The sequence below is a fragment of the Erwinia sp. V90_4 genome (assembly GCF_029967685.1).
Taxonomy (GTDB): domain Bacteria; phylum Pseudomonadota; class Gammaproteobacteria; order Enterobacterales; family Enterobacteriaceae; genus Erwinia; species Erwinia aphidicola.
In genome coordinates this window covers 115343-172829 of the sequence record NZ_JASCAQ010000041.1, presented here as the reverse complement: position 1 = coordinate 172829, position 57487 = coordinate 115343, and the positions used below count along the sequence as shown (strand labels likewise).

Below are 57487 nucleotides of genomic sequence, written 5' to 3'. Positions count from 1 at the left end.
CATGCGGTGGTCGGTATGCTGCACGACAAAGATATTGCCGGTACGCTGGCCTGCCTCCGTCCCCAGGTTGATGCCTGGTACTGTGCGCCGCTTGACGGCCCGCGCGGTGCCAGCGCAGAGCAGCTGATGGCGTATCTGGAGGGCGCGCAGGCCTTCAGTTCGGTGACGGCGGCGTATCAGCAGGCGCTGCAGCAGGCAGCAGAACAGGATATTGTGCTGGTGTGTGGTTCATTCCACACCGTAGCGCAGGTCATGGAAACGATGGAAACGGAGAACGGCAGTGGCCAGTAAGTTTCAGAACCGTTTAGTCGGAACCATCATCATTGTCGCGCTGGGTGTGATCGTGCTGCCCGGCGTGCTCGATGGTAAGAAAAAACATTACAAAGAAGAGTTTGCCGCAATCCCGCTGGTGCCGAAACCGGAAGATCAGCAGGAAACGGATCTCGTACCGCCTGTCACGCAGTCGTTGCCCGCTCAGCCGCCGCAAGGCGCAGCGGCCACGGCACCGGGCAGCAGTGAAAATACCTCACAGGCGGACAGTGGTTCCACCGTGCCGCAGTCGCGCAATCAGCCGACTGTCGTTACGCCGCCGCCGGTGCAGCAGCAGCCGCCGAAAGTGGTGGAGAAACCGCTGGCGAAACCGAAGCCGGTAGAGAAACCGGTAGAAAAACCGGTTGAGAAAGCGAAGCCGGTTGAGAAGCCGAAAGCGGTAGAAAAACCGGTCGAGAAGCCAGTTGAGAAAACGCAGCCGAAAGAAGAAGCACCGGCAGCGGAAGCCGCACCAGGCGGTCAGGCCTATGTTGTTCAGCTCGGCGCGCTGAAAAATGCCGCTAAGGTGAATGAGATTGTCGCCCAGCTACGTCTGTCGGGCTATCGCGCCTTTACCGTGCCTTCAACGCCGGTGCAGGGGCAGATCACCCGGATTTACGTCGGCCCGGATGCCTCCAAGGCGAAAATGCAGGCGTCAGTTAGCCAGCTGCAAAGCATCTCCGGCCTCGGCGGGGTGGTGAAGCCTTACAGCGCCAGATAGTGTTGTTGACCCCCGTGCGCAGCAATGGCACGGGCTATGATTGCGATAGCTTTTATCGTCTCACGCCCGGAACGGCAGCACTGTCGTTCCGGGCGTACTACGTGATGATACTGGCAAATCAAGGTATTGCGTTGCGGCGTGCTGACGGCCGAAATCGTGGCCCGTCTGTAGATTTTTTCCACGTCGGCGATTATTTAAATCGACGTGGGAAAACCCTACGCAAACGTTTTCTTTTTCTGTTAGAATTCGCCCCGAACGAGCTGGATGGCTGGATTCAGGGGCATTGTCACTGGAAGAGTTCATGGTCTGGATAGATTACGTCATTATTGCGGTTGTTGGTTTTTCGGCTCTTGTCAGCCTGATCCGTGGGTTTGTTCGGGAAGCTCTTTCTCTCGTCACCTGGGGTTGCGCATTTTTTGTCGCCAGTCATTACTACTCCTTCCTTGCCGTCTGGTTTACAGGATTTGAAGACGAACTGGTTCGAAATGGAATCGCCATTGCGGTGTTGTTTATTGCCACGCTGATTGTCGGGGCAATCGTCAACTATGTGATCGGGTCGCTGGTTGAAAAAACCGGCCTGTCGGGTACCGACAGAGTACTTGGAGTCTGTTTCGGGGCATTACGTGGTGTGCTGATTGTTTCAGCGATGCTGTTCTTCCTTGATACTTTCACCGGTTTTTCCAAAAGCCCGGACTGGCAGCAGTCTCAGCTTATTCCCCAGTTCAGTTACATCATCAGGTGGTTTTTTGATTACCTGAAAAGCACGTCGAGTTTTTTGCCCCAGTAATCGCACTGGGGTTGCGGCTTATGAGGAAATGTCACTATGTGCGGTATTGTCGGGATCGCCGGATTCATGCCGGTCAACCAGTCGATTTATGATGCGTTAACGGTGCTTCAGCACCGTGGGCAGGATGCCGCCGGCATCGTTACCATTGATGCATTGAATTGCTTCCGTCTGCGTAAAGCAAACGGCCTGGTCAGCGATGTATTTGAAGCCCGCCACATGCAGCGTATGCAGGGCAATATGGGTATTGGCCACGTGCGCTACCCAACGGCAGGAAGCTCCAGTGCTTCTGAAGCCCAGCCTTTCTATGTGAACTCCCCTTACGGTATTACCCTTGCCCACAACGGCAACCTGACCAACGCCCACGAGCTGCGCAAGGCGCTGTTCGAAAGTGGCCGCCGTCATGTGAATACCACGTCGGATTCCGAAATCCTGCTGAACATCTTTGCGCAGGAAGTGGACCGCTTTCAGCACTACCCGCTGGAAGCCGAAAACATCTTCTCCGCCATTGCTGCCGTTCACCAGAAGGTGCGCGGGGCTTATGCCTGTGTGGCGATGATCATTGGTCATGGCCTGGTGGCATTCCGTGACCCGAACGGCATCCGCCCGCTGGTTATCGGGAAACGCGGCATGGCCGACGGCCGCACCGAGTATATGGTCGCTTCCGAAAGCGTGGCGCTGGATACTTTAGGCTTTGAGTTCCTGCGCGATGTGGCACCTGGCGAAGCGGTGTACGTCACCGAAAAAGGTCAGCTGTTCACCCGCCAGTGCGCGGAGAACCCGAAATACAATCCGTGCCTGTTCGAGTATGTCTACTTTGCGCGCCCGGACTCTTTCCTTGATAAGATCTCCGTGTACAGCGCCCGCGTGCGCATGGGTACCAAGCTGGGGGCGAAAATCGCCCGCGAGTGGGAAGATCTCGACATCGATGTGGTTATCCCCATTCCGGAAACCTCCTGCGATATCGCGCTGGAGATGGCGCGTATTCTCGATAAGCCCTACCGTCAGGGTTTTGTGAAAAACCGCTACGTAGGCCGCACCTTTATCATGCCGGGCCAGCACCTGCGCCGCAGTGCGGTTCGCCGCAAGCTGAACGCTAACCGTGCTGAGTTCCGCGGTAAAAACGTGCTGCTGGTGGATGACTCCATCGTGCGCGGCACCACCTGTGAGCAGATCATCGAGATGGCGCGTGAAGCCGGGGCGAAAAAAGTTTACCTCGCCTCTGCGGCCCCGGAAATTCGCTTCCCGAACGTTTACGGTATCGATATGCCGAGTGCCACTGAGCTGATTGCTCACGGACGTGAAGTGGAAGAGATCCGCCAGCTGATTGGTGCTGATGCGCTGATCTTCCAGGATCTGAGCGACCTGATCGAAGCGGTGCGTGAAGAGAACCCCGATATTGCCCAGTTTGAATGCTCGGTATTTGACGGTATCTACGTTACCAAAGACGTCGATCAGCAATACCTGGAGTATCTGCAGTCGCTGCGTAATGACGATGCGAAGGCGATGCAGCGTCAGAACGAAGTTGAGAACCTGGAAATGCATAACGAAGGCTAAGCCCGGGTAAATACGCTAAGATGGGCCGGAAGTGATTCCGGCCCATTTTTTTTTAAGGATTTTTATGAAGCGACTCATTATTGGTATCTCTGGCGCCAGCGGGGTGATTTATGGCATCCGCACGCTGCAAATTTTGCAGCAGGTGAGCGGGGTAGAGACCCATCTGATAATGAGCCAGGCCGCGCGTCAGACGCTGGCGCTGGAGAGTGATTACACCGTGCGCGAGGTTCAGGCGCTGGCCGATGTGGTGCATGACGTGCGTGATATCGCCGCCAGTATCTCTTCCGGCTCATACAAAACCGACGGCATGGCTATTCTGCCGTGCTCAATGAAAACCCTTTCCGGGATCGTTCACAGCTATAGCGACGGCCTGCTAACGCGCGCGGCGGATGTGGTGCTGAAAGAGCGTCGCCGTCTGGTGCTGTGCGTGCGCGAGACCCCGCTGCATCTCGGCCATTTGCGCATGATGACCACGGCCGCTGAACTGGGGGCGATTATTATGCCGCCGGTGCCGGCTTTTTATCATCGTCCGCAGAGCGTGATGGACATCGTTGACCAGACGGTAAACCGCGTAATCGACCAGTTTGATATTGAGTTGGACAACGATCTGTTTACGCGCTGGCAAGGTGCATAGCGCCAACGGGCTGCACTGATTAAGTGCAAATGTTGGTGCTGAATCGCTTTTCGTGCAAGTTGTGCACCAATATGAAACATAGTTGCTTCCTGCCGCTCACAAACCTGCTATACATTTTCCTGCAAACTGAGTAATCGCGGTGCTTTTACCTTGCGTAATATAAACAGGGCCTTGCCACAAAATGTGGCACGGAATCTGCTATCAGTAAGGGGTGAAGCTGTTTTCAACGTACCGCGCAGACACATCACGAACCACATAATAATACTGAAACTCGAGGGTAATTTATGAAAAAGCAGGTCCTGGTTCTCTCCCTGTTGATGGCAACACTGGCTGCGGGCAGCGCATTTGCAGCTGGCCCAAAAACGCTGCGTATCGGCACCGACCCGACCTATGCACCGTTCGAAATGAAGAATGCGCAGGGGCAGCTGGTAGGCTTTGATATCGATCTGGCCAACGAAATCTGTAAGCGCATGGAAACCAAATGTACTTTCGTGGAAAGTGATTTTGATGCGCTGATCCCTTCGCTGAAAGCGAAAAAAATTGACGCGATCATCTCTTCTCTGTCGATTACCGAAAAGCGTCAGCAGGAGATCGCCTTCTCAGAAAAACTTTACGCGGCAAACTCACGTCTGATCGCGCCTAAAGGGTCGAAAATTCAGCCAACGCTGGAGTCGCTGAAAGGTAAAACCATCGGGCTGCTGCAGGGCACCACGCAGGAAACCTACGCCAACGACAACTGGCGTCCTAAAGGCATTACTGTGACCCCGTACGCGAACCAGGACCTGGTGTATCAGGATCTGACGGCGGGCCGCATCGATGCCGCTTTCCAGGATGAAGTTGCCGCCAGCGAAGGCTTCCTCAAGCAGCCAGCCGGTAAGGAATATGCGTTTGCCGGCCCGGCGGTAAAAGATGAGAAGATCTTCGGCGTTGGTACCGGTATGGGCATGCGTAAAGATGACCCAGCGCTGAAAGCCGCTATCGATAAAGCATTCGACGAAATGCGTAAAGATGGCACCTACGACAAATTAGCGAAAAAATATTTCGATTTTGATGTGTACGGCGGTTAAGTAAAAACCTGTCTGCAGGCCCCACCGTCTGGCACGGTGGGGCTACTGCCCGCAAAATGATGATATATACCTGAATAGCTCGAGCAGCAGACAACGCATCTGCGGCTTGAACTATGACGGTAGAACGACAGGATATTGCTTATGCTGTATGGCTACTCTGAAGTCATTTTTAAAGGTGCTATGGTCACCCTCGAGCTGGCAGTCAGCTCTCTGGTGGTTGCCGTCGTACTGGGTTTAATTGGCGCCGGGGCCAAACTTTCCAGCAGTCGCCCACTGGTGGCTGTATTTGAAGGCTACACTACGCTGATCCGTGGCGTGCCTGATTTGGTTCTGATGCTGCTGATCTTTTACGGTCTGCAAATTATCCTTAACCAGATTACCGATTTCCTGGGTCTGTCGCAGTTCGACATTGACCCGATGGTTGCCGGGATCATCACCCTCGGCTTTATCTACGGAGCTTACTTCACTGAGACCTTCCGCGGGGCCTATATGGCCGTACCGAAAGGGCAGATTGAAGCGGCGACCGCCTTTGGTTTTACCTCATCCCAGACCTTCCGCCGCATCCTTTTCCCAGGCATGATGCGCTACGCGCTGCCGGGCATTGGCAACAACTGGCAGGTTATCCTGAAGGCCACCGCGCTGGTGTCGCTGCTGGGGTTGGAAGATGTCGTGAAGGCCACGCAGCTGGCCGGGAAATCGACCTGGCAGCCGTTCTACTTCGCCGTGGTCGCGGGCGTGATCTATCTGATTTTTACCACGCTCTCCAACGGCGTGCTGTGGTGGCTGGAACGCCGTTATACGGTAGGCGTGAAAAGGGCTGACTTATGATCGAAATTATTCAGGAATACTGGAAAGCCCTGCTGTGGACCGACGGTTATCGCTTTTCCGGCGTGGCGATCACGCTGTGGCTGCTGGTGATCTCCGTGGTGCTGGGTGGCTGTCTGGCCGTGCTGTTGTCCATTGCCCGCGTTTCGCCAATTAAAGCGATCCGTTTCCCGGTGTGGCTGTTTACCTATGTGTTTCGCGGTACCCCGCTGTATGTGCAGCTGCTGGTGTTTTATTCCGGCATGTACACGCTGGAGATTGTGAAAGGCACCGAGCTACTGAATGCCTTCTTCCGCAGCGGACTGAACTGTACGCTGCTGGCGCTGACGCTGAATACCTGTGCCTATACCACCGAGATTTTTGCCGGGGCGATCCGCTCGGTGCCGCACGGTGAGATTGAGGCCGCACGCGCTTACGGTTTCTCCACCTTCAAGCTGTACCGCTGCATTATCATGCCTGCGGCGCTGCGCACCGCGCTACCGGCTTACAGCAACGAAGTGATTCTGATGCTGCACTCGACGGCGCTGGCGTTTACCGCCACGGTGCCGGACCTGCTCAAGGTGGCGCGCGACATTAATTCCGCAACCTACCAGCCGTTTGTCGCGTTCGGTATTGCTGCGGTGCTGTATCTGATTATTTCCTATGTGTTGATTAGTCTGTTCCGTAAAGCGGAAAAACGCTGGCTGGCGCACGTTAAACCTTCATCTTCACATTGAGTGACACTATGGCTGAGAATAAATTAAACGTCACCGAACTGCACAAGCGTTACGGTGAGCATGAAGTGCTGAAGGGCGTCTCTCTGCAGGCGAACGCGGGCGATGTGATCAGCATTATCGGCTCGTCCGGTTCCGGGAAAAGTACCTTCCTGCGCTGCATCAACTTCCTTGAAAAGCCGAGTGAAGGCACAATTTCTGTCAACAATGAGAGTATTAACCTGGTGCGCGATACCGACGGCCAGCTGAAAGTTTCCAACAAAGAGCAGCTGCGCATGCTGCGAACCCGCCTGACGATGGTATTCCAGCACTTTAATCTCTGGAGCCATATGACAGTGCTGGAGAACGTGATGGAAGCCCCGATCCAGGTGCTGGGCCTGAGCAAGAGTGAAGCGCGTGAGCGCGCCATTCGCTATCTGGATAAGGTGGGGATTGATGAGCGGGCGCGGGCAAAATATCCGGTGCATCTCTCCGGCGGTCAGCAGCAGCGCGTTTCCATCGCGCGTGCGCTGGCAATGGAGCCAGAAGTGCTGCTGTTTGATGAACCGACCTCCGCGCTGGATCCTGAACTGGTGGGCGAAGTGTTGCGCATCATGCAGAAACTGGCGGAAGAGGGCAAAACCATGGTGGTGGTGACTCACGAGATGGAGTTCGCCCGCCACGTTTCCAGCCATGTGATTTTCCTGCATCAGGGGAAAATCGAGGAGGAGGGCGCGCCTGAAGAGTTGTTTAACAACCCGAAGAGCGGCCGCCTGCAGCAGTTTTTGTCTGGCGCGTTAAAGTAATATTCGGTAGGGCCAGGCATGCCTGGCCCCTACGCAGTTGTTTACACCACATCCGCTAACGCTTTATCTAACTCATACCATTTAAAACTGAATCCCGAGGCCTCCAGCCGCTGCGGGATAACATGCTGCCCGCCTAATACCAGCACCGCCGATTCGCCCATCATCAGCTTGATGGCGGCGGCAGGCGTGCGCATAAACGCCGGACGATGCAGGGCATGGCCGAGCGCGGCGGCGAACTGCTCGTTGCGAACCGCATAAGGTGCCACCAGGTTAAACGGCCCGCTGAGCTGCGGATGTTCCAGCAGCCAGATGATGCCGTTCAGGGCGTCTTCCAGATGGATCCACGGCATATACTGCTTACCGTTACCGAGCGGCCCGCCAATGCCCAGCTTAAACGGCAGCTTCATTTTTGCCAGCGCACCGCCCTGTTTTGCCAGCACCACGCCGGTGCGCAGCAGGCAGACGCGGGTGCGTTCGCTTTCCGCGCGCAGTGCTCGCTGCTCCCAGCCTGCACAAAGCCGGTGGGTGAACTCGTTATGGCCCGGATCGTCCTCGGTCAGCACCACTTCGCCGGCATCACCATAGAAGCCAGTGGCGGAACCGGAAATGAGCAGGGCAGGCGGCTCGCTGCTGGCTTGAATCAGCGCGACCAGACGTTCGGTCAGCAGCCAGCGGCTGTCGCACAGCTGGCGCTTTTGTGCCTCATTCCAGCGCTTATCAGCAATCGGCTCCCCGGCCAGGTTAATCACCGCATCAATACCGTTCAGATCGCGCTGCTGGTCCAGCCCCGACCACAGATTAACCTGTTCGCCCAGCAGGTGGCGGGCGGCGGCGACATCGCGCGTCACCACGCTAACCTGGTGACCGGCCTGCAGCAGGCGTGCCGTCAGCGGTCGGCCAATCAGCCCGGTGCCGCCAGTGATCAATATATGCATGTTGTTTTCCTTCAAAGTGATGGGTATCCACATCCTGTGTTTAGCATAGGTGAAGTTAGCGAGTTTGCGTGTGAGCGATGCCGCGTCAGGCCGCGATGGTAAGCGTTTCTGAAAACCAGCAGGAAGCTGTTCAGGTGATTGCCTTTAGGCTAAAAAACAGCTAAACAGGAGGTTCAAGTTGATGAACGTCAGAGGACGTCCGGATGAGTAATCCCACTCTCGTTTTATGGTCAGATGCCAATTTCTTCAGCCCCTATGTCATGTCGGTTTACGTTGCCCTCAGTGAAAAAGGCATTCCTTTTACGCTGAAGCGTGTCGACCTTGCCAGCCAGGAGCATCAGCAGCCAGCCTATGGCGAAGTGTCGCTCACCCGCCGCGTTCCCACCCTTGCGGTAGACGGTTTCCAGCTCTCTGAGTCTTCAGCGATTACTGAGTATCTGGAAGACCGTTTTCCGGCACCGGAATATGAGCGCCTTTATCCGCGTGACATTGAAAAGCGCGCCAAAGCGCGTGAAATCCAGGCGTGGCTGCGCAGCGACTTTATGCCCATTCGCCAGCAGCGTCCGACCGAGGTGCTGTTTGCCGGTAAGCGTTTTGCCGCGCTGGATGAAGCGGCGCAGCAGTCAGCCGCCAGGCTTATCGCTGCTGCCGATCGCATGCTGCCGGAAGGCCAGCAGAATCTGTTTGGCGAGTGGTCGATTGCCGACACCGATCTGGCCGTGATGCTGAACCGCCTGGCTCTGCATGATGACCCGCTGCCGCAGCGGCTGGCTGACTACGCCCATTTCCAGTGGCAGCGTGCTTCGGTGCAGCTGTGGCTTGCCGAGTCGTCAAAAACAGCAGAGTGCGGGATGAGCACAAATTGATGATTGCGTCATACGGCGTTAAACATTAATTTAAGCGCAGCGCGAAGGCGCGTAAAAACGTTTGATTCAACTGAGCGCCAGGCGCCAGAACAATAAAAGGGTTACGGATGGTGGAGCAAGATCAGGGCACGGAGTGGGTGGATATCGTTAACGAAGATAACGAGGTTATTGCACAATCCAGCCGTGCGCAGATGCGAGCGCAGTGTTTGCGCCATCGCGCAACCTACATCGTGGTTCACGATGGCAGGGGTAAAATTCTGGTACAGCGCCGCACAGAAATTAAAGACTTTATGCCGGGCATGTTAGATGCCACGGCCGGTGGCGTGGTGCAGAGCGGTGAGGAGATGCTGGCCTCCGCGCGCCGTGAAGCGGAAGAGGAGCTGGGCATCGCGGCGGTGCCGTTTGCCGAGCACGGCCATTTCTACTACGAGGATGAGCACTGCCGCGTATGGGGCGGGCTGTTCAGCTGCGTTTCTCATGGCCCGTTCGCCATGCAGGAAGAGGAAGTGGATGAGATTTTCTGGATGACGCCGGAAGAGATTACCGCCCGCTGTGACGAATTCACCAACGACTCGCTGAAAGCGCTGTCGCTGTGGCTGACGCGTAACAACGAGTCAGGCACTTTCTAATAAAAAGGGATGCACATCACTGTGCATCCCTGTTCATTAACTGGCAGCAATTGCGATTAATTCAGCACTTTAGTTTCCGGCTGAGTATTACGGCCAATTTTACCCACCACGCCCGCGATAACCGCTTGCACCAGCAGGATCAGTAACAGATACCAGCTGGCTTTTGCCGTCGCCGCGGCCGCCTTCTCGGCTGCCTCACGCGCTTTCTGCTCGGCTTCTGCTTTCAGCTGCTGATACTTTTGATAAGCCTGCTCATAGCTTTTCTGTACCTGAGCGACCATTTGGTCCACTTCCTGATCGCTTTTCCCGGTACGCGCTTTAATAATATTTTTCAGCGCATCAACGTCGGCGGCCTGCAGGGTAGCCTGATTACGTTCAACCACACCTTTAAACCAGTTGCTTAAATCACTGTCCGCGGTTTGCGGATGATTTGCGGTATCCTGCGCCTGATTTTGCGCATTATTCGCTTCGCCCTGGGCATCGTTTTTAAGATTCTCAGGCTGCAACTCCGGCTTGCCGGTTTGACGCAGCGTTTTTTCCAGCTCGTTCTGAACATTACCCAGATCGATATTGCTCTCTTTCAGTTTATCTTTGGCTGCCTGGGTGACCGACGGGGCGACGGCAGAAATACCTTGTCCCATCAAATTAAAACCGGAACCGATCACGCTTGCGGTGCCGCTCACTGCTGAACTCAGTACAGAGACCACAAGCCAGACGCAGATCAGCGTGTTAACTGCCCACATCAAAATACCGTGCAGCGCGCCTTCACGCTGTGCCAGTCTGCCGCTGACGAAGGCGCCAACCGCTATGGAAATCAGCATACTCAGCCCGCTCCAAATCAGCGCGCCTTTACCCAATCCATCCAGTGGATTTTGCTCCTTCAGCGGGTCGATAGTGGTTGTACCAATAGCGGTGCCTAATATCGAAAGCAGCAGATAGATGACAATCGACAAAATAACGCCGGCAAAAACAGCGCTCCATGAAATACGTTTTAATGGTACGCCAGTGTAATTTTCACGATAAACCGGTTGAGTAAAGTTTTCGCTCATAACATTATTCCTTTGATTAATCTCTGGTTGCTAATTGAACCTTGCTTTGACAGTTATTCAAGTGAACGCAAGTCCTGATGCGTTCGAAGTAAGGTTAGTCACGAGAAGTGATTTCCACCAGAAAATAAATTTATTGGAATTATTGCAAAAGCAGACTAGCGAATACGGAACATTTTTAATGTTTAGCGTTTAATCAATAAGCATTAAAGGGTAATTCAAATACCTGTTTGCGAGAGCGTATTTGAATTACCCCGGTACTGTTTAATACAACCTATTGTTCAGGCCTGCGCGGGCTGACGCATTTTTTCCCCACGGCGGCGTAAAATTTCCATCACGATTAACAGGATCAGCGATGCGCCAATCATCAGGCTGGCCGCGGCAGCGATGGTGGGATCAAGGTTTTCCCGGATCCCGGCAAACATCTGGATCGGCAGCGTGCGCTGGGCGGGGCTGGCAAGGAACAGCGTGACCACCACTTCATCGAACGAGGCAGCAAAGGCAAATAGCGCACCGGAAAACACTCCGGGGGCAATCAGCGGCAGCGTTACCTTGCGGAATGTCAGGAACGGCGATGCGCCCAGGCTGGCCGCCGCGCGTGACAGGTTAGTATCGTAGCTCTTCAGCACCGCCACCACGGTGATCACCACAAAGGGCACCCCCAGCAGCGCATGGGCCAGAACCAGACCGAGATAACTGTTGAGCAGCGACAGCCTGGCGAAGAAGAAGAACATTCCCACTGCGATGATCACCACCGGCGCAACCATCGGCGAAATGATAATCGCCATCACCAGTCCTTTGCCGCGAAACTCACCGCGCACCAGCCCCATCGACGCCAGCACGCCCAGCACCGTCGCCAGCAGGGTGGCCAGAGGGGCAATAATCAGGCTGTTGCCCAACGCGCTCAGCCACTCCTGCGAATGAAAGAAGGTCTGATACCAGCGCAGCGAAAAGCCGCTCAGCGGGTAGCTGAGAAATGAACTGGCATTAAAGGAGAGCGGCACTATCACCAGCACCGGCACAATTAAAAACAGCAGTACGGCAGCGCTGTAGAAATTGAACAGACCTTTCCACAAGCGCAGGATCAGGGTTCCCTGTTGTCTCATCATCATCTCCTTAGTGAGCTGCCGCTTCGGCAGAGGTGCGGGTGACGCGGATATATACGATGTACAGGAGCATGACAATGATCAGCAGCTGGCTGCCGAGTGCGGCGGCCATGCCCCAGTTCATGGTGCTGTTAGTAAAGAAGGCGACGAAATAGCTGACCATCTGGTCATCCGGGCCGCCCAGCAGGGCAGGGGTCACGTAGTAGCCAATCGCCATCATAAACACCAGCAGCGCTCCGGCAGCAATCCCGGCCCAGGTCTGCGGCACATAGACGCGCCAGAAGGCAAGAAACGGATGAGCCCCAAGCGATACCGCAGCACGCACGTAGCTTGGTGAAATCCCCTTCATCACCGCGTACAGCGGCAGCACAATAAATGGCAGCAGGATGTGGGTCATGGAGATGAACACCCCGACGCGGTTAAATACCAGCGTGAGCGGATGATCGATGATGCCGACCGCCATCAGCGCCCGGTTGATCAATCCGCCGGACTGTAGCAGCACGATCCAGCTGGCGGTGCGGACAATCAGCGAGGTCCAGAACGGTAGCAGTACCAGAATCATCAGCAGGTTGGCGCGGTTTGATGGCTGTTTTGCCAGCCAGTAAGCCAGCGGATAGCCAATGCCCACGCACAGCAGCGTTACCACGGTTGCCATCCACAGCGTGCGCAGCAGCACATTGACATACAGCGCCTGGTCGGCGGGCAGGGCCTTAACGTCACCGCTTTGCACATCAATTTTACGGTCAAACACCGACAGCAGGTAATAGCTGGTCACCGGGCTGGAGACGCGCTTGAGCGTTTGCCAGGTGGAGAGCTCGCCCCACAAAGGCTGTTTGGCAATCAGCGCGTCTTTAACCCCCATGCCCGATTCCGGCACCTGCCGTGGCGCGGTGACGATCAGGCGGCGGAAAGCCGCGTTTTCATAGCTCAGGCGTTTAGCCACGGCAGCAATTTGCCCGCTTTCACGTGCGGCGATCAGCTCCTTGCCCAGCGTGGCGTACAGCGCTTCATCCGGCAGGTTTTTCCCCGACCACTGCTCAAGCGCACGGGAAGTCTGCGGGAGAGCGTCGTGGAATTCCGGATTCTCAACGCTTTTGCTCAGGATGGAGGCAATTGGAAACAGGAAACAGAGCACCACGAAAATCAGCAGCGGCGCAATCAGCAGCAGGGAGCGGCGGGTTTTAGTACCGTCGACCTGACGCAGGCGCTGGGTTAGCGACACCCCGGCTGGGGCCGAAGGGGTGGGGGTTTCCATTACGGTATGACTCATTGCTGTCTCCTGAAAGATATCTGGCAACGGGGTGTCGCCCCTACAGTAGGGGCGGACTTTTTGTTGCGGTCCGCCCGCAGGGTATTATTTTGCCGCCCAGGCGTTAAAACGCTGCTCCAGGTCTTCACCGTGCTCGAGCCAGAATTCGCTGTTGATCTGCATGGAAACGGCAAGGTTTTCCGGTGCCGTCGGCAGTTTGCTCAGCCGCGCCGGATCCAGCAGTTTGCTGGTATTCAGGTTGGTAGGGCCGTAAGGAATGTTCTCGGCAAACACCTTCTGGTTTTCAGGCTGGTTGGCAAAGGCAATAAACTGCTCCGCCAGCGCCTTGTGCTTCGACCCTTTAACGATCGCCCAGTTGTCGAGGTCATACAGCGCGTTGTCCCAGACGATCCTGAAGTTGTGGCCTTCATCCTGCGCGGCGCCGATGCGGCCGTTATAGGCGGAGCTCATCACCACGTCGCCGGATACCAGCCACTGCAGCGGCTGCGCGCCGGATTCCCACCACTGAATATTTGGCTTCAGCTGGTCCAGTTTCTTGAAGGCGCGCTCAACGCCAGCCGGAGTGGCCAGCACTTTATACACTTCTTCCCGCTTCACGCCGTCGGCCATCAGCGCAATTTCCAGGGTATATTTCGCGCTCTTACGCAGGGCACGTTTGCCCGGGAACGCCTTCACGTTCCAGAAATCTGCCCAGCTGGCTGGCCCTTTTTTCAGCTTGTCGGCGTCATAGGTCAGCACGGTTGACCAGACGAAAATGCCCGCGCCGCACTCGGTCACCGCAGCAGGAATAAAGTCCGACTTCTTGCCCAGCTTATTCCAGTCCAGCGTCTCAAACAGACCCTCTTCACAGCCGCGCTGCAGTTCCGGGGTTTCCAGCTCCACCACATCCCAGCCGATCTGACCTGTTTCGACCATCGCACGAATGCGCGCCATTTCGCCGTTATATTCACCCGCTTCGAGGGTGCCTTTGCCTGCGGCGGTAAACGGTTTGTAGAAGGCTTTGTCCTGTGCATCTTTATTGGTGCCGCCGAACGAAATCACCGTCAGGCTTTCCGCCTGCGCCTGGAGTGTGAACGTCGCGAGAATCAGTGCAGCTAATGTCTTTACCATGCCAAACTCCTGATTATTAATGTTTTATATGCAGTTTCTATGCCACTTCCCTGTGGCCGGGCGAAATCAATCAGCCACGTAATAAAGTAGAGAGCAGTGCGAGCGCGCTTTTGAACTGTGCGTCTGGGATCGTCAGCGGGTAGAGGAAGCGGATGACGTTGCCGTGCACGCCGCAGGTCAGCAGGATCAGGCCCTGCTCGAGCGCACGCTGCTGGATGCTGCGCGCAATCTCTGCGGACGGTTTACCGGTGGCAGGGTCGTTAAATTCGGCGGCCACCATGGAACCGCGCGCGCGGACTTCGACCAGCGCCGGGTTGTTGCTGCTATTCAGCGTTTCGACCAGCTCAGCGCCGAGGCGCAGCGCGCGGGCGCACAGCTGCTCTTCTTCGATCACCTCTAACACCGCCAGCGAGGCCGCCACCGCTAGCGGGTTACCGGCGTAAGTGCCGCCCAGACCACCGGGTTCTGGCGCATCCATCACCGCAGCGCGGCCGGAGACGGCAGAGATAGGCAGACCGCCGCCAAGGCTTTTCGCCATGGTCATCAGATCGGGTTTTACTTCATAGTATTCACTGGCAAACAGCTTGCCGGTGCGGGCAAAACCGCTCTGGATCTCATCGGCAATCAGCAGGATGCCGTGCTGGTCACACAGCTTACGCAGGGCGCTGACAAACTCGGCGGGGGCGATGTTAAAACCGCCTTCGCCCTGAATTGGCTCATAAATGATTGCCGCGACCTGCTGCGGGCTGATATCACATTTGAACAGCGTTTCCAGGCTCTCCAGTGCATCATCTACGCTGTAGCCGTGCAGCGCGTTCGGATAGCGGGCGTGGAATACGGAGCCGGGGAAGGGACCGAAGCCGGTTTTGTACGGCGTGACTTTACCGGTCAGGCCCATGGTCATCAGCGTGCGGCCATGGAATGCGCCGGTGAAAGCAATAACGCCAGGGCGACCGGTGGCAGCGCGGGCAATTTTCACCGCATTTTCTACCGCTTCGGCACCGCTGGAGAAGAAGGTGGTTTTGCACGGACCGCTGACAGGAACCCGGGCATTAAGCTGTTCGGCCAGAGCGATGTAGTTCTCGTAGGGGATCACCTGGTACGCGGTATGGGTGAAGCACTCAAGCTGTTGGCTGACGGCGGCCATCACTTTTGGGTGCCGGTGGCCGGTGTTGAGCACGGCGATCCCGGCGGTGAAGTCGATATATTCGCGGCCCTGATGGTCCCACAGCGTAGCATTTTCAGCCTTAGCGGCGAAGAAATCACACATCACACCGACACCGCGCGGTGTGGCATTCAGACGGCGCTGTTGTACTTCACTGTGACTCATGGTGTTACCTCGTCAAATTTTAGGTATAAACTTCACACATTCTCAGCTCTCCCTGTTTTGTAGCTTTTTCGGGGGTTTATAAACCAGATCCAGTTTTTTTTATTTCAAGGAACCAATTTTGCGAACGTTACTCGGAGACCTGCTTGCACACCGCTTAGCCCGGAACCCTAATGGGGCGCTGGGCAAACGTTTGTACGACGTGCTGCAGTGTGCGATTCAGGATGGATCCATTGCCACCGGCAGCCGCCTGCCCGCCACGCGCGACCTTGCGCGCGAGCTGTCGGTCTCACGTAATACCGTGCTGGCAGCCTACGAGCAGCTGCAGTCCGAGGGCTATCTGCAGACGCGCACCGGAAGTGGTACCTTCGTCAGCGACTCACTGCCGGAAGCGGTGCCGGAAACCGATGAATTACCGGTCAGCGCCGGCAAGCCGTTCAACTTTGTGCGCTTCTCCAGCCGTGGTTCACGGCTGCTGACGCGTAGCGGGGCCGGGCCGCATCAGTGGGGGGCGTTTATGCCCGGAGTGCCGGATGTCAGCCATATGCCGCACGACATCTGGCGCAAGATCCACCTGCGGCTTAGCCGCCGTATGCCGGTGGAGGCGCTGAGCTACTCCAGCCACGGCGGCTGCCTGGAGTTGCAGCAGGCGTTAGCCGACTATCTGCGGGTGATCCGCTCGGTCAACTGCACGCCGGAGCAGATTCTGATCACTGCCGGAACGCACCAGGCGCTGGACCTGCTGGCGAAAATGCTCTGCGACCCGGGCGACCGCGCGTGGATTGAGGAGCCGGGCTATTGGGGGATCCGCAACGTGCTGGCGGTCAACGGTATCGACCTGCTGCCGACGGCGGTGGATGAGCAGGGCATGACGCTGCCGGACCTTAGCGCGGAGCTGCGCCCGCCGCGCCTGATCTGCGTCACGCCTTCGCACCAGTATCCGCTCGGTTCAGTGATGAGCCTGCAGCGGCGGCACCAGCTGCTGGCGCTGGCGCAAAGCGCGGGCAGCTGGGTGGTGGAGGATGATTACGACGGTGAGTTTCGCTTTGCCGAGTCGCCGATCCCGGCCTTGCAGGGGCTGGCACCGGATGCACCGGTAATTTATCTCGGTACTTTCAGCAAAACGCTCTACCCCGGGCTGCGCCTGAGCTACATGGTGGTGCCGAAAGCGCTGGCGGCGCGCATGAAGATGGCTCACTCCGAACTGTATCGCGGCGGCAATGGGCTGGTGCAGTTGACGCTGGCGGAGTTCATTCGCGAGGGGCATTACGCGGCGCACGTGCGCAAGATGCGCCAGCTCTACAGCCGCCGCCGCGCGGAGCTGGTGCGGGTCATTAAGGAGAGCCTGGGGGAGAGTTTTATCGCTCAGCAGAGCAATGCCGGGCTGCACCTGATCCTCTCCCTGCCCGATAATATTGACGATGTGGCGCTCAGCGCCGAGCTGGAGCAAAACGGCGTGCTGACCCGCCCGCTCTCGGCCTATTACCTGCTGGGTACCACGCGGCGCGGGCTTTTGTTGGGTTATGCCTGCGTCGAGGAGCAGCAGATGGCGGAGAAATTTGCCCCCGTGCTCGCCTGTCTCAACCGTCGCCTGCAGTCGGCGCAATTGCACCAGCACAGTGCGGACTGAGCGAATAGCCTGATTCTGCAGGTTATTTGTATGACCTGAACTGGTGCAAAGATAAAAAACAATAGAAAACAACAGCCTGGGAGATCTGCTCTCAGGCTTTTTTTTTGTGATTTTGTCAAATTCTGCTTGTCGAAGCGAAATTCGTTGTGGTAGAGCTAAAAAAGAGCCACCCGACAGATGCGCCCGGTGCAGGTAATGCACAAAGCGTGCCTGAGAGGTTTTTCCCCCGCTTGACGAGAGAATACTATGAGATCCCTGGTGAGTTTTAAGAACATCAAAAAGAGCTACGACGGCGAAAAGCTGGTGGTTCGCAACCTGAATCTTGAGGTGCAGGAGGGTGAGTTTTTAACGCTTTTAGGGCCATCCGGATCTGGAAAAACCACCAGCCTGATGATGCTCGCTGGCTTTGAAACCCCGACCGATGGCGAGATTTTTCTACGCGAGAAACCGCTGCATACCCTGCCGCCGCACCAGCGTGATATCGGCATGGTATTCCAGAATTATGCGCTGTTTCCCCATATGACCGTGGCGGAAAACCTGGCATTCCCGCTGTCGATCCGCCGCATGAACAAGGCGGATATTAAAGATCGGGTGTCGCGCATTCTCGATATGATTAAGCTGACGTCGCTGGCAGATCGTTATCCGGCGCAGATGTCGGGTGGGCAACAGCAGCGCGTGGCCCTGGCGCGTGCGCTGGTGTTTGAACCTAAGCTGGTACTGATGGATGAGCCGCTGGGTGCGCTGGATAAGCAGCTGCGCGAGCATATGCAGCTGGAGATTAAACAGCTGCACGAAATGCTGGGTCTGACCATCGTCTACGTTACGCACGACCAGAGCGAAGCGATGACCATGTCGAACCGGGTGGCGGTATTCAACGACGGCATGATCCAGCAGATGGACAGCCCCGGCACGCTTTATGAGCAGCCGGCGAATGCTTTCGTCGCGCAGTTTATCGGCGAAAATAACAGCCTGCTGGCGACTCAGGTCTCGGTGCAGGGCGACTACTACCGCGTGAAGCTGGACGATGGCTGCGAGCTGGATGCGCTCAAGGTGCGCCCAAGCTCGCCGGGTAAGAAAATCCAGCTCAGTATCCGCCCGGAGCGCATTAACGTCAATGCGCCGGAACAGGGCGATCAGCAGGTGAAGGCGCGGATTCAGCAGTTTATCTATCTGGGGGATCACGTGCGGATGCTGACGGAAGTCGCAGGGCAGGGGAACTTTATGGTCAAGCTGTCACCCGCCAAAATGGACAGCCGCTGGCAGCCTGGTAGTGAAGTGCTGCTGTCGTGGCAGCCGCAGCATCTGCGGGCGCTGGATGTGGTGCTCCAGTAAATTCAGTCAATAAAAAAGGGCGAGGCATGCCTCGCCCCTGCGGGGTAACGACGATGTGTACAAGGGCCGGGTAGGGGACAGGCTGCCTGACCCGGCTGCGCGATTACCCTTCCGCCTGCTTCGACTGGATCGCCGTCAGCGCGATGGTGTAGACGATATCGTCGACCAGTGCGCCACGCGACAGGTCGTTGACCGGCTTGCGCATCCCCTGCAGCATTGGCCCGATTGAGATCAGGTCCGCAGAACGCTGTACCGCTTTGTAAGTGGTGTTACCGGTGTTCAAATCCGGGAAGATGAACACGGTCGCACGGCCGGCAACCGGGGAGTTTGGCGCTTTAGATTTCGCCACGTCGGCCATAATCGCTGCGTCATACTGCAGTGGACCATCGATCACCAGGTCAGGGCGTTTTTCCTGCGCGATACGCGTCGCTTCACGCACTTTCTCAACGTCGCTACCGGCACCTGAGTTACCGGTGGAGTAGGAGATCATCGCCACGCGCGGCTCGATGCCAAACGCCAGCGCGGAGTCGGCGGACTGAATCGCAATCTCTGCCAGCTGTTCCGGATTCGGGTCCGGGTTGATGGCGCAGTCGCCATACACCAGCACCTGCTCAGGCAGCAGCATAAAGAACACCGACGAGACCAGCGAGCTGTTCGGCGCGGTTTTGATCAGCTGCAGCGGCGGGCGGATAGTGTTGGCAGTGGTGTGAACCGCACCGGAAACCAGGCCGTCCACTTCGCCACGCTCCAGCATCATGGTGCCGAGCATCACGTTATCTTCCAGCTGCTCCTGCGCGACCACTTCGGTCATGCCTTTGCTCTTACGCAGCTCCACCAGGCGCGCCACGTAGTTTTCACGTGCGGCTTCCGGGTCAACAATCTCAATGCCTTTACCCAGCTCAACGCCCTGAGCTGCGGCCACGCGCTGGATCTCTTCCGGGTTGCCCAGCAGGACACAGGTGGCGATGCCGCGTTCGGCACAGATAGCCGCCGCTTTCACGGTGCGAGGTTCGTCGCCTTCCGGCAGCACGATGCGTTTGCCCGCTTTACGCGCCAGCTCGGTCAGCTGGTAGCGGAAGGCCGGAGGAGAGAGGCGACGGCTGCGTTCGGAAGCGGCGGTCAGCGACTCGATCCAGTCCGCGTCAATGTGGCTGGCCACGTACTCCTGCACGCGCTCAATACGCTGGGTATCGTCGCTGGGTACTTCCAGGTTGAAGCTCTGCAGGCTAAGGGAGGTCTGCCAGGTGTTAGTGTCGACCATAAATACCGGCAGGCCAGTCTGGAAGGCGCGTTCACACAGCTTCTGAATGGGGGCGTCAATCGCGTAACCACCGGTCAGCAGGATGGCACCAATCTCAACGCCGTTCATCGCCGCAAGGCAGGCTGCAACCAGCACGTCAGGGCGGTCGGCGGAGGTCACCAGCAGGGAACCCGGACGGAAGTGCTCCAGCATGTGGGGAATGCTGCGTGCACAGAAGGTCACGGATTTCACGCGGCGGGTGGCGATCTCACCTTCGTTAATGATGCGGGCGTCAAGGTGACGGCACATATCAATGGCGCGGGTGGCGATCAGCTCGAAGCTCCACGGCACGCAGCCCAGCACCGGCAGCGGGCTGTTAGCGAACAGCTGCTTGGGATCGATATTCGCGACGCTGGCTTTGGTGGAGTCGTCGAAGATCTCGGAAAGATCCGGGCGCGTACGGCCCTGATCGTCAACCGGTGCGTTCAGCTTGTTAATGATCACGCCGGTGATGTTTTTATTTTTGCTGCCGCCGAAGCTGCTCTGGGTCAGTTCGATACGCTCTTTCAGCTGCGCCGGCGAGTCATTGCCCAGCGACATCACGAAGACGATTTCCGCATTCAGGGTTTTGGCAATTTCATAGTTTAGCGCCGAGGCAAACTGATGTTTGCGCGTCGGCACCAGGCCCTCGACCAACACGACCTCTGCGTCTTTGGTGTTTTCATGGTAGTTGGCGATGATCTCTTCCATCAGCACGTCCTGCTGATTGGAACCCAGCAGGGATTCCACGCGGCTCATGGCCAGCGGCACGGCGGCGGGAATGCTGGAGTTTTTACGGATGATAGTGGTGGTCTGGTCCGGGCTGTCGCCACCCGCGCGCGGCTGGGCGATAGGCTTGAAGACGCTAAGACGCACGCCTTTACGTTCCATAGCACGAATAACGCCGAGGCTGACGCTGGTCAGGCCGACGCTGGTGCCGGTAGGGATGAGCATGATTGTACGGGACACAGTAACTCCTCATGACTTTAGCCTGCACACGTAGAGCAGCTGCTCCAGTAGCAAGGGCTATACAAATTTCTTGGTGTCTAAAACAACTCCGCCAGCCTGAGCTGACGGAGAGAATCGTTTATTATGCGGTGAGACGGTCTGCGTCCTGCGCGATGACCAACTCTTCGTTGGTTGGGATAACCAGCGCCGGGCGGGTGCCCTCTTTGTTGATGAAGCCGGATTTGCCGAAGCGCGCGGCCAGGTTGCGTTCGTGGTCCACTTCGAAGCCCAGCAGGCCGAGCTTCGCCAGCGACAGCTCGCGCACCATCGCGGCATTCTCACCAATCCCGCCGGTGAAGATCACCGCGTCCAGACGGCCATCCATCAGCGCGGCATAAGAGCCGATATATTTCGCCAGGCGGTGGCAGTAAACGTCCATCGCACGTTTGGCATCGGCTTTGGTATCGTAGTTATCTTCCACATAGCGGCAGTCGCTGGTGACTTCGGTCAGGCCCAGCAGGCCAGACTCTTTGGTCAGCATCTTGTTGATCGCATCCACGTTCATGCCGAGCGTATCGTGCAGGAAGAAGATAATCGCCGGGTCGATATCACCGCTGCGGGTCCCCATCACCAGGCCTTCCAGCGGGGTCAGACCCATGGAGGTGTCAACGCACTCGCCGTTACGGATAGCGGAAACCGAACCACCGTTACCCAGGTGACAGGTGATGATGTTCAGCTCGGACACCGGCTTGTTCAGCACTTTGGCCGCTTCCTGCGTCACGTAGAAGTGGCTGGTACCGTGCGCGCCATAGCGGCGTACGCCGTGTTCTTTGTACAGTTTGTACGGCAGGGCGTAGAGATAAGACTCTTCCGGCATAGTCTGATGGAATGCGGTGTCGAAAACAGCCACATTTTTATCTGACAGGTGCGGGAAGTTTTTCAGCGCTTCGTCGATGCCGATCAGGTGCGCCGGGTTGTGCAGCGGTGCAAATGAAGAGGCGTCTTTGATACCCTGGATGACGGATTCGTCAATCACTACGGACTGCGTTAACTTTTCGCCACCGTGAACGATGCGATGACCGATAGCAACGATTTGTGCCGACAGTTCTGGTTTTTGTGCCAGAATAGTTTTAACCATGAAGTTCAGTGCTTCGCTGTGCGCTGCGCCTGCACCCAGAGCCGCTTCTTGTTTAGCGCCTTCCAGTTTCCACTTAATGCGGGCTTCCGGCAGGTGGAAACATTCAGCTAAACCTGACAGGTATTCGTCGCCGTTTGCCGGATCGATAATGGCAAACTTCAGGGAAGAACTACCGCAGTTCAGAACCAGTACTAACTTACTCGACATGGAAGGTCCTATTTATTAAAAGTGGCGAAATAAAAGTCAAACAGACTATCAGCGTAGCGCATGAAAGCTGGTACATTAATGATGAACATCATGCTGCCGGAAAGTTTTGTCCGAAAGCAAAAAATTTTGGAAACTTTACGATTTTTTTTTAAATCTGATGCGCTTTTTCATGGCTTGGCCGAATGTTGACCAGGATTGCTCGCTGTCCAGGGCCTAAAACGCGCACAGGATAACCAGTGTCACCCTTAAAGACAAAATATTTTGAATGATGTTAGGTAAAGTTGGTGAGTTGTAATTTTTTTTTAATATTTATCTCTGAAGTTGAGGTTAGCCATGGCTAATGAATCCGGCAGTGTCGGTTGGTTTAAGCTGTTCCAGCATGGTCAGCACTACATGAAGACATGGCCTGTCGATAAACGCCTTGCGCCTATGTTTCCAGAAAATCGCGTCACGCGTGCGACACGGTTTGCAATCCGCATTATGCCGCCCGTGGCTGTTTTCAGCCTCACCTGGCAGATCGCCCTTGGCGGGCAGCTGGGCCCGGCCGTCGCCACCGCGCTGTTCGCCTGCAGCCTGCCGATGCAGGGTCTGTGGTGGCTGGGCAAGCGCTCGGTAACGCCATTACCGCCTTCTTTATTGGGCTGGTTCCATGACGTGCGTGAAAAGTTGCAGGCCGCAGGCCAGGCCATTGCCCCGGTGGAAGGCAAGCCAACCTATCAGTCACTGGCTGATGTGCTGAAGCGCGCCTTCAAGCAGCTGGATAAAACCTTCCTCGACGACCTTTAATCGCGTTTGCGGGTTTTCTGTGACGATCTCACCGGAAACCCGCGCTGCGTCAAAGATGCCTCTCCCCGCGCCGTGAGATCCTGCCGCCACTGACTATTTTCCCCGTGGCGGAGGAGCCCCAAATGGACATGACCCATGCCCAGCGTTTAATTCTTTCCAATCAGTACCAGATGATGGCGATGCTCGACCCGGATAACGCCGCGCGTTACCAGCGCCATCAGACCATTATCGAACGCGGCTTTGGCCTGCAGATGCGCGAGCTGGATAACGATTTTAGCCAGCTGCCGGAGGCGGAGTGCCGCACGCTGATCGCGATGATGGAGATGTATCACGCCCTGCATATCTCCTGGACTAATCTGAAAGAACCGCAGGGCATCGAGCTGCGTCGTCTGGTATTCCCTGGCTTTGATGCCGCTTCTGAAGGGCGATATCTTGGCTATGTGCGCTTTCTGGTGGAGGTTGAAGGGCGCTACACCCACTTTGATGTGGGCAGCCACGAGTTTGATACTCAGGTGCCGATGTGGGAAAAATACCAACGCATGCTCGCGCTGTGGCACAATTGTCCCCGGCAGTATCATCTGAGTGCGAACGAGATCGCGCAAGTTATCAACGCCTGAGAAGGAAGATGCGGTGAAGTGTAAAGGTTTTCTGTTTGATCTGGATGGCACGTTAGTTGACTCCCTTGCGGTAGTTGAACGTGCCTGGAAAAACTGGGGTAAGCGCCACGGGATCGCGCCTGAAGAGGTGCTGGGCTTCATCCACGGTAAGCAGGCAATTACCTCACTGCGCCACTTTATGAGCGGAGCTTCAGCGGAGGAGATTCAGCAGGAATTTATCGCGCTGGAAAAGCTGGAAGCTGAAGATATTGACGGCATTGTTGCCCTGCCCGGTGCGGTTGAGCTGTTAAGCCAGCTGGACGAGCTGGAGATCCCCTGGGCGATCGTCACTTCAGGTTCCGTACCCGTTGCCAGCGCGCGCCATGCGGCGGCAGGTTTACCGGCCCCGGCGGCTTTTGTCACCGCCGAGCGCGTTGAGCGCGGCAAGCCGGAGCCGGATGCCTATCTGCTTGGCGCCCAGCTGCTCGACCTGGAACCGGAGGAGTGCGTGGTGGTGGAAGATGCCGCTGCCGGGATCCTCTCCGGTCTGGCTTCCGGCAGTCATGTGATCGCGGTTAACGCGCCGGCAGATTCGCCACGGCTGGAAGATGTCGATATGGTGCTCAGCTCGCTGGAAGAGTTGATCATCAACAAGAATCCGGACGGCAGCGTCAACGTCCACCGTAAACACTAAAGTGCTTAAAGGGCGTGGTTCGCCACGCCCTGCTGGTTACAGCGAATCCTGACTGATCTCATCCAGCGACAGGCTAAAGCTCGGAACAAATACCTCTACAAAGTAGTCCATCTCCGGGCTGTGGCGCTGTGCCAGCGTCTTTTCCAGGCGCGCTTTGGCCAGCAGAAACTCATTATTGCCCGCCGACAGCTCTTCGAGACACTTCAGATAGGCACAGAGCGCGTCGGCCTGCTTCACCACCGCCGTTTCCGCTTCGCTGTGCTGATGCTCGTCAATCAGCGGAGCATAGGCGGAGCGCAGCTCCTCCGGCAGCATCTCAATCAGCTTCCGCTGGGCTATCTTTTCGATTTTCTTATATTCGTGGGCGATCTGCGCATTGTAATACTTCACCGGGGTGGGGAGATCGCCGGTCAGTACTTCGCTGGCATCGTGATACATCGCCATCATGGCGATGCGTTCAGCATTGAGATTGCCATTAAACTTTTTGTTCTTAATGACCGCCAGCGCATGGGCAACCATCGCTACCTGCAGGCTGTGTTCGGAAACGTTCTCCGTGCGCACGTTGCGCATCAGCGGCCAGCGGTTGATTAACTTCAGGCGGGAGAGGTGGGCGAAGAAGTGGCTTTGGGTCATGATTATTTTCCCTGGTACAAAATGCAAAGAGCGGCCTGAGCCGCTCTTTGGGGAGAACATTACAGCTGGCGGTAGCCACTGAGGAAACGACCAAACTTGTTAATCGCCATATCCAGTTCATCAACGCGCGGCAGCGTGACAATGCGCACGTGATCCGGCCACGGCCAGTTAAAGGCGGTGCCCTGAACCAGCAGCACTTTTTCCTGCAGCAGGAAGTCGAGCACCATCTTCTGGTCATCGTGAATATTGAACTTCTTGCTGTCAATTTTCGGGAACATATACAGCGCGCCGTCTGGCTTCACGCAGCTCACGCCCGGAATGTCATTAATCAGCTCCCATGCCCGGTTGCGCTGCTCATAGAGGCGGCCGCCAGGCTGGATAAATTCGCTGATGCTCTGATAGCCACCCAGCGCGGTCTGAATGGCGTGCTGTGCCGGAACGTTGGCGCACAGGCGCATGGAGGCCAGCATCTCCAGACCTTCAATATAGCCTTTGGCGTGCTTCTTCGGCCCGTTGAGGACCATCCAGCCCTGGCGGAAGCCCGCGACGCGATAGGTTTTAGACAGACCGTTAAAGGTGATTGTCAGCAGGTCCGGCGCCAGCGCCGCAATAGAGTGGTGCTGTGCGGCATCGTAAAGGATTTTGTCGTAGATTTCGTCGGCGAAAATAATCAGGTTGTGCTGACGCGCCAGCTCGACCACTTCCATCAGCAGCTCTTTGCTGTAAACGGCACCGGTCGGATTATTGGGGTTGATAATCACAATGCCGCGGGTGCGCGGGGTGATTTTGCTGCGGATATCATCAAGGTCCGGGAACCAGCCTGCGGACTCATCACACAGGTAGTGAACGGCTTTGCCACCCGAAAGCGAGACGGCCGCAGTCCACAGCGGATAATCCGGCGCCGGAACCAGCATTTCGTCACCGGTATTCAGCAAGGCCTGCATCGACTGTACGATCAGTTCAGAGACGCCGTTGCCGATGTAGATATCTTCAACGGTGATATCACGCATGCCGCGTGCCTGGTAGTGCTGCATGATCGCTTTACGCGCCGAGTACAACCCTTTGGAATCGCAGTAGCCCTGAGCGCTTGGCAGATTGCGGATCACATCCACCAGAATCTCATCGGGGGCTTCAAAACCAAACGGCGCCGGGTTGCCGATGTTCAGCTTGAGGACTTTATTACCTTCTTCTTCGAGGCGCTTAGCTTCTTTCAGCACCGGGCCGCGAATGTCGTAACACACATTATCCAGTTTGCTGGATTTATCAATTGGGGTCATTTTTGTCGCCTTGACTGGCAGAACTGCGTTCCTGCCGTGGAAAACTAAACATTGCACAATGTACTCCTCTCCTCTGAGCTTTTGAAGGGCGACAGCGGGCTTTGGTGAGTTAAAGGATGTTTTTTCACTCAGCTGGCAGGGGGGCGCGTCAGGGTCGAATATTCTGATATTTCATGCTGCATAAAGGGTGTAATCCGATACTAACATCTGCGCAATGATTCTACGCTGTCAAGCGCCTGCATGATTAGTCGTTCCACTAAAGGGACTCTGTTAGCTGATTCAGTAAAAAACGGTGTACTGATGCTTTAAGAAACTGTGAAGATAAACTTATTTCACTGTCTGTTTTTTAATCAGTCGGGGCGATAGCTGAAGAATAGGCAGCATCTGAGGGGTGAGGGGGGAGAGAAGGATCGCAACTTGAAGCTACCCGTGTGACGATAAATTTTTTAGGGCCAGGCCCGGTATTGCGTGCTGTCGCCGATAAAATCTTGCTTTAGTGATAAGTTTAATTGCTTTTGGGCTTAAAAAGTAAACGACAGTATGTCAGGATAATGCTCAGGAGACTTTGCACCGTGCGTGCAGGTACTCCGGGTGATAAAAAAACGCTTTTTATTACCCTAAATAGTAAGTTGTACTTAACATTTTGCGCTGTAACTACAGCGATCTGGCAATTCAATTTTCAATGGTTGTTTTAGACTTGCGGCACCACAACTCATCCTTTTTTGAGTTTCGTCGGTGTTAATTAACTATAACGACGCGGCTTCCTGCAACTTATGGGTTAGTGCAGCGTGCATTAGTGATGTATCAGACGGAAGAACCTATTTAACTCTGGCAGTAAATCCTGGCTCAAGCGGGATCGACGGCTGGAGGTGAAGAGTCTTTATCGTCTGCAAATGTAAGTAATGCATCGGGTAATTTTTAATTGCTAAACACTGTAGCCATTACGCAATTGTTATCGTCTTATCCCTTTGATAAGACAGGTAATAACACCAGGGTAGCTGTTTGTAAAAAACTTATAAAGTGAAGAAAAACATGACTAGTGCAAATCGTCCGATACTTAATCTCGACCTCGATCTGCTGAGAACTTTCGTGGCTGTTGCCGACCTGAACACTTTTGCCGCTGCTGCGGCCGCCGTGTGCAGAACGCAGTCCGCCGTGAGCCAGCAGATGCAGCGTCTGGAGCAATTGGTAGGCAAAGAGCTGTTTGCCAGGCATGGACGCAACAAGTTATTGACGGAACATGGTATTCAGCTGTTGGGCTACGCCAGAAAGATACTGCGCTTCAACGATGAAGCCTGTACTTCTCTGATGTACAGCAACATTCAGGGGGTGCTCACCATCGGTGCCTCCGATGATACTTCTGATACCATTTTACCGTTCCTGCTCAATCGTGTGACCTCGGTATACCCGAAACTGGCCATCGACGTTCGCGTGAAGCGCAATCCATTTATGATGGAAATGCTTAACCAGGGCGAAGTTGACCTGGTGGTGACCACCTCCAGCCCGATGAATTTCACCTGGCAGGTACTGCGTACGTCGCCGACCCTGTGGTACTGCGCGGCTGATTACATCTTCCAGCGTGGGGAAGCGATTCCTCTGGTGCTGCTGGATGAGCCAAGCCCATACCGCGACATGGCGATCGATCACCTTAACGAAGCGGGCATCCCGTGGCGTATATCGTACGTGGCCTCTACGCTGGCTGCGGTACGTGCTGCGGTGAAAGCGGGCTTAGGTGTGACTGCGCGCCCGGTGGAGATGATGAGCCCGGAGCTGCGCGTAATGGGGGCTGCAGAAGGCCTGCCAATGCTGCCGGATACCGAGTATCTGCTGTGCCGTAATCCGGACAGCGATAACGAGCTGGCGCTGGCAATCTTCAACGCGATGGAGTCCAGCAACGATCCGTACAACCTGATCACTGCAGGGCAGAGCGCCGCAGGCTTCGCCGACGAAGATGAATAACCGTCCAAACGCAAACGATTACTTTTATCATTAAAAGTCGATTGTTTTCGAAATGAGTGGTTAAAAAAGGCCTTTCAGTTAGAAATTAAGCTGAAGGGCCTTTTTGTTGCAAATTTATATGCCAGCTCAGGCCATTTTTTGGCATTAATCCGGCTAGGCGCGTTAAAAAGCGCCCATTCAGCTTAAAACCTAAAAATCCTCCCTCACGCTCCACTCTGGTCCGATCAGTGAATTGATTCTGCTTAAAAAAAGTTGCCTGTTTTACCGGCATAAAACCCCAAAGTGTGTTCTGGATCAAAAAAATAACCCCAATAAGGGGCAGGAAAACCGGGTGAATCCTGCCAAAATAGGCGTTGTTAAATACCCGATCCAAACAAGGTTTTAGCCGCTACACTAACTTCACATGATGCTACTGACTCGATTTAGCTCACTTATTGAGCATCATATGTTAAATTCGTGTTGTGGGTGTAAATTAATGTGCGGATAGTTTTGTCAAAGTTGACAAAAGGTTAGTTAAAGGAGTAAAAAACCACATAAAATTACTGCCTAATCGCGAAAGACAGTAAGATTTATCAGGTTTTTCATTCTTCCCTTGAATCGATGTGGTGTGTTAACTGCCAATTATCAGAGCAGGACGCGAAACGCCACTTTTGGTGAGTAAGCAAGAGTATGTCAACAACCACAGAAGTCGTCGCCCATCATTGGGCATTCGCTGTTTTCCTAATCGTCTCTATTGGCCTTTGCTGCGCAATGCTGGCCGGAGCATGGTTCCTGGGCGGAAAAGCCCGTGGAAGGCATACAAATACACCTTTTGAATCCGGTATTGCTTCGGTGGGCAGCGCTAAACTGCGCCTGTCTGCCAAGTTTTACCTGGTTGCCATGTTCTTCGTCATCTTCGACGTTGAAGCCCTCTATCTCTACGCATGGTCGACGGCGATTCGCGAAAGCGGTTGGGTCGGCTTTGTGGAAGCCGCTATTTTCATTTTGGTTCTGCTAGCTGGTCTGTTTTATCTGGTTCGCATTGGCGCGCTGGATTGGGCTCCTGCCCGTCGTCAGTTTGACGTCAAACCAACCACCATCTCGCACGCCAACCGTCACAAGCAGTAACAGCGAGGCAAAAACACATGGACTATACGCTCACCCGCATAGACCCGAACGGTGAGAACGACCGTTACCCCCTGCAAAAACAGGAGATTGTTACCGATCCCCTGGAAAAGCACGTTCATCAAAACGTCTATATGGGCAAGTTGGAACACGCTCTGCATGACATGGTGAACTGGGGTCGTAAGAACTCCCTTTGGCCGTTTAACTTCGGCCTTTCTTGTTGCTACGTCGAAATGACTACCTCGTTTACGGCGGTACATGACGTGGCGCGATTCGGGTCGGAAGTTATTCGTGCTTCGCCTCGCCAGGCTGACTTTATGGTGGTAGCGGGAACCTGTTTCACCAAGATGGCTCCGGTTGTTCAGCGCCTGTATGACCAGATGCTGGAACCAAAATGGGTGATCTCAATGGGTGCCTGCGCGAACTCCGGCGGTATGTACGATATCTATTCTGTGGTGCAGGGTGTGGACAAGTTCCTGCCGGTTGACGTGTATATCCCAGGTTGCCCGCCGCGTCCTGAAGCCTATATGCAGGCACTGCTGCTGCTGCAGGAGTCGATTGGCAAAGAGCGCCGCCCGCTGTCGTGGGTCGTCAGCGATCAGGGCGTGTATCGCGCCAATATGCAGTCGGAGCGCGACAGAAAGAATGCCGAGCGTATCGCCGTGACTAATCTGCGCACGCCTGACGAAATTTAAAAACAGCAGTTTATGGATGTGGTCAGCAACAGCGCAAAAAAAACACAATGTAACGTGCGCCGACCCACCTGACGCCAACACTGAGCGCCTGGATAACAGGCCAGAATGGTGAACCACTTATGACAGATTTAACCACGCAAGATCTCGCTCAGCCGTTATGGCAAACCCGAGATCACCAGGATGACCCGGTGATCGGCGAGCTGCGTAATCGTTTTGGGCCTGATGCCTTTACTGTGCAAGCAACCCGTACCGGCATTCCGGTAGTCTGGGTGAAACGTGAGCAGCTGCTTGAGATTATCCATTTCCTGCGCAAGCTGCCAAAACCCTATGTGATGCTGTATGACCTGCATGGCATGGACGAGCGTCTGCGTACTCACCGTGCGGGTTTACCCGCGGCGGATTTTTCCGTTTTCTACCACTTCATCTCCATTGAACGCAATCGCGATATCATGCTCAAGGTGGCGTTGTCTGAAAACGATTTGAATGTGCCGACCATCACCAAAATCTTCCCGAATGCCAACTGGTATGAGCGTGAAACCTGGGAGATGTTTGGTATCAATATTGAGGGCCACCCGCACCTGACGCGCATCATGATGCCGCAGACGTGGGAAGGGCACCCGCTGCGCAAAGATTATCCGGCGCGTGCGACCGAATTCGATCCTTTCGAGCTGACCAAGCAGAAAGAAGATCTGGAGATGGAATCGCTCACCTTCAAGCCTGAAGACTGGGGCATGAAGCGCAGCACCAACAATGAGGACTTTATGTTCCTCAACCTCGGCCCGAACCACCCGTCGGCGCACGGTGCGTTCCGTATTATCCTGCAGCTGGACGGCGAAGAGATCGTCGACTGCGTGCCGGATATCGGTTACCACCATCGCGGTGCGGAGAAGATGGGCGAGCGTCAATCCTGGCACAGCTACATTCCTTACACCGACCGCATCGAGTATCTTGGCGGCTGCGTAAATGAAATGCCGTACGTGTTAGCGGTTGAGAAACTGGCCGGTATCAAAGTGCCAGAGCGCGTGGATGTCATCCGCGTGATGCTTTCAGAGCTGTTCCGTATAAACAGCCACCTGCTCTACATCTCAACGTTTATTCAGGACGTCGGTGCGATGTCTCCGGTGTTCTTTGCCTTTACCGATCGCCAGAAAATTTATGACGTGGTGGAAGCCATTACTGGTTTCCGTATGCACCCGGCCTGGTTCCGCATCGGCGGCGTGGCGCATGACCTGCCGAAAGGCTGGGAGCGCCTGCTGCGCGAGCTGCTGGACTGGTTGCCAAAACGTCTGAAATCCTACGAACAGACCGCGTTGAAAAACTCCGTGCTGATTGCCCGTTCGAAAGGTGTTTCTGCCTACAACATGGAAGAGGCACTGGCCTGGGGTACCACCGGCGCAGGTCTGCGCGCGACGGGTCTCGACTTTGACGTGCGTAAATGGCGCCCTTACTCCGGTTATGAAAACTTCGATTTCGACATTCCAATCGGTGACGGGGTCAGCTGTGCTTACAGCCGCGTGATGCTGAAGATGGAAGAGATGCGTCAGAGTATGCGCATCCTTGAACAGTGCCTGAAGAACATGCCGGAAGGCCCGTTCAAGGCTGACCATCCGCTGACCACGCCGCCACCAAAAGAGCGCACGCTGCAGCATATCGAAACCCTGATCACTCACTTCCTGCAGGTTTCATGGGGCCCGGTGATGCCGGCCAATGAGTCCTTCCAGATGATTGAAGCGACCAAAGGGATTAACAGTTACTACCTGACCAGCGACGGCAGCACCATGAGCTATCGCACCCGCGTGCGTACGCCTAGCTTCCCGCACCTGCAGCAGATCCCTTCAGTGATCAACGGCAGCCTGGTATCCGACCTGATCGTATACCTCGGTAGTATCGATTTTGTTATGTCAGACGTGGACCGCTAATTATGCACGATCAAAGAATTGCGATCGAAACGATCGATGAATCCGGGGCTTTTGTGCTGAGTGCCACCGAGCGCGACGCCATCGAGCATGAAAAGCACCATTACGAAGATGCGCGTGCCGCTTCAATTGAAGCGCTGAAAATTGTTCAGAAGCATCGCGGCTGGGTGCCTGACGGCGCGATCAACGCCATTGCGGGCGTGCTGGGCATTCCGGCCAGCGATGTGGAAGGGGTGGCAACATTCTACAGCCAGATCTACCGCACGCCGGTTGGCCGCCATGTGATCCGCTACTGCGACAGCGTGGTGTGCCACATCACTGGCTTCCAGGGCATTCAGGCCGCGCTGGAAACCAATCTGAACATCAAGCCGGGCCAGACCACGGCTGATGGCCGCTTCACGCTGCTGCCGACCTGTTGCCTGGGTAACTGCGACAAAGGGCCGGTGATGATGGTGGATGAAGACACTCACGTTCATCTGACGCCGGAAGGCATCGCCAACTTACTGGAGCAGTATCAATGAGACAGATCGTGCGTACTGCCGAAATGCATCCGCTGACCTGGCGCATGCGTGAAGACAAACAGCCGGTATTTCTTGAGGAATATCGCAGTAAGAATGGCTATGCCGGTGCTGAGAAAGCCCTGAAATCCATGGCGCCGGAAGAGATTGTCGCGCAGGTTAAAGACTCTGGCCTGAAAGGGCGCGGCGGTGCAGGCTTCTCCACGGGCTTAAAGTGGAGCCTGATGCCGAAAGACGAATCCATGAACATCCGTTACCTGCTGTGTAACGCCGATGAAATGGAGCCAGGCACCTATAAAGACCGCCTGCTGATGGAGCAGATGCCGCACCAGCTGGTGGAAGGCATGCTGATCGCCGCTTTCGCGCTGAAAACCTATCGTGGCTATATCTTCCTGCGTGGCGAATATATTGAAGCGGCCGCTAACCTGCGCCGCGCCATCGCGGAAGCAACCGAAGCGGGTCTGTTGGGTAAAAATATCCTCGGGTCGGGCTTCGACTTTGAGCTGATCGTGCACACCGGCGCTGGTCGCTATATCTGTGGTGAAGAGACCGCGCTGATTAACTCCCTGGAAGGGCGCCGCGCTAACCCGCGCTCCAAGCCGCCCTTCCCGGCATCAGCGGGTGCCTGGGGCAAGCCGACCTGCGTGAATAACGTTGAGACGCTCTCCAACGTGCCGGCCATCATTGCTAATGGCGTTGACTGGTACAAAGGCATTTCCACCAGTGAAGATACCGGCACCAAAATGATGGGCTTCTCCGGCAGGGTGAAAAATCCTGGCGTCTGGGAACTGCCGTTTGGCACCACCGCCCGCGAAATTCTGGAAGAGTATGCCGGTGGCATGCGCGACGGCCTGAAATTCAAAGCCTGGCAGCCGGGTGGCGCAGGGACTGACTTCCTGACCGAATCCCACCTCGACCTGCCAATGGAATTTGCCAGCATTGGTAAAGCCGGTAGCCGTCTGGGTACGGCGCTTGCAATGGCTGTTGACCACGAGATCAACATGGTGTCGCTGGTGCGCAATCTGGAAGAGTTCTTCGCCCGTGAATCCTGCGGCTGGTGTACACCCTGCCGTGACGGCCTGCCGTGGAGCGTTAAAATTCTGCGCGCGCTGGAGAACAAGCAGGGGCAGCCAGGGGATATCGAAACCCTGCTGCAGCTCTGCCGCCAGCTTGGCCCGGGTAAAACATTCTGTGCGCATGCGCCGGGTGCAGTAGAGCCACTGCAAAGTGCCATTAAATACTTCCGCGAAGAGTTTGAAGCGGGAATGGCACCCCAGGTATACAGCAACGCACACGCGATTAGCGGCATCCAGCCAAACCTGTTAAAGGCGCGCTGGTAAGCAAAGTTTAACGCCCGTGTTCGCACGGGCCTTACGGAAGCATGTTCACTATGGCTACAATTCATGTAGACGGTAAAGAATATGATGTTGATGGTGCAGACAACCTGTTGCAGGCATGTCTCTCCCTCGGCCTTGATATTCCTTATTTCTGCTGGCACCCGGCGCTCGGTAGCGTCGGTGCCTGCCGCCAGTGTGCGGTAAAGCAGTTCCAAAATGCCGAAGACACCCGTGGCCGCCTGGTTATGTCCTGCATGACCCCGGCGTCCGATGGCACGTTCATCTCCATTGATGATGGGGAAGCGAAAGAGTTCCGCGAAAGCGTGGTGGAGTGGTTAATGACTAACCACCCGCACGACTGTCCGGTCTGTGAAGAGGGCGGTAACTGTCACCTGCAGGATATGACAGTGATGACCGGCCACAGTTTCCGCCGTTATCGCTTCACCAAGCGTACTCACCGCAATCAGGATCTCGGTCCGTTTATCTCCCATGAGATGAACCGCTGTATCGCCTGTTATCGCTGCGTGCGCTACTACAAAGATTATGCCGATGGTACAGACCTCGGCGTTTACGGTGCGCATGACAACGTCTACTTTGGCCGCCCGGAAGATGGCGTGCTGGAGAGTGAATTCTCCGGAAACCTGGTAGAAATCTGCCCGACCGGCGTGTTCACCGACAAAACTCACTCCGAGCGTTATAACCGTAAGTGGGATATGCAGTTTGCGCCAAGCATCTGCCAGCAGTGCAGCATCGGCTGTAACACCAGCCCGGGCGAGCGCTACGGTGAACTGCGCCGCATCGAAAACCGCTATAACGGTACGGTAAACCACTACTTCCTGTGCGACCGTGGCCGTTTCGGCTATGGCTACGTTAACCTGAAAGATCGCCCGCGCCAGCCAATGCAGCGCCGCGGCGACGACTGGATCGCGCTCAACGCTGAGCAGGCGATGCAGGGAGCCGCAGATGTGCTGCGCCAGGCGAAGAAAGTGATCGGCATCGGTTCACCGCGCGCCAGCGTGGAGAGCAACTTCGCCCTGCGCGAGCTGGTGGGAGCAGAAAACTTCTCTACCGGTATCGCGGCGGGCGAGCAGGCGCGTCTTGAGCTGATGCTTAACGTGCTGCGCGACAGCGGCATTCACACCCCGGCGCTGCGTGATATTGAGAGCTACGATGCGGTGCTGGTGCTGGGTGAAGATCTGACTCAGACCGGGGCGCGCGTTGCGCTCTCCGTGCGTCAGGCCGTGAAGGGCAAATCGCGTGAAATGGCCGCCGCACAGAAAGTCGCGGACTGGCAGATTGCTGCGATTCTCAATATCGGTCAGAACGCCAAACATCCTCTGTTCGTCACTAACGTGGATGAAACCCGCCTGGATGATATCGCCGCCTGGAGCTATCGCGCCCCGGTTGACGATCAGGCACGCTTAGGTTTTGCCATCGCCCATGAGCTGGACGCCAGCGCACCGGCAGTCAGCGATCTCGATAAATCACTGGCGGGCAAAATCGATGTGATCGTGCAGGCGCTGGCCGGTGCGAAAAAACCGCTGATTATTTCCGGCACTCACTCCGGCAGTGAAGCGATGATTCAGGCCGCCGCCAACGTGGCGAAAGCGCTGAAAGCGCGCGGTTCTGATGTGGGGATCACCCTGATTGCGGGTGCCACTAACAGCGTTGGCCTTGGCATGATCGGCGGTCACTCGCTCGACGTCGCCCTGGCCGAGTTGGAAAACGGCGCGGCAGATGCGGTGATCATTTTGGAGAACGATCTCTATCGTCACCTGCCGAAAGCCACTGTGGATGCCGCACTGAGCAATACGCCAAACGTGATCGTGCTCGATCACCAGCGTACTGCCACCAGCGAAAAGGCCGGTCTGATCCTCTCTACCGCCAGCTTCGCCGAAAGCGACGGCACCGTCGTCAACCAGGAGGGCCGCGCACAGCGTTTCTTCCAGGTTTATGACCCGGCCTACTACGACGAAAAAGTTCAGATGCTGGAAAGCTGGCGCTGGCTGCACTCGCTGCAGAGCACCATCAACAGCCGCGAAGTGGACTGGAGCCAGCTCGATCACGTCATAGATGCCTGCGTGGCGGTACTGCCGCAGCTGGCCGGAATTAAACAAGCGGCACCGGATGCCAGCTTCCGTATTCGTGGTCAGAAACTGGCGCGTTCGCCGCATCGCTCAAGTGGACGTACCGCGATGCGCGCCAATATCAGCGTGCACGAACCGCGTCAGCCGCAGGACAAAGACACCATGTTCTCCTTCTCAATGGAAGGGAACAACCAGCCGGGCGCTGCGCGCTCGCAGATCCCATTTGCATGGGCTCCAGGCTGGAACTCACCGCAGGCATGGAACAAATTCCAGGCGGAAGTGGGTGGACATCTGCGTAACGGCGATCCAGGCGTGCGCCTGATCGAAGCGGGTGAGTCTCAGCTGGGCTGGTTCGAAAATGTGCCGGCTGCCTTCAGCGGTAACGCCGAAAGCTGGCGCGTGGCGCCATACTTCCACCTGTTTGGTAGTGAAGAGATGACGCAGCGCGCTCCGGTTATTCAGCAGCGTATGCCTGAAGCTTACGTGATGGTGAACCCGGACGATGCGGCAAAACTGGGCGTCAATGCCGGTGCTGCGGTGGAATTTAACTGTCAGGGTGAAGTCCTGCGTCTGCCGGTGCGCTTCTCCAGCAACCTGCAGGCAGGGCAGGTTGGTCTGCCAATTGGTTTGCCGGGTGTTCCACCGTTCCTTGCCGGAAGCGACATTGAAAATCTGCGGGAGGCTGCACAATGAGCTGGCTGACACCGGAAGTTATCGACGTCATTATCGCCGTCGTAAAAGCCTTAGTGATTCTGTTTGTCGTGGTGGGCTGCGGCGCGTTTATGAGCTTCGGCGAACGTCGCCTGCTCGGGCTGTTCCAGAACCGTTACGGACCAAACCGTGTCGGCTGGGGCGGCTCGCTGCAGCTGGTGGCGGATATGATCAAAATGTTCTTTAAAGAGGACTGGATCCCACCGTTCACCGACCGCGTGATCTTTACTCTTGCGCCAATGATCGCTTTCACCTCGCTGCTGCTGGCGATGGCGATTGTGCCGGTGACTTCCACCTGGATGGGCGCGGACCTGAACATCGGTCTGCTGTTCTTCCTGATGATGGCAGGCCTGGCAGTGTATGCCGTGCTGTTCGCGGGCTGGTCGAGTAATAACAAATACTCACTGCTCGGTGCGATGCGTGCCTCGGCCCAGACGCTGAGCTACGAAGTGTTCCTCGGCCTGTCGCTGATGGGCGTGGTCGCTCAGGCTGGCTCGTTCAACATGGTCGACATTGTGAACAGCCAGCAGCATCTGTGGAACGTGATCCCGCAGTTCCTGGGCTTTATCACCTTCTGCATCGCCGGTGTTGCCGTGTGTCACCGCCATCCGTTTGACCAGCCAGAAGCCGAGCAGGAACTGGCCGACGGTTACCACATTGAGTATGCCGGGATGAAGTTCGGCCTGTTCTTCGTCGGTGAATACGTTGGTATCGTGACCGTATCGTCACTGATCGTCACGCTGTTCTTCGGTGGCTGGTATGGTCCGTGGCTGCCGCCGATTTTCTGGTTTGCCATCAAAACGGCATTCTTCATGATGATGTTCATTCTGATTCGTGCTGCGTTACCGCGCCCGCGCTATGACCAGGTGATGTCGTTCGGCTGGAAAGTCTGTCTGCCGTTGACGCTGTTGAATCTGCTGGCGACCGCCGCAGTGATTCTGTACACGGCGCAGTAAGGGGTTAAGAACATGACATTAAAAGACCTTGTCGTTGGTTTCGGGACAACCGTACGCAGTATCTGGCTGATAGGTATGAATGCCTTCGCCAAACGCGAAACCATGATGTACCCGGAAGAGCCGGTTTACCTGCCGCCACGTTATCGTGGGCGTATCGTGCTGACGCGCGATCCGGACGGCCAGGAACGCTGCGTTGCCTGTAACCTGTGTGCCGTCGCCTGCCCGGTGGGCTGTATCTCGCTGCAAAAAGCAGAGATGGCCGACGGCCGCTGGTATCCGGAATTCTTCCGTATCAACTTCTCGCGCTGCATCTTCTGTGGCCTGTGTGAAGAGGCTTGCCCGACCACTGCGATTCAGCTTACCCCAGATTTCGAACTGGGTGAGTTCAAGCGTCAGGATCTGGTGTATGAAAAAGAACACCTGCTGATTTCCGGCCCGGGCAAATACCCGGAATACAATTTTTACCGGATGGCGGGTATGGCGATCGACGGCAAAGACAAAGGCGACGCAGAAAACGAAGCCAAACCCATCGACGTCAAGGGCTTGTTACCTTAAGGAGCCAGGCATGGAATTTGCGTTTTATCTTTGCGGACTGGTAGCGGTGCTGGCGACGTTGCGCGTTGTCACCCACACAGACCCGGTACATGCGTTGCTGTACCTGATTATTTCTCTGCTGGCTGTCGCCGGTGTGTTCTTCTCGCTCGGCGCTTACTTTGCCGGTGCGCTGGAGATCATTGTGTATGCGGGTGCCATCATGGTGCTGTTCGTCTTCGTGGTGATGATGCTGAACCTTGGCGGCCAGGAGATCGAGCAGGAGCGCCGCTGGCTGCAACCTTCTATGTGGATCGGGCCTGCCGTGCTGTCGTTTGTCCTGCTGGTGGTGCTGGTTTACGCCATCCGTAGCATTAATGACCAGGGCATTGACGGCACGATGATCGATGCAAAAGCCGTCGGCATCAGCCTGTTTGGTCCTTATGTTCTGGCCGTTGAGCTGGCTTCCATGCTGCTGCTGGCAGGCCTGGTCGTGGCCTTCCACATCGGTCGCGAGCAGCGCTCTGGTGAGGTGCTGAGCAACCGCCCGGCGGACAAAGTGAAAAGTAACAAGGAGGAGCAGGTATGATCCCTCTGCAGCATGGACTTATTCTGGCGGCCATTCTGTTTGTCCTCGGACTCACGGGCGTGGTTATTCGCCGTAACTTGCTGTTTATGTTGATTGGTCTCGAAATCATGATTAACGCCGCAGCACTGGCGTTTGTGGTGGCGGGGAGCTACTGGGGTCAGGCAGACGGTCAGGTGATGTATATCCTGGCAATCAGCCTGGCTGCGGCTGAGGCCAGTATTGGCCTGGCGCTGCTGCTGCAGCTGCATCGCCGCAGTCAGACCCTCAACATTGATAAAGTGAGTGAGATGCGCGGATGAACCTTCTCTATTTAACAATCCTGTTTCCGCTGATTGGCTTCTTACTGCTGGCATTTTCCCGTGGTCGCTGGTCAGAAAATCTGGCCGCTACCGTCGGGATGGGCTCTGTCGGTCTGGCCGCGCTGGTCACGCTCTATGTTGGCATGGACTTCTTTGCCAACGGCCAGCAGGTATTTAATCAGCTGCTGTGGACCTGGATCCACGTAGGTAACTACAACATCAGCGTCAGCCTGACGCTGGATGGGCTGTCGCTGACTATGCTGTCTGTGGTCACCGGTGTCGGCTTCTTCATCCATATGTTTGCCTCCTGGTACATGCGTGGGGAGGAGGGCTACTCGCGCTTCTTCGCCTATACCAACCTGTTTATCGCCAGCATGGTGGTTCTGGTACTGGCCGATAACCTGATGCTGATGTATCTCGGCTGGGAAGGCGTGGGTCTCTGCTCGTACCTGCTGATCGGTTTCTACTACACCGAAGCGAAAAACGGCGCGGCGGCGATGAAGGCCTTTATCGTGACCCGCGTGGGTGACGTGTTCCTGGCATTTGCGTTGTTCATTCTTTACAACGAGCTGGGTACGCTGAACTTCCGCGAGATGGTCGAGCTGGCGCCGGCACATTTTGCTGCCGATAACCATATGCTGATGTGGGCAACCCTGATGCTGTTAGGTGGTGCGGTCGGTAAATCAGCCCAGCTGCCATTGCAGACCTGGCTGGCCGATGCGATGGCGGGCCCAACCCCGGTATCTGCACTGATCCACGCGGCAACCATGGTCACCGCAGGTGTCTATCTGATTGCCCGTACTCACGGCCTGTTCCTGATGACGCCGGAAGTGCTGCATCTGGTCGGTATCGTTGGTGCGGTGACGCTGGTGCTGGCAGGTTTTGCGGCGCTGGTGCAGACCGATATCAAGCGCGTATTGGCTTATTCGACCATGAGTCAGATTGGCTATATGTTCCTGGCGCTCGGCGTTCAGGCCTGGGATGCGGCGATTTTCCACCTGATGACGCATGCGTTCTTCAAAGCGCTGCTGTTCCTCTCCTCGGGTTCGGTGATCCTTGCCTGCCATCATGAGCAGAACATCTTCAAAATGGGCGGCCTGCGCAAAAGTATCCCACTGGTGTATGTCTGCTTCCTGGTCGGGGGCGCCGCGCTGTCTGCTCTGCCGCTGATCACTGCGGGCTTCTTCAGTAAGGATGAGATTCTGGCAGGGGCACTGGCTAATGGTCATCTTAACCTGATGATTGCCGGTCTGGCCGGGGCGTTTATGACCTCGCTCTACACCTTCCGTATGATCTTCATTACTTTCCACGGGAAAGAACAAATTCACGCTCACGCCGGCAAAGGGATTACTCATCATCTGCCGCTGATCGTGCTGTTAATTCTCTCAACCTTTATTGGCGCGATGATTGTGCCGCCGCTGAAAGGCGTACTGCCGGATACCGCTGAACTGGCGCACGGCAGCGTGCTGACGCTGGAGATTGCCTCTGGCGTAGTCGCGATTGTCGGCATTCTGCTGGCTGCCGCGCTGTGGCTGGGCAAACGCACGCTGGTGACCTCGATCGCCAACAGCGCGCCAGGCCGTTTCTTCTCGACCTGGTGGTTTGCTGCCTGGGGCTTCGACTGGCTGTACGACAAAATCTTCGTCAAGCCTTACCTTGGCGTGGCCTGGCTGCTGTCGCGTGACCCGTTAAATGCCCTGATGAACATCCCGGCACTGTTGGCGCGTGGCGCTAACAAAGGCCTGGTGATCAGCGAAAACGGCTACCTGCGCTGGTATCTGGCCTCAATGAGCATCGGCGCCGTGGTGGTGCTGGCTCTGCTGATGGTGATGTAAAGGTTCGTGAGTGGGGTGGGGCTGGTTGGCCCCGTCCTGAGTTTAAGAATGTTGAAAATTACCTGAAGGTTGGGCGTCATCGGCGCAGTCAGTTTTGTCACCGCCAGCGCAGAGCAAGCGCAGCATACTGAAGTATGTGAGCATTGCGAGCACTGCCGGGGGCAAAAATGGCAAGCAAGATAGCCCATTCAGGCTTATAAAGGGAACAAATCGCCATGTTATTACCCTGGCTTATATTAATCCCGTTTGTCGGCGGCTTGCTGTGCTGGCAGCTTGAGCGCTTCGGACCCAAGCTACCGCGCTGGATCGCACTGATCGCAATGGGGCTGACGCTGGTGCTTTCGCTGCAGCTGTGGTTGCAGGGAGGCTATTCACTGACTCAGGCTGCGGGGATCCCGCAGTGGCAATCTGAGTTCTCCGTTCCGTGGATCCCGCGCTTTGGTATTGAATTCCATCTGGCGCTCGACGGCCTGTCGCTGCTGATGGTGGTGCTGACCGGGTTGCTTGGCCTGATGGCGATCCTCTGCTCGTGGAATGAAATCGAGAAATGGCAGGGCTTCTTCCACCTTAACCTGCTGTGGATCCTCGGTGGCGTGATCGGCGTGTTCCTCGCCATGGACATGTTCCTGTTCTTCTTCTTCTGGGAGATGATGCTGGTGCCGATGTACTTCCTGATCGCGCTGTGGGGCCACAAAGCCTCCGACGGGAAGACGCGTATTTCTGCCGCGACCAAGTTCTTCATCTATACCCAGGCCAGCGGCCTGGTGATGCTGATTGCGATTCTTGCGCTGGTGTTTGTGCACTACAACGCGACCGGCGAATGGACGTTCAGCTACGAACGACTGCTGAAAACGCCAATGTCGCACGGCGTTGAATACCTGCTGATGCTGGGCTTCTTTATCGCCTTCGCGGTAAAAATGCCGGTGGTTCCGCTGCACGGCTGGCTGCCGGATGCGCATAGCCAGGCACCCACGGCAGGTTCGGTTGACCTTGCCGGTATTCTGTTGAAAACCGCCGCTTACGGTCTGCTGCGTTTTGCGCTGCCGCTGTTCCCAAATGCTTCGGCCGAGTTTGCTCCTATTGCGATGTGGCTGGGGATTATCGGCATCTTCTACGGCGCGTGGATGGCTTTCTCGCAGTACGATATCAAGCGCCTGATTGCTTATACCTCTATCTCCCACATGGGCTTCGTGCTGATTGCTATCTACACCGGTAGCCAGCTGGCGTTCCAGGGCGCGGTGGTGCAGATGATTGCGCACGGCCTGTCAGCTTCTGCGCTGTTCATCCTTTGTGGTCAGCTGTATGAGCGTTTGCATACCCGTGATATGCGTCAGATGGGGGGCCTGTGGGCACGTATCAAATGGTTACCGGGCCTGTCGCTGTTCTTCGCGGTAGCAAACCTTGGGATGCCGGGTACGGGTAACTTCGTCGGGGAGTTTATGATCCTGACGGGCAGCTTCCAGACGGTGCCGGTGATCATTGTCATCGCGACCTTCGGTCTGGTGTTTGCTTCGGTTTACTCACTGATTATGATGCAACGCGCTTACTACGGTGCGCCAAAGTCAGATACTCCTCTGCGCGGTATGTCAGCGCGTGAGTTCCTGATGATTATGGTGCTGGTGGTCCTGCTGGTGCTGCTGGGTGTTTATCCTCAGCCGATTCTGGATACCTCGCATGCTGCGATGAGTAATATTCAGCAGTGGTTTACTGCTTCAATTTCAACTACAAGGCCGTAATTCGCCATGACAATAACTCCTCAACAATTGATCGCGCTTCTACCGCTGCTGATCGTCGGATTGACGGTGGTAGTTGTGATGCTGTCCATTGCGTGGCGACGCAATCACTTCGTTAATGCGACGCTGGCCGTCATCGGTCTCAACCTGGCGCTGTTCTCGCTGTACTTTGTCGGCCAGGCTGGGCCAATGGATGTCACCCCGCTACTGCGCGTGGACAGCTATTCGATGCTGTATACCGGGCTGGTTATCCTTGCCAGCCTGGCAACCTGCACCTTTGCCTACCCGTGGCTGGCGGGCTACCCGGATAACCGCGAAGAGTTCTACCTGCTGGTACTGATTGCGACGCTGGGCGGTGTGATGCTGGCCAGCGCGAATCACCTGGCTTCGCTGTTCCTCGGTATTGAGCTGATCTCCCTGCCGCTGTTTGGCCTGGTGGGCTACGCCTTCCAGCAGAAACGCTCGCTGGAAGCGGCGATCAAGTACACCATCCTGTCGGCTGCCGCATCATCATTCCTGCTGTTCGGTATGGCGCTGGTGTATGCAGACTCGGGCAACCTCAGCTTTGTTTCGCTGGGTAAGAGCCTGAACGATGGTGTCCTGCATGAGCCGCTGCTGATGGCGGGTCTGGGTATGATGATCGTTGGCTTTGGCTTCAAGCTGTCGCTGGTTCCGTTCCATCTGTGGACGCCAGACGTCTATCAGGGGGCTCCGGCTCCAGTGTCGACCTTCCTGGCTACCGCCAGCAAAATCGCCATCTTTGGCGTGCTGATGCGTCTGTTTATGTATGCACCGCTGGCCGATAACGAAGGCGTGCGCAGCGTCCTCGGCATCATGGCGGTGCTGTCGATGCTGTTCGGTAACCTGATGGCGATTTCGCAGACCAACATCAAGCGTATGCTGGGCTACTCGTCAATTGCTCACCTCGGCTATCTGCTGGTGGCGCTGATTGCCGTGCAGACTCACCAGCTGTCGATGGAGACGGTTGGCGTTTATCTGGCCGGTTATCTGTTCAGCAGCCTTGGTGCTTTTGGTGTCGTCAGCCTGATGTCCAGCCCTTACCGTGGCCCGGATGCTGACTCGCTGTACTCCTACCGTGGTCTGTTCTGGCACCGTCCGATCCTCGCCGCGGTGATGACCGTGATGATGCTGTCACTGGCGGGTATCCCGATGACGCTTGGCTTTATCGGTAAGTTCTACGTCATTGCGGTCGGTGTGAGTGCGCATCTGTGGTGGCTGACCGGCGCCGTGGTGCTGGGCAGTGCCATCGGCCTGTACTACTACCTGCGTATGACCGTCAGCCTGTACCTCAACCCGCCAGAGTTGATGCAGCGTGATACCCCGGCGAACTGGGCGTTCACCGCCGGTGGTGTGGTGGTCCTGATTTCAGCAATCCTGGTGCTGGCGCTGGGTATCTACCCGCAGCCGCTGATCTCGCTGGTAAAACTGGCGCAGCCGCTAATGTAATTCAGCACGCTGCCAATAAAAAATCGGGCCATGTGGCCCGATTTTTTTTTACCTGTAATTTGATTAACCCGCAGTCATCACGCGGTCATCAATATACTTACGCTTGTCAGGCGGCGGTGGGAAGTACTGATACAGCCAGGTTTCGCTCAGCGTCTCATCTTTGGTTCGCAGGAACAGGCGCATATTCACCGGCGCGGTGGCGTCGCTGTCAGGATACCAGTCGAACAGGATGCGGTAGCCGTCGATAGGCTCAACGTAGAGGATCTCAACCTGCTTAAGGGTGCCGCTACTGACGTTGATCACCGGCTCAATCCCTTTCGGGGCTGCCGCTTTCAGATCGCCACCCACGAAGTCGACCGCAAAACGGCGCGCCCAGACGTCGGGATAGTGTTCGCCCGGCGCCCAGCCCTCCGGGAAGCCGCCCATACCGGTGCGCGTCGCATTCACCCGAGACAGACCGCTACGAACCGGCGGCAGACCGCTCCAGTAAAGCTTGTAGGAGAAGCTGTGCTCGCTGCCCGCTTTGATGGCGTCGGCAGGCTGCCAGAAGCAGACGATGTTATCCAGCGTTTCACCCGTGGTCGGGATCTCCATCAGATTAATCGCCCCTTTACCCCACTTACCGACCGGCTCAACCCACAGGCTCGGCCGCTTGTTGTACCAGCCAATCACGTCCTGATAATCCTGGAAGTCATGATTAAGCTGCAACATGCCGAAACCGCGCGGGTTTTCGTCCTGATAAGCGTTAAAGGTCAGGCGCTGCGGGTTGTTCAGCGGGCGGCAGATCCACTCACCGCTACCGGTCCACATCGCCAGACGGTCGGAGTCGTGAATTTGCGGGTGGATGGTGTCACACATGCGGCGTTCGTTATTGCCGCAGCTAAACATGGTCGTCATGGGAGAGATACCCAGCTGCTGAATATCTTTACGCGCATAAATGTGGTTTTCCACTTCCATCACCACGCGTTTCTCTTCGCAGTGGATGGTAAATTTAAATGCGCCGGTGCAGCTTGGGCCATCCAGCAGGGTGTACATCACAAACGTGGTGTCGTCTGCTTTTGGCGTTTCGAACCAGAAGGCAGTGAAGTCCGGGAACTCTTCTTTGCTGGTAAAGGTATCGATCGCTACGCCGCGTGCCGACAGCCCGTACTGGTAGGTTTCATCTACCGCGCGGAAATAGCTGGCGCCAAGAAACGAAACGATGTCGCGTTTTGCCAGTTCCGGTTTTTTAAACGCGCGGAAACCGGCAAAGCCGAGGTCGTTTTTGCCTTCCAGCTGCTGAGTATCCACGTGGGCATTGTTGTAGTTGAACAGCTCCGGGCGGAAGTGGATTTCACGCGCCTCACGGCTGGCGCCGTCAACGGAGAACATGCGGATACGGCGTTTAAAGCCCATGCCCACATGGAAGAACTGAACGTCGAGCTGACGATTGTCGATGCCGTTCCACAGCGAGTGGTTTGCATCGTACTGGATTTCGTTATAAGCCTGCGGAGTCAGCGTTGCCAGGGTTTCCGGCAGCGGGGCCGGAGCACCACCATAGGCCTGTTTTGCCATGCCGGCAGCCATTTTTTTCAGGACGTCAAAGTCAAAACGCTTAGCGGTTCCGTCGGCAATCCCATCTTCCGCCCAGGCAGCCTGGGAGAATAACGCGGAGAGTCCTGACATCCCACTTACGGTAGCGAATGCCATTGACGCTTTCATAAACATTCTTCGATTCATGCCGGAAATAATTTCCTCAGGTGAACGGAGTTTGTAGTGACTGTCGTGCGTTTGCACGCATTCGCTTGGCCGGATTTAGCCCGGTTACAGGGAGTTACGACAGCGAGCCGGGTTGATAATTCAGTTCACGCAAAATTTATCAGATAAATCTAACTGCCGCAGTGATTTCCCGTGTTTATTCGTTGGTTTACCGCGCCTGAAGCACAAATACACGCGCCTTATGGCAACCTTCTGCGCGATTCTCAGCGCATTCCTGGTCGCTTTAGCCAGGCAGAGCGGCAAATACTGTCTATAGTTATCAACGTATGTTATTCGCCCAAGGAGAATGGAAATGGCAACACCAACTGAACCACATGAAACTCGACTGGATGACGACCTGGCGTTACTGACTGAAACGCTGGAACAAGTACTGAAATCATCGGGCGACCCGGCAGACCAGAAATACATGGAGCTGAAAGCGAAAGCGGAAAAATCACTGAATGAAGTGAAATCCCGCGTCAGCAACGCGTCTGATACCTACTATGTGCGCGCTAAGCAGGCTGTCACGCGCGCCGACGAGTATGTGCATGATAAACCGTGGCAGGGTATTGGCGTCGGTGCCACCCTTGGCCTGGTCGTCGGGTTGCTGTTGGCTCGACGCTAAGCGTTAATTGCTCGTGATTCAGGCGCCGCTTCGGCGCCTGTTTTCATTCTGCCCCACTGAGATCAATATTCCCCGTTTTTCCCTTCATTAAAATGTGCGCCTGGCCCGTTTACTGCCGAGGTTCCCTTGCCGTTCGTCCGTGCGCTGCATCAACTGCGTGACCAGCTTATTGAGATTTCGAGTGATGCCCCCGGCGCGCTGCAGCTACGCGTCTCTCTGTCAGGGGAGGTCGACGCGCTGGCGTGGCTGGGTACCCAGCGCTGCCGGCCGCAGTTTTACTGGCAGTCACGCTGCGGGCAGAGCACCTTAATGGCGCTTGGGGCGCGGGATGTTTGCCGCTCGATGGATCGGGCGACCGCACGACTTCACGCACTCCCGCCGCACTGGCAGCTGGTCGGGGCGAACGCCGTTGATGGCGACAGCTACCTGTTTCTGCCGATCCTCAGCCTGCGACAGGACGACAGCGGGCAGTGGCTGAGCCTTCACTTACTCAGCGACACCTCCCTGTATCAGGAAGCCCGGCGCCTGCTGGCCTGGCTCGACGGCCTGCTGCCGTCACAGCCGCTGCCACCGTTACCCCGTGCAATCAGCGTCAATACGCTGCCGGATAAATCCGGCTGGTGCCAGCAGGTTGAGCGCGCCCTGCAGGCCATTCGCGCTGGCGAACTGGATAAGGTCGTGCTGGCCCGCGCCAGTGATTTCACCTGCGCGCAGCCGCTCTCAGCTGCAGCGCTGCTGGCCGCCAGTCAGCAGATCAACCCGCGCTGTTATCACTTTATGCTGGCCACCGCCGAAGATCGGGCACTGGCAGGCTCCAGCCCGGAAAGGTTATATGCCCGGCATGGCACGGAACTGTGGAGCGAAGCCCTGGCGGGTACCGCCGATATTGCTGAGGCTGGCCTGCTGACCGACGGTAAAAATCAGTGGGAAAACCAGCTGGTGGTTGAGGATATCCGCCAGCGGCTGGCCGATGAGGTGACGGCGCTCGACGTCGCGGCTGCGGAACTGCTGCCGCTGCGTCAGCTGCAGCACCTGCGGCGCAGCATTCACGCCACGCTGCGCCACAGCGATGACGCACGCTGCGTGTCCCGCCTGCAGCCGAGCGCCGCCGTCTATGGCTTACCGCGCCGCGCGGCCGCCGCGTTCATCCATCGGCATCAGTCATTTCAGCGCGGCTGGTACAGCGGGTCAATTGGCTATCTCTCCCTGCACCACAGTGAGTTCGCAGTGGTGCTGCGCTGTGCCGAAGTACGGGGAAATCAGGCGCGGCTGTATGCCGGAGCGGGCATTGTCAGCGGCTCCGATGCGCAGCGGGAGTGGCAGGAAGTTGAGCATAAGGCAGCGACGCTTGGCTGCTTATTCAGTGGTGAAAACCCGGCGTAATACGGGTTCAAATCAAAAAGGGCGCAGAACAGCTGCTTATAATAGCAGCAGGGTTTTTGATGCGGAGTGGCTATGCAGCAAACGAGGTCGCAGGGGAGTTCACAGGCAGCGTTTAATCGCTGCTGGGCAGAGGTGCTGCTGGAGACGCTCACGCGCCACGGCATCCACCACGTCTGCATTGCACCCGGTTCACGCTCGGCGCCGCTGGCGCTGGCCGCCGCGGCAAACCAAAAGCTGGTGTGCCACACCCATTTTGACGAGCGCGGGCTGGGCTTTCTGGCGCTGGGTCTGGCGAAATCAACCCGCCAGGCGGTGGCGATTATTGTCACCTCCGGCACGGCGGTGGCGAACCTGCATCCGGCGGTGGTGGAAGCGCAGCTGACCCGAGAAAAACTGGTCATTATCAGCGCCGACCGCCCGCCAGAATTGATCCACTGCGGCGCCAATCAGGCGACCGAACAGCCTGGCCTGTTTGCATCTCACCTCGCAGGCTCCCTCAATTTGCCGCGCCCGACGGCGGAGATCCCGGCGCGCTGGCTGGTTAGCGCGCTGGATACGCTGCTGGCAAACCCGCGTCACGGTCCGGTTCATATTAACTGTCCGTTTGCCGAGCCGCTGTACGCTGAGCAGAGCGATGATTTCCCTGGCTGGCAGCAGGCGCTGGGCGACTGGTGGCAGAGCCGGGATCCCTGGCTGCATTACGCTCGCACTGTGAATATCCCGACCGAAGCCGACTGGTTGTTCTGGCGGCAGAAGCGTGGCGTGGTGATTGCGGGCAGGATGACGGCGGCCGAGGGCATGCTGGTGGGGCAGTGGGCCGCAGAGCTGGGCTGGCCGCTGCTGGGTGATGTGATTGCGCAATGTGGGCAACCATTACCGGCCGCCGCGCTGTGGCTGGCACATCCCGATGCACAGCGGGCGCTGGATGCCGCGCAGATTGTGCTGCAGTTTGGCAGCAGCCTGACCGGGAAAAACCTGCTCGGCTACCAGGCCAACTGCCGGGCGCAGAGCTACTGGCATGTTGATCCTCTGCCCGGCCAGCGTAACCCGGCGTGCCCGCGCGGGCGGCGGATGGAAGTGCAGATCGATCGCTGGTTACAGCACCATCCGGCCCAGCCGCGCCAGCCCTGGTGCCCGCAGCTTGATGCGCTGGCGCAGCGCACCCGGCGCTATCTTCATCAGCATCTGCACCACTTCGGCGAGGCGCTGCTGGCCCATCGTCTGGGCGAACTGCTGCCGGAAAAAGGCGCGCTGTTTCTTGGTAACAGCCTGTCGATCCGGCTGGTGGATGCCTTTGCCTCGCTGCCGGCCGGATATCCGGTGTACTGCAATCGCGGTGCCAGCGGTATTGATGGCCTGCTGGCGACGGCGGCGGGCACCCAGCGCGGCAACGGCCAGCCGCTGCTGGTGCTGCTGGGTGACCTCTCCACGCTGTACGATCTTAACAGCCTGGCGCTGCTGCAGCAGGCCCCGGCTCCGGTGGTGATCCTGGTGGTCAACAATCAGGGAGGGCAGATCTTCTCGCTGCTGCCGACGCCGCCTGCGCAGCGCGCTTCGCTGTTTGCCCTGCCGCCGCAGGCGGACTTCAGCCATGCGGCGGCGCTGTTTGGTCTGCAGTTCCGGCGCGTGGCCAGCTGGCTGGCGCTGCAACAGGCGGTGCAGCAAGGCTTTAACGGCGGCGTCACGCTGGTCGAAGTGGTGGTCAATGGCGACGACGGCGCGCAAACCCTGGCCTGCTGCGCCAGAGAAGTGGTGACCCTGTGATGCTCCATGCGCACTGGCAGGGGCATCATCACAGCACGCGCCCGGTGCTGGTCTGGCTGCACGGTTTTCTCGGCAGCGCGCAGGAGTGGCAGCCGGTACAGCGCTATTTCAGCCACTGGCCGCTGCTCAGCGTTGATCTCCCCGGGCATGGTGGTTCGCGCGCGCAAAGCGTTAACGGCTTTGATGAGCTGTCGCAGCGGCTTAACGCCACCCTGGATTATCACCAGGTTAAGCGCTACTGGCTGATTGGCTATTCGCTCGGCGGGCGGCTGGCGCTTTACCACGCCTGCCGCCATGCCGGGAAGGGACTGATGGGGTTACTGGTCGAAGCCGGACATTTTGGCCTCGCTTCGCCCTCAGAGCGCGCGACCCGCAGGGAGCACGATCTCTGCTGGGCGCAGCGCTTTCGCCAGCAGCCGCTGGAGCAGGCGCTGTGCCAGTGGTATCAGCAGCCGGTCTTTGCCGAGCTGACCCCGATTGAGCGCCAGCGCCTGGTGGCTCGCCGCCTGGATAATCGCGGTGAAGGGCTGGCCGCGATGCTGGAGGCCACGTCGCTGTCGGCGCAGCCCTGGCTCCTGCCGGAGCTACGGCAGAAAAGTTCCCCGTTCCGCTATCTGTGCGGTGAGTGGGATCAAAAATTCCTGCAGCTGGCGCTTCAGGCCGCGCTGCCCCCGGCGGTGATCCCCGCTGCGGGCCACAACTCTCACCTGGCGAACCCGCTGGCTTTTGCCCATCAGCTCGCTCGCGTGCTCAATTATCATTAAGGAACTTCGATGATCTACCCCGATGAAACCCTGCTGACGGCACCCGTCGAATGGCACGACTGCGCAGCGGACTACCGCGATATCCGCTATCACAAGTCGAGCGACGGCATAGCAAAAATTACCCTTAACCGCCCGGAGGTGCGCAACGCTTTTCGCCCGCTGACCATTAGCGAAATTCAGCAGGCGCTGGATAACGCGCGGCGCGACCCGGCGGTCGGCGTGATTATCCTCACCGGCGAGGGCGAACTGGCGTTTTGCGCGGGCGGCGATCAGAAAATCCGCGGCGATTACGGCGGTTATCAGGATGATGCCGGGGTACATCACCTCAACGTGCTCGACCTGCAGCGCCAGATCCGCACCTGCCCGAAGCCGGTGGTGGCAATGGTTGCTGGCTATGCCGTCGGCGGGGGGCACGTACTGCATATGATGTGCGATCTGACTATCGCAGCGGATAACGCACAGTTTGGTCAGACCGGCCCGAAGGTCGGTTCATTCGACGGCGGCTGGGGCGCAGCCTATATGGCGCGCATTGTCGGGCAGAAGAGAGCGCGGGAAATCTGGTTCCTGTGCCGCATGTACAGCGCACCGCAGGCACTGGCGATGGGGCTGGTGAACACCGTCGTCCCGCTGGCGCAGCTGGAGCAGGAAACCGTGCGCTGGTGCCGCGAAATGTTGCAGAACAGCCCGATGGCGCTGCGCTGCCTGAAAGCGGCGCTCAATGCCGACTGTGACGGCCAGGCCGGGCTGCAGGAGCTGGCGGGCAACGCTACCATGCTGTTCTACATGACCGAAGAGGGGCAGGAGGGGCGCAACGCCTTCAATGAAAAGCGCCCGCCCGATTTCAGCCACTTCCGACGCAATCCCTGATGCGTGCGGTCGCACTGTATCGCTATCAGATCCCGCTGGAAGCGGGGGTTGTGCTGCGCCATCAGCGGTTAACAGCGCGCCAGGGCCTGCTGATCCAGCTGCGTGACCAACGCGGTGAGGGCTGGGGTGAGATCGCGCCGCTGCCAGAGTTCAGCGTGGAAACGCCCGCGCAGGCGGAGCAGGCCTGCCGTGCCTGGCTGGCGGCGTGGCGCGCCGGTTCTCATCCCGCAGAGAGCGATCTGCCTTCCGTCGCATTTGGCATCAGCTGTGCGCTTGCCGAGCTGGATGGCACGCTGCCCACCGCAGGCGAGTATCGTACCGCCTTACTGTGCAGCGGCGACCCGGATGAGCTGTTCCAGCGGCTGCGCCAGCTGCCGCAGCCGCTGGCAAAAATGAAAGTTGGGCTGTATGAAGCGGTGCGCGACGGGATGCAGGCCAACCTGCTGCTGGAGGCGCTACCTAACCTGACGCTGCGGCTGGACGCGAACCGCAGCTGGAGCCTGGAAAAAGCGCTGCAGTTTGCCCGCTACGTCTCACCCGAGCTGCGCGGGCGCATCGCCTTTATCGAAGAGCCGTGCCGCAACATGGCGGAAAGCCTCGCATTTGCCCAGCAAACATCCATCGCTGTTGCCTGGGATGAGAGCCTGCGCGAGGGGCCGCTGGCAGCAGCACCGGGCGTCAGCGCGGTGGTGATCAAACCGACGCTGACCGGCAGCATTCAGCGCGTGCAGCAGCAGGTGGCATGGGCCAAATCCCAGGGATTAACCCCGGTAATCAGCAGCGCGCTGGAGTCGAGCCTCGGTCTGACCCAGCTGGCACGGCTGGCACACTGGCTCACGCCGGGCATCATCCCCGGGCTCGACACGCTGCAGCTGATGCAGCAGCAGCTGATGCGCCGCTGGCCCGGCAGTGCGCTACCCGTGGCGGTGCCCGTGACCGACAGGGAGGTTTTAACATGTCTGTGGCAGCACTGACTGACTGGCCGTGGCGTCACTGGGCGCGCAGATGCCCGCAGGCGCAGGCCATCGATGCGGGTGACGTCACGCTCAGCTGGCAGCAGCTGGAGCAGGAAATTGTCCAGCACGCTCAGGGGTTTCGCCAGCAGGGCGTGCAGCCGGGTAACCTGGTGATACTGCGCAGTGCCAACAGTCTGCAGGCGGTCGTGAGCTGGCTGAGCCTGCTCGCCTGCGGCGCCCGGGTGCTGGCGCTTAATCCCCAGCTGCCGGACAGCCAGCTGGAAATGCTGTTACCCAACATCCGCGCCGATTTCAGCGTCGGCAGCGCAGGCGCTGGCTGCCTGAACCCGCCTGCGCTGCTGCACCTGCGGCGCGCAGGCCATGTTATTCACCCCTGGCAGCCGGCAGCGCTGGCAACCCTGACGCTGACCTCGGGTTCCTGCGGGTTGCCAAAAGCCGCAGCGCACACGATTGCGGCCCATCTGCACAGTGCCGCAGCGGTGATCGCACTGATGGAGTTCAGCGCGCGCGACCGCTGGCTGCTGTCGCTGCCGCTGTTTCACGTTTCCGGATTGGGCATTCTCTGGCGCTGGCTGGTCAGCGGGGCGACATTAACGCTGGTGGACAGTGCCGGGTTTAGCGCCGCGCTGGCGCGCAGCAGTTTCGCTTCGCTGGTGCCAACCCAACTGTGGCGACTGCTGCGCCAGCCGGAGCGCCCGGCAATGCTGCGCTCGGTGCTGCTGGGAGGCGCAGCTATCGCCAGCGAGCTGGTGCAGCGGGCGGAGGCAGCAGGCATCCGCTGCTTCTGCGGGTATGGCATGACGGAGAGCGCCTCGACCGTCAGCGCCAAACGTGCAGACGACCGTCCGGGCGTCGGGAAGCCGCTCGACGGGCAGGAGGTCAGGATTGTCAACGGTGAGATCTGGCTACGCTCGCCCACGCTGGCGCTCGGTTACTGGCAGCAGGGTCAGCTGCGTCCGCTGACGGATGCCGACGGCTGGCTGCACAGCGGCGATCTCGGTGCGTGGCGCCTGGATGAACTCTGCGTTCTTGGCCGGCGGGATAACCTGTTTTTTTGTGGCGCAGAAGCCGTGCAGCCGGAAGTGATTGAGCGCCTGCTGCTGCGGCATCCGCAGGTGACCCAGGCAGTCGTGGTCGCGCTGGAAGATGATGAATACGGCAGCCGGCCGGTGGCGCTGGTGAATGACGGGGTGGCAATGGTACCTTTGGCCGCATGGGCGCTGCCGCAGCTGGCTGCCTGGCAGCGCCCGGTTAAGTGGTATACGCTGCCAGCGCTTGGCAGCGGTGGCATCAAGCCATCGCGCCGCCAGCTGATGCAGTGGGTGGCGCAGCAGCAGCAGCAGCAGGAAATTGACGTTGTGTTTCCGCAAAGGGCTTCCTAGACTGTGTTCCATAACTGTGCGTGAGTTTGGCACTGCGACGGCACCACGACCAGTTACGGGACACAGTCCACCGTGTTATGCCCTGAGTACACCGGAGAACAACATGATAAGAGTGGAAATGCTCGCAACCGGCGATGAAGTGCTGCACGGCCAGATCGTCGATACCAACGCGGCCTGGCTGGCGACAGTGCTGTTTGAACACGGTTTACCGATGACCAGCCGCCAGACGGTGGGCGACAGCCTGCAGGAACTGGTTACGGTGCTGACTGAACGCAGCAAAGTGGCTGACGTGCTGATCGTCAACGGCGGCCTTGGCCCGACCAGCGACGATTTGAGCGCGCTGGCCGCCGCGACCGCCTCCGGTGTGGCGCTAAAAATTCACCCCGAGTGGCTGGCTAAAATGGAAGCTTTCTTCGCCAGCCGCGGCAAGGCGATGGCCGCCAGCAACCGTAAGCAGGCGGAGATCCCGGAAGGGGCCGAGATGATCGACAATCCGGTCGGCACCGCCTGCGGTTTCGCCATGCAGCTTAACCGCTGCTGGATCTTCTTCACCCCCGGCGTCCCTTCCGAATATAAAGTGATGGTGATGGACCAGATCCTGCCGCGCCTGAAAGCCCGTTATCAGCTGCCAGAGCCGCCGGTCTGCCTGCGCATGACCACTTTTGGCCGTGGCGAGAGCGATCTGGCATCCGACATTGAACCGCTGCCGCTGCCGGAAGGCGTGGTGATGGGCTATCGCGCCTCGATGCCGATTATCGAACTGAAGCTGAACGGCCCGGCGGAAAAACTGCCGGAAATGGAGCAGTTCTGGCAGCAGGTGCGCGAGATAGCGGGCGACAGCGTGATTTTTGAAGGGTTTGAGACCTTACCGCAGCAGCTGGCGCGCCGTCTGCAGGCGCGCAACCTTACGCTGGCCGTCAGCGAACAGTTCAGCGCCGGGCTGCTGCAGTGGCAGCTGATCTCCGCCGGCGCCGCGCTGGCCGCAGGCAACATATTGCCGAATCAGGCCGAGCCGCTGCAGAACATGGCCGAGCGTGCGCGCCAGTTGGCAGCCTGCAGCGGTTCCGCTGTGGCGCTGCTGGTGGGCGGCATTGAGGACGATCGTTTAGGCTTTGCGCTGCACACGCCGGATGGCACTTTTGCCCAGAAGGTGAAGTTCAACGTCAACCGTCACGATCTGAAGGCACGGCAGGATATGGTGGCCATGCTGGCGATGAATATGCTGCGCCGCTGGCTGAACGGTCAGTCCGTCAGCACCGGGCATGGCTGGATAGATGTGGTGGAAACGCTATAAGATTTGGGCGTTTCAATACGGGCTGACCGAAAAAGAAGGTCAGCCCCTACGCCAGATCGTGTAGGGGTCGGGCATGCCCGACCCGTTCTACAGCTCGATCTCAATATCACCCTCGGCCTTACAGCAGCATGGCAAGATCTCACCCTGCTGCACAAAGGCCAGCGGTTTCGCGCTGTAGCTCACTTCCCCTTTCAACAGCCGCATCCGGCAGGAGCCGCAGTAGCCTTCGCGGCACTGATACTCCACGCAGACGCGGTGCGATTCCAGCGCAGCCAGCAGGGAAGGGTGTTCATCATGGCATTCAAGCTGCGCACCGCTGGTGCGCAGCGTAATGGTAGAGCGTGCCATCAGAATTACAGTTCGAAGTCGCTGAGGTCGTCGGCGTTGACTTCAGAGTCGATCTGTCCCACCAGGTAAGAGCTGACTTCCACTTCCTGCGGAGCAACCTGCACGTTATCGGACACCAGCCACGAGTTGATCCACGGGATTGGGTTCGAGCGGGTTTTGAACGGCAGATCCAGACCCACGGCGTTCATGCGGATGTTGGTGATGTACTCAATGTACTGCCACAGAATATCCTTGTTCAGGCCGATCATTGAACCGCCGCTGAACAGATACTCCGCCCACTCTTTTTCCTGCTCGGCAGCCAGCACGAACAGATCGTAGCACTCCTGGCGGCTCTCTTTAGCAATCTCGGCCATTTCCGGATCGTCTTCCCCACTGCGCAGCAGGTTCAGCATATGCTGAGTACCGGTCAGGTGCAGGGCTTCATCGCGGGCGATCAGCTTAATGATTTTGGCATTGCCTTCCATCAGTTCGCGCTCGGCGAAGGCGAAAGAGCAGGCGAAGCTGACGTAGAAGCGGATCGCTTCCAGCGCGTTAACGCTCATCAGGCAGATATAGAGCTGTTTTTTCAGCGCGCGCAGGCTGACGGTCACGGTTTTGCCCGCCACCTGGTGCGTGCCTTCACCCAGCAGATGCCAGTAGTTGGTCATTTCGATCAGATCGTCGTAGTAGCCAGAGATATCTTTGGCGCGTGACAGGATCTGCTCGTTGGTGACGATATCGTCAAAGACCAGCGCCGGGTCGTTAACGATATTACGAATAATATGGGTGTACGAACGCGAGTGGATAGTCTCAGAGAACGCCCAGGTTTCAATCCAGGTTTCCAGTTCCGGGATCGAGATCAGCGGCAGCAACGCCACGTTCGGGCTGCGTCCCTGAATAGAGTCCAGCAGAGTCTGATACTTCAGGTTGCTGATAAAGATGTGTTTTTCGTGCTCTGGCAGCGCCTGATAGTCAATACGATCGCGCGAGACGTCCACTTCCTCCGGGCGCCAGAAGAAAGAGAGCTGCTTTTCGATCAGCTTTTCAAAGATGTCATATTTCTGCTGGTCGAAACGCGCCACGTTTACCGGCTGTCCGAAGAACATCGGTTCTAACAGTTGGTTATTTTTATTCTGCGAAAATGTGGTGTAAGCCATGATTCAGTCCAAATGCTTCAGGGTCGGGCATGCCCGACCCCTACAGAGTCAATGTTGCGCATAGGGGCCAGGCATGCCTGACCCACCGTTATCAGATTTTGCAGGCGCCGCTTTCACAGCCGTCATCCTGAATCGATGGCGCCAGATCTTCCTGCGTATCTTCCGCACCGTCACGGGTGTTTTGGTAGTAGAGCGTTTTCACGCCAAACTTATAGGCAGTCAGCAGGTCTTTCAGCAGCTGCTTCATCGGCACCTTACCGTTGGCGAAGCGCGTCGGGTCGTAGTTGGTGTTGGATGAAATTGCCTGGTCGATAAATTTCTGCATCAGGCCGACCAGCTGCAGGTAACCGTCGTTATTTGGCATATCCCACAGCAGTTCGTAGTTATCTTTCAGGCGCTCATACTCTGGCACCACCTGACGCAGAATGCCGTCTTTCGACGCTTTAATGCTGATATGACCGCGCGGTGGTTCAATACCGTTGGTGGCGTTCGAGATCTGGGAAGAGGTCTCAGACGGCATCAGGGCAGAGAGCGTAGAGTTGCGCAGGCCGTGGGTTTTCACCGATTCACGCAGCGCTTCCCAGTCCAGCAGCAGCGGCGTATCACAGATCGCATCCAGGTCCTTCTTATAGGTGTCGATCGGCATAATACCCTGCGCATAGGTGGTTTCGTTAAACCACGGGCAGGCACCCTGTTCGATAGCCAGATCGTTAGAAGCTTTCAGCAACCAGTACTGAATGGCTTCAAAGGTCTGGTGCGTCAGGACATTAGCGCTGCCGTCGGAGTAACGCACGCCGTTCTTCGCCAGGTAGTAAGCGTAGTTGATCACGCCAATACCCAGAGTACGGCGGCCCATTGCGCCACGCTGCGCGGCCGGGATTGGGTAGTCCTGGTAGTCGAGCAGGGCATCCAGCGCACGCACCGCCAGGGTTGCCAGCTCCTGCAGATCGTCCAGGCTCTCAATCGCGCCGAGGTTAAACGCCGAAAGCGTACAGAGCGCGATTTCGCCATTTTCGTCGTTAACATCCAGCAGCGGTTTGGTCGGCAGTGCGATCTCCAGGCACAGGTTAGACTGGCGCACTGGCGCGATTGCCGGGTCAAACGGACTGTGGGTGTTGCAGTGGTCAACGTTCTGAATGTAGATACGGCCGGTAGAGGCGCGTTCCTGCATCATCAGCGAGAACAGATCCACCGCCTTCACGCGCTGCTTGCGGATGCTGTCGTCTTTCTCGTATTTGGTGTACAGGCGCTCAAACTCATCCTGATCGG

General features: G+C 57.2%; 53 protein-coding genes (2 of these 53 cut by a window edge). 38 read left to right on the top strand and 15 right to left on the bottom strand.

From position 1 onward, the window contains the following. From folC to hisP, 9 genes are all read left to right on the top strand, one after another. Positions 1-291, top strand: the 3' end of a protein-coding gene (gene folC, locus QLG07_RS08430) for a bifunctional tetrahydrofolate synthase/dihydrofolate synthase (RefSeq protein WP_282468990.1). 972 nt of this gene lie to the left of the window's left edge; 291 of the gene's 1263 nt are visible here — the last part of the coding sequence; its start codon lies off the left edge, out of view; its stop codon occupies positions 289-291. Continuing rightward, complete coding sequence (dedD, locus tag QLG07_RS08425; protein ID WP_048915422.1) at positions 281-1030, top strand: cell division protein DedD; 750 nt, start codon at positions 281-283, stop codon at positions 1028-1030. Before folC ends, dedD begins: the two co-directional genes overlap by 11 nt. 301 nt (positions 1031-1331) lie before the next feature. Next, positions 1332-1817: a colicin V production protein gene (cvpA, locus tag QLG07_RS08420; protein WP_048915423.1), complete on the top strand. Its 486-nt coding sequence runs from the start codon at positions 1332-1334 to the stop codon at positions 1815-1817. A 36-nt stretch (positions 1818-1853) separates the two neighbouring features. Further along, positions 1854-3371, top strand: coding sequence for an amidophosphoribosyltransferase (gene purF, locus QLG07_RS08415; RefSeq protein ID WP_048915424.1), 1518 nt, complete (start codon positions 1854-1856; stop codon positions 3369-3371). A gap of 64 nt (positions 3372-3435) precedes the next feature. Further along, positions 3436-4005, top strand: a complete 570-nt coding sequence (locus tag QLG07_RS08410) for a UbiX family flavin prenyltransferase (protein ID WP_133623194.1) — start codon at positions 3436-3438, stop codon at positions 4003-4005. Positions 4006-4289: 284 nt separating this feature from the next. Continuing rightward, the gene (gene argT / locus QLG07_RS08405) at positions 4290-5072 is read left to right on the top strand and encodes a lysine/arginine/ornithine ABC transporter substrate-binding protein ArgT (protein WP_048915426.1); all 783 of its coding nucleotides are present in this window, start codon (positions 4290-4292) and stop codon (positions 5070-5072) included. A gap of 141 nt (positions 5073-5213) precedes the next feature. Next, positions 5214-5900, top strand: a complete 687-nt coding sequence (locus QLG07_RS08400; protein WP_282468989.1) for a histidine ABC transporter permease HisQ — start codon at positions 5214-5216, stop codon at positions 5898-5900. Next, on the top strand, positions 5897-6613 hold the full coding sequence (locus QLG07_RS08395; RefSeq protein WP_048915428.1) for an ABC transporter permease: 717 nt from the start codon (positions 5897-5899) through the stop codon (positions 6611-6613). The genes QLG07_RS08400 and QLG07_RS08395 overlap by 4 nt, the downstream gene beginning before the upstream one ends. Positions 6614-6621: 8 nt before the next feature. Further along, positions 6622-7395 (top strand): histidine ABC transporter ATP-binding protein HisP, encoded by a 774-nt coding sequence (gene hisP, locus QLG07_RS08390; protein ID WP_048915429.1) that lies wholly within the window; start codon positions 6622-6624, stop codon positions 7393-7395. Positions 7396-7436: 41 nt separating this feature from the next. Here the strand turns inward: hisP and QLG07_RS08385 are convergent, their stop codons facing one another. Then, positions 7437-8330, bottom strand: coding sequence for a TIGR01777 family oxidoreductase (locus QLG07_RS08385; RefSeq protein ID WP_048915430.1), 894 nt, complete (start codon positions 8328-8330; stop codon positions 7437-7439). A 203-nt stretch (positions 8331-8533) separates the two neighbouring features. On the opposite strand from QLG07_RS08385, the gene yfcF reads away from it, so the two are divergent. Further along, entirely contained in the window at positions 8534-9196 is a 663-nt protein-coding gene (yfcF, locus tag QLG07_RS08380; protein WP_048915431.1) for a glutathione transferase, read from the top strand. 107 nt (positions 9197-9303) lie between these two features. Then, positions 9304-9825, top strand: coding sequence for an NUDIX hydrolase YfcD (gene yfcD / locus QLG07_RS08375; RefSeq protein WP_133623197.1), 522 nt, complete (start codon positions 9304-9306; stop codon positions 9823-9825). A 56-nt stretch (positions 9826-9881) separates the two neighbouring features. Here yfcD and QLG07_RS08370 read toward each other — a convergent pair whose 3' ends face one another. From QLG07_RS08370 to QLG07_RS08350, 5 genes are all read right to left on the bottom strand, one after another. Continuing rightward, positions 9882-10874 carry a TIGR04086 family membrane protein gene (locus QLG07_RS08370; RefSeq protein ID WP_048915433.1) on the bottom strand — a complete coding sequence of 331 codons (993 nt, stop codon included), beginning with the start codon at positions 10872-10874 and terminating at the stop codon, positions 9882-9884. Between the two features lie 278 nt (positions 10875-11152). Beyond that, positions 11153-11977 (bottom strand): ABC transporter permease, encoded by an 825-nt coding sequence (locus QLG07_RS08365; protein WP_282468988.1) that lies wholly within the window; start codon positions 11975-11977, stop codon positions 11153-11155. Positions 11978-11987: 10 nt separating this feature from the next. Further along, positions 11988-13247: an ABC transporter permease gene (locus tag QLG07_RS08360; protein ID WP_282468987.1), complete on the bottom strand. Its 1260-nt coding sequence runs from the start codon at positions 13245-13247 to the stop codon at positions 11988-11990. A gap of 84 nt (positions 13248-13331) precedes the next feature. Next, positions 13332-14357: an ABC transporter substrate-binding protein gene (locus QLG07_RS08355; RefSeq protein WP_099754971.1), complete on the bottom strand. Its 1026-nt coding sequence runs from the start codon at positions 14355-14357 to the stop codon at positions 13332-13334. A gap of 70 nt (positions 14358-14427) precedes the next feature. After that, entirely contained in the window at positions 14428-15687 is a 1260-nt protein-coding gene (locus QLG07_RS08350) for a 4-aminobutyrate--2-oxoglutarate transaminase (RefSeq protein WP_048915437.1), read from the bottom strand. Positions 15688-15805: 118 nt separating this feature from the next. Between QLG07_RS08350 and QLG07_RS08345 the strand changes: the two genes are divergently transcribed. Further along, the gene (locus tag QLG07_RS08345; protein ID WP_282468986.1) at positions 15806-17314 is read left to right on the top strand and encodes a PLP-dependent aminotransferase family protein; all 1509 of its coding nucleotides are present in this window, start codon (positions 15806-15808) and stop codon (positions 17312-17314) included. A gap of 246 nt (positions 17315-17560) precedes the next feature. After that, positions 17561-18646 (top strand): ABC transporter ATP-binding protein, encoded by a 1086-nt coding sequence (locus tag QLG07_RS08340; RefSeq protein WP_282468985.1) that lies wholly within the window; start codon positions 17561-17563, stop codon positions 18644-18646. 103 nt (positions 18647-18749) lie between these two features. Here the strand turns inward: QLG07_RS08340 and pta are convergent, their stop codons facing one another. Continuing rightward, a complete protein-coding gene (pta, locus tag QLG07_RS08335; RefSeq protein ID WP_099754969.1) occupies positions 18750-20894 on the bottom strand; it encodes a phosphate acetyltransferase in 2145 nt (714 codons plus the stop codon). A 121-nt stretch (positions 20895-21015) separates the two neighbouring features. After that, positions 21016-22218, bottom strand: coding sequence for an acetate kinase (gene ackA, locus QLG07_RS08330; RefSeq protein ID WP_048915441.1), 1203 nt, complete (start codon positions 22216-22218; stop codon positions 21016-21018). Positions 22219-22551: 333 nt separating this feature from the next. On the opposite strand from ackA, the gene yfbV reads away from it, so the two are divergent. The 3 genes from yfbV to QLG07_RS08315 all read left to right on the top strand — a co-directional run bounded on the left by yfbV (position 22552) and on the right by QLG07_RS08315 (position 24294). Beyond that, positions 22552-23004 (top strand): terminus macrodomain insulation protein YfbV, encoded by a 453-nt coding sequence (gene yfbV, locus QLG07_RS08325; protein ID WP_048915442.1) that lies wholly within the window; start codon positions 22552-22554, stop codon positions 23002-23004. 122 nt (positions 23005-23126) lie between these two features. Further along, positions 23127-23621: a YfbU family protein gene (locus tag QLG07_RS08320; RefSeq protein ID WP_282468984.1), complete on the top strand. Its 495-nt coding sequence runs from the start codon at positions 23127-23129 to the stop codon at positions 23619-23621. Between the two features lie 13 nt (positions 23622-23634). Beyond that, on the top strand, positions 23635-24294 hold the full coding sequence (locus tag QLG07_RS08315) for a sugar phosphatase (RefSeq protein ID WP_282468983.1): 660 nt from the start codon (positions 23635-23637) through the stop codon (positions 24292-24294). A gap of 36 nt (positions 24295-24330) precedes the next feature. Here the strand turns inward: QLG07_RS08315 and yfbR are convergent, their stop codons facing one another. Further along, the gene (yfbR, locus tag QLG07_RS08310; RefSeq protein ID WP_048915445.1) at positions 24331-24927 is read right to left on the bottom strand and encodes a 5'-deoxynucleotidase; all 597 of its coding nucleotides are present in this window, start codon (positions 24925-24927) and stop codon (positions 24331-24333) included. Between the two features lie 59 nt (positions 24928-24986). After that, a complete protein-coding gene (locus QLG07_RS08305; protein WP_133623204.1) occupies positions 24987-26204 on the bottom strand; it encodes a pyridoxal phosphate-dependent aminotransferase in 1218 nt (405 codons plus the stop codon). 1032 nt (positions 26205-27236) lie between these two features. Here QLG07_RS08305 and lrhA point away from each other — a divergent pair. Next, the gene (lrhA, locus tag QLG07_RS08300; protein ID WP_048915447.1) at positions 27237-28163 is read left to right on the top strand and encodes a transcriptional regulator LrhA; all 927 of its coding nucleotides are present in this window, start codon (positions 27237-27239) and stop codon (positions 28161-28163) included. An 85-nt stretch (positions 28164-28248) separates the two neighbouring features. On the opposite strand, the gene QLG07_RS08295 is transcribed toward lrhA, so the two are convergent. Then, a complete protein-coding gene (locus QLG07_RS08295) occupies positions 28249-28461 on the bottom strand; it encodes a hypothetical protein (RefSeq protein ID WP_282468982.1) in 213 nt (70 codons plus the stop codon). A gap of 371 nt (positions 28462-28832) precedes the next feature. On the opposite strand from QLG07_RS08295, the gene QLG07_RS08290 reads away from it, so the two are divergent. The 13 genes from QLG07_RS08290 to nuoN all read left to right on the top strand — a co-directional run bounded on the left by QLG07_RS08290 (position 28833) and on the right by nuoN (position 43941). Continuing rightward, positions 28833-29270 carry an NADH-quinone oxidoreductase subunit A gene (locus tag QLG07_RS08290; protein WP_048915448.1) on the top strand — a complete coding sequence of 146 codons (438 nt, stop codon included), beginning with the start codon at positions 28833-28835 and terminating at the stop codon, positions 29268-29270. Positions 29271-29287: 17 nt separating this feature from the next. Beyond that, complete coding sequence (locus QLG07_RS08285; protein WP_048915449.1) at positions 29288-29962, top strand: NADH-quinone oxidoreductase subunit B; 675 nt, start codon at positions 29288-29290, stop codon at positions 29960-29962. Positions 29963-30081: 119 nt separating this feature from the next. After that, entirely contained in the window at positions 30082-31881 is a 1800-nt protein-coding gene (gene nuoC, locus QLG07_RS08280) for an NADH-quinone oxidoreductase subunit C/D (protein ID WP_099754448.1), read from the top strand. A 2-nt stretch (positions 31882-31883) separates the two neighbouring features. Continuing rightward, positions 31884-32399, top strand: coding sequence for an NADH-quinone oxidoreductase subunit NuoE (gene nuoE, locus QLG07_RS08275; protein ID WP_048915451.1), 516 nt, complete (start codon positions 31884-31886; stop codon positions 32397-32399). Next, positions 32396-33736, top strand: coding sequence for an NADH-quinone oxidoreductase subunit NuoF (gene nuoF, locus QLG07_RS08270; protein ID WP_048915452.1), 1341 nt, complete (start codon positions 32396-32398; stop codon positions 33734-33736). The genes nuoE and nuoF overlap by 4 nt, the downstream gene beginning before the upstream one ends. Before the next feature lie 50 nt (positions 33737-33786). Further along, positions 33787-36513 (top strand): NADH-quinone oxidoreductase subunit NuoG, encoded by a 2727-nt coding sequence (gene nuoG, locus QLG07_RS08265; protein ID WP_048915453.1) that lies wholly within the window; start codon positions 33787-33789, stop codon positions 36511-36513. Then, positions 36510-37487: an NADH-quinone oxidoreductase subunit NuoH gene (gene nuoH / locus QLG07_RS08260; RefSeq protein ID WP_048915454.1), complete on the top strand. Its 978-nt coding sequence runs from the start codon at positions 36510-36512 to the stop codon at positions 37485-37487. The genes nuoG and nuoH overlap by 4 nt, the downstream gene beginning before the upstream one ends. Before the next feature lie 12 nt (positions 37488-37499). Continuing rightward, a complete protein-coding gene (gene nuoI, locus QLG07_RS08255) occupies positions 37500-38042 on the top strand; it encodes an NADH-quinone oxidoreductase subunit NuoI (RefSeq protein WP_048915455.1) in 543 nt (180 codons plus the stop codon). 10 nt (positions 38043-38052) lie between these two features. Further along, positions 38053-38607, top strand: a complete 555-nt coding sequence (nuoJ, locus tag QLG07_RS08250; protein WP_282468981.1) for an NADH-quinone oxidoreductase subunit J — start codon at positions 38053-38055, stop codon at positions 38605-38607. Continuing rightward, positions 38604-38906 (top strand): NADH-quinone oxidoreductase subunit NuoK, encoded by a 303-nt coding sequence (gene nuoK, locus QLG07_RS08245; RefSeq protein WP_048915457.1) that lies wholly within the window; start codon positions 38604-38606, stop codon positions 38904-38906. Before nuoJ ends, nuoK begins: the two co-directional genes overlap by 4 nt. Continuing rightward, the gene (nuoL, locus tag QLG07_RS08240; RefSeq protein WP_048915458.1) at positions 38903-40741 is read left to right on the top strand and encodes an NADH-quinone oxidoreductase subunit L; all 1839 of its coding nucleotides are present in this window, start codon (positions 38903-38905) and stop codon (positions 40739-40741) included. Before nuoK ends, nuoL begins: the two co-directional genes overlap by 4 nt. Before the next feature lie 215 nt (positions 40742-40956). Then, positions 40957-42477, top strand: coding sequence for an NADH-quinone oxidoreductase subunit M (nuoM, locus tag QLG07_RS08235; RefSeq protein ID WP_048915459.1), 1521 nt, complete (start codon positions 40957-40959; stop codon positions 42475-42477). A gap of 6 nt (positions 42478-42483) precedes the next feature. After that, the gene (gene nuoN / locus QLG07_RS08230; RefSeq protein WP_048915460.1) at positions 42484-43941 is read left to right on the top strand and encodes an NADH-quinone oxidoreductase subunit NuoN; all 1458 of its coding nucleotides are present in this window, start codon (positions 42484-42486) and stop codon (positions 43939-43941) included. Between the two features lie 63 nt (positions 43942-44004). On the opposite strand, the gene QLG07_RS08225 is transcribed toward nuoN, so the two are convergent. After that, positions 44005-45660, bottom strand: a complete 1656-nt coding sequence (locus QLG07_RS08225; RefSeq protein ID WP_099754451.1) for a glucan biosynthesis protein D — start codon at positions 45658-45660, stop codon at positions 44005-44007. 331 nt (positions 45661-45991) lie between these two features. Between QLG07_RS08225 and elaB the strand changes: the two genes are divergently transcribed. The 8 genes from elaB to QLG07_RS08185 all read left to right on the top strand — a co-directional run bounded on the left by elaB (position 45992) and on the right by QLG07_RS08185 (position 54734). Further along, entirely contained in the window at positions 45992-46303 is a 312-nt protein-coding gene (elaB, locus tag QLG07_RS08220) for a stress response protein ElaB (RefSeq protein ID WP_282468980.1), read from the top strand. A gap of 126 nt (positions 46304-46429) precedes the next feature. Further along, positions 46430-47686, top strand: a complete 1257-nt coding sequence (locus QLG07_RS08215; protein WP_282468979.1) for an isochorismate synthase — start codon at positions 46430-46432, stop codon at positions 47684-47686. Positions 47687-47758: 72 nt separating this feature from the next. Next, positions 47759-49450, top strand: coding sequence for a 2-succinyl-5-enolpyruvyl-6-hydroxy-3-cyclohexene-1-carboxylic-acid synthase (menD, locus tag QLG07_RS08210; RefSeq protein ID WP_282468978.1), 1692 nt, complete (start codon positions 47759-47761; stop codon positions 49448-49450). Further along, the gene (menH, locus tag QLG07_RS08205; protein ID WP_282468977.1) at positions 49450-50214 is read left to right on the top strand and encodes a 2-succinyl-6-hydroxy-2,4-cyclohexadiene-1-carboxylate synthase; all 765 of its coding nucleotides are present in this window, start codon (positions 49450-49452) and stop codon (positions 50212-50214) included. Before menD ends, menH begins: the two co-directional genes overlap by 1 nt. A gap of 9 nt (positions 50215-50223) precedes the next feature. Next, positions 50224-51081, top strand: a complete 858-nt coding sequence (gene menB, locus QLG07_RS08200) for a 1,4-dihydroxy-2-naphthoyl-CoA synthase (RefSeq protein ID WP_282468976.1) — start codon at positions 50224-50226, stop codon at positions 51079-51081. Then, positions 51081-52055, top strand: a complete 975-nt coding sequence (gene menC / locus QLG07_RS08195; RefSeq protein ID WP_282468975.1) for an o-succinylbenzoate synthase — start codon at positions 51081-51083, stop codon at positions 52053-52055. Before menB ends, menC begins: the two co-directional genes overlap by 1 nt. After that, positions 52037-53440, top strand: coding sequence for an o-succinylbenzoate--CoA ligase (gene menE / locus QLG07_RS08190; protein WP_348994610.1), 1404 nt, complete (start codon positions 52037-52039; stop codon positions 53438-53440). Before menC ends, menE begins: the two co-directional genes overlap by 19 nt. 103 nt (positions 53441-53543) lie before the next feature. Further along, the gene (locus QLG07_RS08185; protein WP_282468974.1) at positions 53544-54734 is read left to right on the top strand and encodes a nicotinamide mononucleotide deamidase-related protein YfaY; all 1191 of its coding nucleotides are present in this window, start codon (positions 53544-53546) and stop codon (positions 54732-54734) included. Between the two features lie 87 nt (positions 54735-54821). Here the strand turns inward: QLG07_RS08185 and yfaE are convergent, their stop codons facing one another. From yfaE to nrdA, 3 genes are all read right to left on the bottom strand, one after another. Further along, a complete protein-coding gene (yfaE, locus tag QLG07_RS08180; RefSeq protein ID WP_282468973.1) occupies positions 54822-55082 on the bottom strand; it encodes a class I ribonucleotide reductase maintenance protein YfaE in 261 nt (86 codons plus the stop codon). A gap of 5 nt (positions 55083-55087) precedes the next feature. Beyond that, positions 55088-56218: a class Ia ribonucleoside-diphosphate reductase subunit beta gene (nrdB, locus tag QLG07_RS08175; protein WP_282468972.1), complete on the bottom strand. Its 1131-nt coding sequence runs from the start codon at positions 56216-56218 to the stop codon at positions 55088-55090. Between the two features lie 91 nt (positions 56219-56309). Beyond that, positions 56310-57487: the 3' portion of a class 1a ribonucleoside-diphosphate reductase subunit alpha gene (gene nrdA, locus QLG07_RS08170; RefSeq protein ID WP_048915472.1), read on the bottom strand. It continues 1108 nt past the right edge of the window; the window shows 1178 of its 2286 coding nt (coding positions 1109-2286); its start codon lies beyond the right edge, outside the window; its stop codon occupies positions 56310-56312.

Excerpts from the sequence above, each read along its gene's own strand:
- nuoK (WP_048915457.1), top strand. The coding sequence starts at position 38,604 with ATGATCCCTCTGCAGCATGGACTTATTCTGGCGGCCATTCTGTTTGTC.
- QLG07_RS08395 (WP_048915428.1), top strand. The coding sequence starts at position 5,897 with ATGATCGAAATTATTCAGGAATACTGGAAAGCCCTGCTGTGGACCGAC.
- menD (WP_282468978.1), top strand. The coding sequence starts at position 47,759 with ATGCAGCAAACGAGGTCGCAGGGGAGTTCACAGGCAGCGTTTAATCGC.
- menC (WP_282468975.1), top strand. The coding sequence starts at position 51,081 with ATGCGTGCGGTCGCACTGTATCGCTATCAGATCCCGCTGGAAGCGGGG.
- nuoF (WP_048915452.1), top strand. The coding sequence starts at position 32,396 with ATGAGACAGATCGTGCGTACTGCCGAAATGCATCCGCTGACCTGGCGC.
- QLG07_RS08340 (WP_282468985.1), top strand. The coding sequence starts at position 17,561 with ATGAGATCCCTGGTGAGTTTTAAGAACATCAAAAAGAGCTACGACGGC.
- yfcD (WP_133623197.1), top strand. The coding sequence starts at position 9,304 with ATGGTGGAGCAAGATCAGGGCACGGAGTGGGTGGATATCGTTAACGAA.
- QLG07_RS08185 (WP_282468974.1), top strand. The coding sequence starts at position 53,544 with ATGATAAGAGTGGAAATGCTCGCAACCGGCGATGAAGTGCTGCACGGC.
- QLG07_RS08355 (WP_099754971.1), bottom strand. The coding sequence starts at position 14,357 with ATGGTAAAGACATTAGCTGCACTGATTCTCGCGACGTTCACACTCCAG.
- argT (WP_048915426.1), top strand. The coding sequence starts at position 4,290 with ATGAAAAAGCAGGTCCTGGTTCTCTCCCTGTTGATGGCAACACTGGCT.
- QLG07_RS08370 (WP_048915433.1), bottom strand. The coding sequence starts at position 10,874 with ATGAGCGAAAACTTTACTCAACCGGTTTATCGTGAAAATTACACTGGC.
- menH (WP_282468977.1), top strand. The coding sequence starts at position 49,450 with ATGCTCCATGCGCACTGGCAGGGGCATCATCACAGCACGCGCCCGGTG.
- yfaE (WP_282468973.1), bottom strand. The coding sequence starts at position 55,082 with ATGGCACGCTCTACCATTACGCTGCGCACCAGCGGTGCGCAGCTTGAA.
- yfcF (WP_048915431.1), top strand. The coding sequence starts at position 8,534 with ATGAGTAATCCCACTCTCGTTTTATGGTCAGATGCCAATTTCTTCAGC.
- QLG07_RS08285 (WP_048915449.1), top strand. The coding sequence starts at position 29,288 with ATGGACTATACGCTCACCCGCATAGACCCGAACGGTGAGAACGACCGT.
- hisP (WP_048915429.1), top strand. The coding sequence starts at position 6,622 with ATGGCTGAGAATAAATTAAACGTCACCGAACTGCACAAGCGTTACGGT.
- QLG07_RS08290 (WP_048915448.1), top strand. The coding sequence starts at position 28,833 with ATGTCAACAACCACAGAAGTCGTCGCCCATCATTGGGCATTCGCTGTT.
- nuoE (WP_048915451.1), top strand. The coding sequence starts at position 31,884 with ATGCACGATCAAAGAATTGCGATCGAAACGATCGATGAATCCGGGGCT.
- menB (WP_282468976.1), top strand. The coding sequence starts at position 50,224 with ATGATCTACCCCGATGAAACCCTGCTGACGGCACCCGTCGAATGGCAC.
- QLG07_RS08385 (WP_048915430.1), bottom strand. The coding sequence starts at position 8,330 with ATGCATATATTGATCACTGGCGGCACCGGGCTGATTGGCCGACCGCTG.
- nrdB (WP_282468972.1), bottom strand. The coding sequence starts at position 56,218 with ATGGCTTACACCACATTTTCGCAGAATAAAAATAACCAACTGTTAGAA.
- elaB (WP_282468980.1), top strand. The coding sequence starts at position 45,992 with ATGGCAACACCAACTGAACCACATGAAACTCGACTGGATGACGACCTG.
- cvpA (WP_048915423.1), top strand. The coding sequence starts at position 1,332 with ATGGTCTGGATAGATTACGTCATTATTGCGGTTGTTGGTTTTTCGGCT.
- yfbV (WP_048915442.1), top strand. The coding sequence starts at position 22,552 with ATGGCTAATGAATCCGGCAGTGTCGGTTGGTTTAAGCTGTTCCAGCAT.
- QLG07_RS08410 (WP_133623194.1), top strand. The coding sequence starts at position 3,436 with ATGAAGCGACTCATTATTGGTATCTCTGGCGCCAGCGGGGTGATTTAT.
- QLG07_RS08320 (WP_282468984.1), top strand. The coding sequence starts at position 23,127 with ATGGACATGACCCATGCCCAGCGTTTAATTCTTTCCAATCAGTACCAG.
- nuoG (WP_048915453.1), top strand. The coding sequence starts at position 33,787 with ATGGCTACAATTCATGTAGACGGTAAAGAATATGATGTTGATGGTGCA.
- QLG07_RS08225 (WP_099754451.1), bottom strand. The coding sequence starts at position 45,660 with ATGAATCGAAGAATGTTTATGAAAGCGTCAATGGCATTCGCTACCGTA.
- menE (WP_348994610.1), top strand. The coding sequence starts at position 52,037 with ATGTCTGTGGCAGCACTGACTGACTGGCCGTGGCGTCACTGGGCGCGC.
- nuoJ (WP_282468981.1), top strand. The coding sequence starts at position 38,053 with ATGGAATTTGCGTTTTATCTTTGCGGACTGGTAGCGGTGCTGGCGACG.
- nuoH (WP_048915454.1), top strand. The coding sequence starts at position 36,510 with ATGAGCTGGCTGACACCGGAAGTTATCGACGTCATTATCGCCGTCGTA.
- yfbR (WP_048915445.1), bottom strand. The coding sequence starts at position 24,927 with ATGACCCAAAGCCACTTCTTCGCCCACCTCTCCCGCCTGAAGTTAATC.
- nuoI (WP_048915455.1), top strand. The coding sequence starts at position 37,500 with ATGACATTAAAAGACCTTGTCGTTGGTTTCGGGACAACCGTACGCAGT.
- nuoN (WP_048915460.1), top strand. The coding sequence starts at position 42,484 with ATGACAATAACTCCTCAACAATTGATCGCGCTTCTACCGCTGCTGATC.
- QLG07_RS08305 (WP_133623204.1), bottom strand. The coding sequence starts at position 26,204 with ATGACCCCAATTGATAAATCCAGCAAACTGGATAATGTGTGTTACGAC.
- ackA (WP_048915441.1), bottom strand. The coding sequence starts at position 22,218 with ATGTCGAGTAAGTTAGTACTGGTTCTGAACTGCGGTAGTTCTTCCCTG.
- QLG07_RS08365 (WP_282468988.1), bottom strand. The coding sequence starts at position 11,977 with ATGAGACAACAGGGAACCCTGATCCTGCGCTTGTGGAAAGGTCTGTTC.
- nuoM (WP_048915459.1), top strand. The coding sequence starts at position 40,957 with ATGTTATTACCCTGGCTTATATTAATCCCGTTTGTCGGCGGCTTGCTG.
- lrhA (WP_048915447.1), top strand. The coding sequence starts at position 27,237 with ATGACTAGTGCAAATCGTCCGATACTTAATCTCGACCTCGATCTGCTG.
- QLG07_RS08350 (WP_048915437.1), bottom strand. The coding sequence starts at position 15,687 with ATGAGTCACAGTGAAGTACAACAGCGCCGTCTGAATGCCACACCGCGC.
- nuoC (WP_099754448.1), top strand. The coding sequence starts at position 30,082 with ATGACAGATTTAACCACGCAAGATCTCGCTCAGCCGTTATGGCAAACC.
- nuoL (WP_048915458.1), top strand. The coding sequence starts at position 38,903 with ATGAACCTTCTCTATTTAACAATCCTGTTTCCGCTGATTGGCTTCTTA.
- purF (WP_048915424.1), top strand. The coding sequence starts at position 1,854 with ATGTGCGGTATTGTCGGGATCGCCGGATTCATGCCGGTCAACCAGTCG.
- QLG07_RS08360 (WP_282468987.1), bottom strand. The coding sequence starts at position 13,247 with ATGAGTCATACCGTAATGGAAACCCCCACCCCTTCGGCCCCAGCCGGG.
- QLG07_RS08400 (WP_282468989.1), top strand. The coding sequence starts at position 5,214 with ATGCTGTATGGCTACTCTGAAGTCATTTTTAAAGGTGCTATGGTCACC.